This is a genomic window from Methanobrevibacter sp., assembly GCF_045220775.1.
In the GTDB taxonomy this organism is placed as follows: domain Archaea; phylum Methanobacteriota; class Methanobacteria; order Methanobacteriales; family Methanobacteriaceae; genus Methanocatella.
The window spans coordinates 1-56,162 of the sequence record NZ_JBGUWC010000128.1 but is presented as its reverse complement, the minus strand read 5'-3'; the positions used below and the strand labels follow the sequence as shown (position 1 = coordinate 56,162).

The 56,162-nt window shown below is 32.8% G+C and carries 57 protein-coding genes; 32 read left to right on the top strand and 25 right to left on the bottom strand.

Annotated features, from left to right (window positions below):
* The 13 genes from ACJROP_RS08960 to ACJROP_RS08900 form a co-directional block, all read left to right on the top strand.
* The coding region (locus ACJROP_RS08960; RefSeq protein WP_406535129.1) for a hypothetical protein at positions 1 to 906 on the top strand (906 nt) is incomplete at its 5' end.
* 4 nt (positions 907 to 910) lie between these two features.
* On the top strand, positions 911 to 2,554 hold the full coding sequence (locus tag ACJROP_RS08955) for a hypothetical protein (RefSeq protein ID WP_406535128.1): 1,644 nt from the start codon (positions 911 to 913) through the stop codon (positions 2,552 to 2,554).
* Between the two features lie 42 nt (positions 2,555 to 2,596).
* On the top strand, positions 2,597 to 3,574 hold the full coding sequence (locus ACJROP_RS08950) for a glycosyltransferase family 2 protein (RefSeq protein WP_406535127.1): 978 nt from the start codon (positions 2,597 to 2,599) through the stop codon (positions 3,572 to 3,574).
* Between the two features lie 117 nt (positions 3,575 to 3,691).
* On the top strand, positions 3,692 to 4,306 hold the full coding sequence (locus ACJROP_RS08945) for a class I SAM-dependent methyltransferase (protein WP_406535126.1): 615 nt from the start codon (positions 3,692 to 3,694) through the stop codon (positions 4,304 to 4,306).
* 9 nt (positions 4,307 to 4,315) lie between these two features.
* Positions 4,316 to 5,128 (top strand): acetyltransferase, encoded by an 813-nt coding sequence (locus ACJROP_RS08940; RefSeq protein WP_406535125.1) that lies wholly within the window; start codon positions 4,316 to 4,318, stop codon positions 5,126 to 5,128.
* 4 nt (positions 5,129 to 5,132) lie between these two features.
* Entirely contained in the window at positions 5,133 to 5,996 is an 864-nt protein-coding gene (locus tag ACJROP_RS08935) for an acyltransferase (protein WP_406535124.1), read from the top strand.
* Positions 5,997 to 6,071: 75 nt separating this feature from the next.
* Entirely contained in the window at positions 6,072 to 7,007 is a 936-nt protein-coding gene (locus tag ACJROP_RS08930) for an NAD-dependent epimerase/dehydratase family protein (RefSeq protein ID WP_406535123.1), read from the top strand.
* 302 nt (positions 7,008 to 7,309) lie between these two features.
* Positions 7,310 to 9,877, top strand: coding sequence for a glycosyltransferase (locus ACJROP_RS08925; RefSeq protein WP_406535122.1), 2,568 nt, complete (start codon positions 7,310 to 7,312; stop codon positions 9,875 to 9,877).
* 13 nt (positions 9,878 to 9,890) lie between these two features.
* The gene (locus ACJROP_RS08920; RefSeq protein WP_406535121.1) at positions 9,891 to 11,924 is read left to right on the top strand and encodes a hypothetical protein; all 2,034 of its coding nucleotides are present in this window, start codon (positions 9,891 to 9,893) and stop codon (positions 11,922 to 11,924) included.
* A 103-nt stretch (positions 11,925 to 12,027) separates the two neighbouring features.
* Positions 12,028 to 14,706 (top strand): CDP-glycerol glycerophosphotransferase family protein, encoded by a 2,679-nt coding sequence (locus tag ACJROP_RS08915; protein WP_406535120.1) that lies wholly within the window; start codon positions 12,028 to 12,030, stop codon positions 14,704 to 14,706.
* 32 nt (positions 14,707 to 14,738) lie between these two features.
* Positions 14,739 to 15,257: a nitroreductase family protein gene (locus tag ACJROP_RS08910; RefSeq protein ID WP_406535119.1), complete on the top strand. Its 519-nt coding sequence runs from the start codon at positions 14,739 to 14,741 to the stop codon at positions 15,255 to 15,257.
* A 1-nt stretch (position 15,258) separates the two neighbouring features.
* On the top strand, positions 15,259 to 15,651 hold the full coding sequence (locus tag ACJROP_RS08905; RefSeq protein ID WP_406535118.1) for a hypothetical protein: 393 nt from the start codon (positions 15,259 to 15,261) through the stop codon (positions 15,649 to 15,651).
* A 70-nt stretch (positions 15,652 to 15,721) separates the two neighbouring features.
* Positions 15,722 to 16,012, top strand: a complete 291-nt coding sequence (locus ACJROP_RS08900) for a hypothetical protein (protein WP_406535117.1) — start codon at positions 15,722 to 15,724, stop codon at positions 16,010 to 16,012.
* On the opposite strand, the gene ACJROP_RS08895 is transcribed toward ACJROP_RS08900, so the two are convergent.
* The gene (locus ACJROP_RS08895) at positions 15,995 to 16,519 is read right to left on the bottom strand and encodes a phosphatase PAP2 family protein (RefSeq protein WP_406535116.1); all 525 of its coding nucleotides are present in this window, start codon (positions 16,517 to 16,519) and stop codon (positions 15,995 to 15,997) included. The genes ACJROP_RS08900 and ACJROP_RS08895 overlap by 18 nt on opposite strands.
* A 126-nt stretch (positions 16,520 to 16,645) precedes the next feature.
* On the opposite strand from ACJROP_RS08895, the gene mtrA reads away from it, so the two are divergent.
* The 5 genes from mtrA (at position 16,646) to ACJROP_RS08870 (ending at position 20,623) form a co-directional block, all read left to right on the top strand.
* Positions 16,646 to 17,227 (top strand): tetrahydromethanopterin S-methyltransferase subunit A, encoded by a 582-nt coding sequence (gene mtrA, locus ACJROP_RS08890; RefSeq protein WP_406535115.1) that lies wholly within the window; start codon positions 16,646 to 16,648, stop codon positions 17,225 to 17,227.
* Between the two features lie 345 nt (positions 17,228 to 17,572).
* Positions 17,573 to 17,929 (top strand): hypothetical protein, encoded by a 357-nt coding sequence (locus ACJROP_RS08885; protein ID WP_406535114.1) that lies wholly within the window; start codon positions 17,573 to 17,575, stop codon positions 17,927 to 17,929.
* 8 nt (positions 17,930 to 17,937) lie between these two features.
* Positions 17,938 to 18,333, top strand: a complete 396-nt coding sequence (locus tag ACJROP_RS08880) for a hypothetical protein (RefSeq protein WP_406535113.1) — start codon at positions 17,938 to 17,940, stop codon at positions 18,331 to 18,333.
* A gap of 42 nt (positions 18,334 to 18,375) precedes the next feature.
* Positions 18,376 to 18,942 carry a restriction endonuclease subunit S gene (locus tag ACJROP_RS08875; protein WP_406535112.1) on the top strand — a complete coding sequence of 189 codons (567 nt, stop codon included), beginning with the start codon at positions 18,376 to 18,378 and terminating at the stop codon, positions 18,940 to 18,942.
* Entirely contained in the window at positions 18,935 to 20,623 is a 1,689-nt protein-coding gene (locus tag ACJROP_RS08870; RefSeq protein WP_406535111.1) for an N-6 DNA methylase, read from the top strand. The genes ACJROP_RS08875 and ACJROP_RS08870 overlap by 8 nt, the downstream gene beginning before the upstream one ends.
* Here ACJROP_RS08870 and ACJROP_RS08865 read toward each other — a convergent pair.
* The 8 genes from ACJROP_RS08865 to ACJROP_RS08830 all read right to left on the bottom strand — a co-directional run bounded on the left by ACJROP_RS08865 (position 20,606) and on the right by ACJROP_RS08830 (position 28,310).
* Positions 20,606 to 21,550, bottom strand: a complete 945-nt coding sequence (locus ACJROP_RS08865) for an ARPP-1 family domain-containing protein (RefSeq protein WP_406535110.1) — start codon at positions 21,548 to 21,550, stop codon at positions 20,606 to 20,608. The two genes, ACJROP_RS08870 and ACJROP_RS08865, sit on opposite strands and share 18 nt — an antisense overlap.
* A gap of 1 nt (position 21,551) precedes the next feature.
* Entirely contained in the window at positions 21,552 to 21,926 is a 375-nt protein-coding gene (locus tag ACJROP_RS08860) for an HIRAN domain-containing protein (RefSeq protein ID WP_406535109.1), read from the bottom strand.
* A 98-nt stretch (positions 21,927 to 22,024) separates the two neighbouring features.
* Positions 22,025 to 22,633: an orotate phosphoribosyltransferase-like protein gene (locus ACJROP_RS08855; protein ID WP_406535108.1), complete on the bottom strand. Its 609-nt coding sequence runs from the start codon at positions 22,631 to 22,633 to the stop codon at positions 22,025 to 22,027.
* Positions 22,634 to 22,646: 13 nt separating this feature from the next.
* Entirely contained in the window at positions 22,647 to 23,600 is a 954-nt protein-coding gene (locus ACJROP_RS08850; protein ID WP_406535107.1) for a Gfo/Idh/MocA family oxidoreductase, read from the bottom strand.
* A gap of 14 nt (positions 23,601 to 23,614) precedes the next feature.
* A complete protein-coding gene (gene hemC / locus ACJROP_RS08845; RefSeq protein ID WP_406535106.1) occupies positions 23,615 to 24,484 on the bottom strand; it encodes a hydroxymethylbilane synthase in 870 nt (289 codons plus the stop codon).
* 114 nt (positions 24,485 to 24,598) lie between these two features.
* The gene (gene cfbE, locus ACJROP_RS08840) at positions 24,599 to 26,017 is read right to left on the bottom strand and encodes a coenzyme F430 synthase (RefSeq protein ID WP_406535105.1); all 1,419 of its coding nucleotides are present in this window, start codon (positions 26,015 to 26,017) and stop codon (positions 24,599 to 24,601) included.
* 7 nt (positions 26,018 to 26,024) lie between these two features.
* On the bottom strand, positions 26,025 to 27,845 hold the full coding sequence (locus tag ACJROP_RS08835; RefSeq protein ID WP_406535104.1) for a bifunctional NADP phosphatase/NAD kinase: 1,821 nt from the start codon (positions 27,843 to 27,845) through the stop codon (positions 26,025 to 26,027).
* A gap of 3 nt (positions 27,846 to 27,848) precedes the next feature.
* A complete protein-coding gene (locus ACJROP_RS08830; RefSeq protein ID WP_406535103.1) occupies positions 27,849 to 28,310 on the bottom strand; it encodes a pyruvoyl-dependent arginine decarboxylase in 462 nt (153 codons plus the stop codon).
* 84 nt (positions 28,311 to 28,394) lie between these two features.
* Between ACJROP_RS08830 and ACJROP_RS08825 the strand changes: the two genes are divergently transcribed.
* The 4 genes from ACJROP_RS08825 (at position 28,395) to ACJROP_RS08810 (ending at position 31,740) form a co-directional block, all read left to right on the top strand.
* Positions 28,395 to 28,748 carry a hypothetical protein gene (locus ACJROP_RS08825; RefSeq protein ID WP_406535102.1) on the top strand — a complete coding sequence of 118 codons (354 nt, stop codon included), beginning with the start codon at positions 28,395 to 28,397 and terminating at the stop codon, positions 28,746 to 28,748.
* Between the two features lie 163 nt (positions 28,749 to 28,911).
* Complete coding sequence (locus ACJROP_RS08820; protein WP_406535101.1) at positions 28,912 to 29,310, top strand: translation initiation factor IF-5A; 399 nt, start codon at positions 28,912 to 28,914, stop codon at positions 29,308 to 29,310.
* A gap of 35 nt (positions 29,311 to 29,345) precedes the next feature.
* Entirely contained in the window at positions 29,346 to 30,212 is an 867-nt protein-coding gene (gene speB, locus ACJROP_RS08815; RefSeq protein WP_406535100.1) for an agmatinase, read from the top strand.
* A 193-nt stretch (positions 30,213 to 30,405) separates the two neighbouring features.
* Positions 30,406 to 31,740: an NCS2 family permease gene (locus ACJROP_RS08810; RefSeq protein WP_406535099.1), complete on the top strand. Its 1,335-nt coding sequence runs from the start codon at positions 30,406 to 30,408 to the stop codon at positions 31,738 to 31,740.
* A gap of 42 nt (positions 31,741 to 31,782) precedes the next feature.
* On the opposite strand, the gene ACJROP_RS08805 is transcribed toward ACJROP_RS08810, so the two are convergent.
* Positions 31,783 to 32,061: a winged helix-turn-helix domain-containing protein gene (locus tag ACJROP_RS08805; RefSeq protein WP_406535098.1), complete on the bottom strand. Its 279-nt coding sequence runs from the start codon at positions 32,059 to 32,061 to the stop codon at positions 31,783 to 31,785.
* Positions 32,062 to 32,197: 136 nt separating this feature from the next.
* Between ACJROP_RS08805 and ACJROP_RS08800 the strand changes: the two genes are divergently transcribed.
* From ACJROP_RS08800 to ade, 4 genes are all read left to right on the top strand, one after another.
* On the top strand, positions 32,198 to 32,653 hold the full coding sequence (locus ACJROP_RS08800) for a hypothetical protein (RefSeq protein WP_406535097.1): 456 nt from the start codon (positions 32,198 to 32,200) through the stop codon (positions 32,651 to 32,653).
* Positions 32,654 to 32,686: 33 nt separating this feature from the next.
* Entirely contained in the window at positions 32,687 to 33,370 is a 684-nt protein-coding gene (locus ACJROP_RS08795) for a zinc ribbon domain-containing protein (protein WP_406535096.1), read from the top strand.
* Between the two features lie 284 nt (positions 33,371 to 33,654).
* Positions 33,655 to 34,881 carry a TIGR00300 family protein gene (locus tag ACJROP_RS08790; protein WP_406535095.1) on the top strand — a complete coding sequence of 409 codons (1,227 nt, stop codon included), beginning with the start codon at positions 33,655 to 33,657 and terminating at the stop codon, positions 34,879 to 34,881.
* Positions 34,878 to 36,593 carry an adenine deaminase gene (ade, locus tag ACJROP_RS08785; RefSeq protein WP_406535094.1) on the top strand — a complete coding sequence of 572 codons (1,716 nt, stop codon included), beginning with the start codon at positions 34,878 to 34,880 and terminating at the stop codon, positions 36,591 to 36,593. The genes ACJROP_RS08790 and ade overlap by 4 nt, the downstream gene beginning before the upstream one ends.
* Here ade and ACJROP_RS08780 read toward each other — a convergent pair.
* Complete coding sequence (locus ACJROP_RS08780) at positions 36,590 to 37,216, bottom strand: DUF447 domain-containing protein (RefSeq protein WP_406535093.1); 627 nt, start codon at positions 37,214 to 37,216, stop codon at positions 36,590 to 36,592. The two genes, ade and ACJROP_RS08780, sit on opposite strands and share 4 nt — an antisense overlap.
* A 91-nt stretch (positions 37,217 to 37,307) precedes the next feature.
* On the opposite strand from ACJROP_RS08780, the gene ACJROP_RS08775 reads away from it, so the two are divergent.
* Positions 37,308 to 38,318 (top strand): SIS domain-containing protein, encoded by a 1,011-nt coding sequence (locus tag ACJROP_RS08775; protein WP_406535092.1) that lies wholly within the window; start codon positions 37,308 to 37,310, stop codon positions 38,316 to 38,318.
* 41 nt (positions 38,319 to 38,359) lie between these two features.
* On the opposite strand, the gene ACJROP_RS08770 is transcribed toward ACJROP_RS08775, so the two are convergent.
* The 3 genes from ACJROP_RS08770 to cas2 form a co-directional block, all read right to left on the bottom strand.
* Positions 38,360 to 38,944, bottom strand: coding sequence for an Hsp20/alpha crystallin family protein (locus tag ACJROP_RS08770; RefSeq protein WP_406535091.1), 585 nt, complete (start codon positions 38,942 to 38,944; stop codon positions 38,360 to 38,362).
* Between the two features lie 583 nt (positions 38,945 to 39,527).
* Positions 39,528 to 40,433 (bottom strand): CRISPR-associated endonuclease Cas1, encoded by a 906-nt coding sequence (gene cas1 / locus ACJROP_RS08765; protein ID WP_406535130.1) that lies wholly within the window; start codon positions 40,431 to 40,433, stop codon positions 39,528 to 39,530.
* A 90-nt stretch (positions 40,434 to 40,523) separates the two neighbouring features.
* Entirely contained in the window at positions 40,524 to 40,799 is a 276-nt protein-coding gene (cas2, locus tag ACJROP_RS08760; RefSeq protein ID WP_406535090.1) for a CRISPR-associated endonuclease Cas2, read from the bottom strand.
* Positions 40,800 to 41,161: 362 nt separating this feature from the next.
* Between cas2 and ACJROP_RS08755 the strand changes: the two genes are divergently transcribed.
* Positions 41,162 to 41,395, top strand: coding sequence for a hypothetical protein (locus ACJROP_RS08755; RefSeq protein ID WP_292818152.1), 234 nt, complete (start codon positions 41,162 to 41,164; stop codon positions 41,393 to 41,395).
* Positions 41,388 to 41,807, top strand: coding sequence for a PIN domain-containing protein (locus ACJROP_RS08750; RefSeq protein WP_406535089.1), 420 nt, complete (start codon positions 41,388 to 41,390; stop codon positions 41,805 to 41,807). Before ACJROP_RS08755 ends, ACJROP_RS08750 begins: the two co-directional genes overlap by 8 nt.
* A 687-nt stretch (positions 41,808 to 42,494) precedes the next feature.
* On the opposite strand, the gene ACJROP_RS08745 is transcribed toward ACJROP_RS08750, so the two are convergent.
* The 6 genes from ACJROP_RS08745 to ACJROP_RS08720 form a co-directional block, all read right to left on the bottom strand.
* Positions 42,495 to 42,782, bottom strand: a complete 288-nt coding sequence (locus ACJROP_RS08745) for a hypothetical protein (protein ID WP_406535088.1) — start codon at positions 42,780 to 42,782, stop codon at positions 42,495 to 42,497.
* A 168-nt stretch (positions 42,783 to 42,950) separates the two neighbouring features.
* Positions 42,951 to 44,264: a glycosyltransferase gene (locus ACJROP_RS08740; protein WP_406535087.1), complete on the bottom strand. Its 1,314-nt coding sequence runs from the start codon at positions 44,262 to 44,264 to the stop codon at positions 42,951 to 42,953.
* A gap of 286 nt (positions 44,265 to 44,550) precedes the next feature.
* Positions 44,551 to 45,774, bottom strand: coding sequence for a nucleotide sugar dehydrogenase (locus ACJROP_RS08735; RefSeq protein WP_406535086.1), 1,224 nt, complete (start codon positions 45,772 to 45,774; stop codon positions 44,551 to 44,553).
* Between the two features lie 127 nt (positions 45,775 to 45,901).
* Positions 45,902 to 46,933, bottom strand: coding sequence for an NOG1 family protein (locus tag ACJROP_RS08730; RefSeq protein ID WP_406535085.1), 1,032 nt, complete (start codon positions 46,931 to 46,933; stop codon positions 45,902 to 45,904).
* A gap of 8 nt (positions 46,934 to 46,941) precedes the next feature.
* Entirely contained in the window at positions 46,942 to 47,499 is a 558-nt protein-coding gene (locus ACJROP_RS08725) for a TIGR00296 family protein (RefSeq protein ID WP_406535084.1), read from the bottom strand.
* A complete protein-coding gene (locus tag ACJROP_RS08720; RefSeq protein ID WP_406535083.1) occupies positions 47,499 to 48,869 on the bottom strand; it encodes a TldD/PmbA family protein in 1,371 nt (456 codons plus the stop codon). Before ACJROP_RS08720 ends, ACJROP_RS08725 begins: the two co-directional genes overlap by 1 nt.
* Positions 48,870 to 49,030: 161 nt before the next feature.
* Here ACJROP_RS08720 and ACJROP_RS08715 point away from each other — a divergent pair, with 161 nt between their 5' ends.
* Positions 49,031 to 50,239 carry a GMC family oxidoreductase N-terminal domain-containing protein gene (locus ACJROP_RS08715; RefSeq protein ID WP_406535082.1) on the top strand — a complete coding sequence of 403 codons (1,209 nt, stop codon included), beginning with the start codon at positions 49,031 to 49,033 and terminating at the stop codon, positions 50,237 to 50,239.
* Between the two features lie 4 nt (positions 50,240 to 50,243).
* On the opposite strand, the gene pyrI is transcribed toward ACJROP_RS08715, so the two are convergent.
* From pyrI to hisA, 5 genes are read right to left on the bottom strand one after another with little or no spacing between them, the layout of a single operon-like run.
* Positions 50,244 to 50,720 (bottom strand): aspartate carbamoyltransferase regulatory subunit, encoded by a 477-nt coding sequence (pyrI, locus tag ACJROP_RS08710; RefSeq protein WP_406535081.1) that lies wholly within the window; start codon positions 50,718 to 50,720, stop codon positions 50,244 to 50,246.
* A 6-nt stretch (positions 50,721 to 50,726) separates the two neighbouring features.
* On the bottom strand, positions 50,727 to 51,221 hold the full coding sequence (locus ACJROP_RS08705; protein ID WP_406535080.1) for a flavodoxin family protein: 495 nt from the start codon (positions 51,219 to 51,221) through the stop codon (positions 50,727 to 50,729).
* A gap of 23 nt (positions 51,222 to 51,244) precedes the next feature.
* Positions 51,245 to 52,267 (bottom strand): N-acetyl-gamma-glutamyl-phosphate reductase, encoded by a 1,023-nt coding sequence (argC, locus tag ACJROP_RS08700; RefSeq protein ID WP_406535079.1) that lies wholly within the window; start codon positions 52,265 to 52,267, stop codon positions 51,245 to 51,247.
* A 12-nt stretch (positions 52,268 to 52,279) separates the two neighbouring features.
* Positions 52,280 to 52,744: an adenylyltransferase/cytidyltransferase family protein gene (locus ACJROP_RS08695; protein WP_406535078.1), complete on the bottom strand. Its 465-nt coding sequence runs from the start codon at positions 52,742 to 52,744 to the stop codon at positions 52,280 to 52,282.
* 4 nt (positions 52,745 to 52,748) lie between these two features.
* Complete coding sequence (hisA, locus tag ACJROP_RS08690) at positions 52,749 to 53,486, bottom strand: 1-(5-phosphoribosyl)-5-[(5-phosphoribosylamino)methylideneamino]imidazole-4-carboxamide isomerase (RefSeq protein ID WP_406535077.1); 738 nt, start codon at positions 53,484 to 53,486, stop codon at positions 52,749 to 52,751.
* A gap of 85 nt (positions 53,487 to 53,571) precedes the next feature.
* Here hisA and ACJROP_RS08685 point away from each other — a divergent pair, with 85 nt between their 5' ends.
* Positions 53,572 to 54,522: a helix-turn-helix domain-containing protein gene (locus ACJROP_RS08685; protein WP_406535076.1), complete on the top strand. Its 951-nt coding sequence runs from the start codon at positions 53,572 to 53,574 to the stop codon at positions 54,520 to 54,522.
* A 222-nt stretch (positions 54,523 to 54,744) separates the two neighbouring features.
* The coding region (locus tag ACJROP_RS08680; RefSeq protein WP_406535075.1) for an ABC transporter ATP-binding protein at positions 54,745 to 56,162 on the top strand (1,418 nt) is incomplete at its 3' end.

The window sequence follows — 56,162 nt, the reverse complement described above, 5'->3', positions numbered from 1 at the left end:
TCTGGTTTGAGTGATGAGGTTGCTTCTTTGAGGGATTCTTTGTCTGTTAGGGATGAGTCTATTTCTGGTTTGAATGAGGAGTTGGCTTATTTAAAGACTGTTATTTTGGATAAAGATGAGTCTATTTCTAACTTAAGAACTAAAATATCTTCTATAAAAGATTCAATATTTGATAAAGAAGACGCAATTTCTAATTTAAATGCTCATAATGAATTGTTAACTGAAGATTTGAAAGTTAAAACCAATATAATAAATGATATGGAAGAGCAGTTTTCAGATTATGAAAAACAGTTAATTGCGTATAAAGATGAAATTTCAGATTTAACTGGCGTGCTGTCTAAAAAAGAAGAGGATCTCAAATTATTAAATGAGGATATTAATCAAATAACGACCAATAGTCATGTTGAAAAGGAAAATTTAATGGGAATTATTGATGAAAAAAATGACTTTATTAAAAATTTAAATTTAAAATGCGATAATCTTCTTATAGAAAAAGAAGATCAGATTAAACAGATTCAAAATGATTTTAATGAAAAAATCAATAAAATGGACCAGGAGTTTAGCTTAAAAATTGAAGATTATGAAAGAAGTATCATGGAATTAAATGAGGCGATTGATATAAAGGACGAAAAAATATTCTCTTTAAATGATTCAATTAATAATGTTGAAGCTCAAAATAGTTTATTGCAAAATGAAAACAATGAACTAAATGAGTTATGCTCTCAAAATGAGCAAAAATTTGATAAATTAAATAAAGAATTTAGTTTATTAAGTAATAGATACGAGCTGTTAGAGAACGAGTCAAAAGAAAAAGATAATATTGAAAAATCATTAAAAGAAGAGATTACTGTACTTAAGTCCATAATCAAGGAGAAGGATAAAACTATTGATTCTTTAAGTAGGTGAGTTAATGTTTGATTATTATGAATTAGATATAATTCCTATTATTTTAAATAGATTTAAAGTAAAAAACATAATTATAAGCGGAACATCTGATAAAGAAACTATTAAACAAATTTTAGAGTATTGTAATACTTCCTCTTCTTCTTATATTGCAATAGATTCTCTTGATGATTCAGATGAGGATATTATCAAAGAACATACTTTAGATGTATTGCCTTACTTTAATGACTATGAGGCAATTTTTTTAAATGATGACCCTAATTGGTATACAATTTACAATGAATTGAAAATTATTAAACAGAATAATGCCGAATTCCCTTTGGTTTTCATTGGGAACAATATTTTTCCTCATAAAAGAAGAGATTCATACATTGATCCAAATATTATTCCAGAAGAATTTGTCAATGACTGCTCCCAATACTTTAATTATAAAAATATATTAATAGAAGATGGTTTTTTCCATGCAATTGATGAAAATACTCCTAAAAATGGTGTTTTAACTGCAATTGAAGATTTTATTTCTGAAAATCCTTCTATTGGGATAATGAATATTAAATTATTAAACGGCACTACAATATTATATCCTAAAAATAGTATTTCACAAATTAGATTAGGCAGATTATCTGAAGAAATTGAAGGCCATGATTTAGATTATGATAGGTTATCAGATAGTGTTGTTGAAAATCAACTTCTTACAAACTATATGGCTAAACTAGATATTTCAAAAAGTACAATTGAGACCATTAATGAGTTTAGAACAGATATTGCTGAAAAAGAAAAGATTATTGATAACTATGAGGATCAAATCAGATTACATGATAATGAATTAAGTTATAAGAATAGTCAAATTAAAGGGTTTGATTCAAAATTAAGTCTAAAGGATTCCCAAATTAAAAATTTCGAATCTAAATTATTGAATAGTGAAAATGAAATCACTGACTTGAATAATCAATTGGATTCCTTGAGAAATACTATTGAGCAGAAGGAGAAAAAGGAATTAGAGCTTAATAGTAAGATTTCTAATGCTAATTCTCAGATTGATTCTTTGAAGAATACTATTGAGCAGAAGGAGAAAAAGGAATCAGAAATCAAGTATCAACTTAATAAAGCAAAAAATCAGATTAAGGATAATTCTGATGAGCTAAATTTTAAAAATAATAATATACATTTTAAGGATGATCAGATCAGGATTAAAGAAAAAGAGTTAAAGGATAAAGAAATTCAATTCAATTCACTTAAACATCGATATACTAGTCAATTAGCAAAATTGGATAATAAAGAATATTGTATTAGTTGTTACAAAGAAGAAATTAGTAATAATCAGTTAGAAATTCAATATCTTAAAAATGAAACTATCTTGAAAAAACTATTGAATCCACTTGCTTATGCCTACTTAATCCTAAAATCAAATACAAGAGAGTTATCATTAAATTTAAAGTTATACAAAGCACTAAAGAACAGTAAATGTTTTGACATTGGTTATTATTTAAATAACAATGCGGACCTTCAGAATAGTAAATGGTGTAAATATTTCTCACCTGAATTACATTATGTTTGCAATGGATTTAATGAAGAACGCAAATTTAATAAAAAATATTTCAATAGAAACTCTAAAAAAGAACTTTTGGATTACATTAACAAATGTCAATGATTTTTTGTTTACATATAAGTTTATGATTATGGGTTGTTTTGTATGAAAATGATATCTGTTATTATTCCAGTATATAATGTGGAAGAATATCTTCATGTTTGCATTAACAGTGTTCTAAAGCAGACTTATCAGGATTTTGAAATTATTTGTATTGATGATGCGTCAACAGATTCTTCTTTAGATATACTAGAATATTTTTCAAAAAAAGATTCAAGAATAAGAATTTTGAAAAATGAAAGAAATATTGGATTGGGACCCACCAGAAATAAAGGTATGGAAGTTGCAGAAGGAAAATATATTCTGTTTTTAGATAGTGATGACTGGTATAGTTTAGACACACTAGAAACATTAGTAGATGCGATGGAAAAGAATGAATTGGATGTTCTGATGTTTAAAAATATTGTTTATTATGAAGAATCAAGGGATTTTGGTATGGAACAGTATTATGATATGGATTTTTTGAATGAATTTGAAAACAAAATATTTAATCATTGGGATTTAGACAAAACAAGAATATTTCAAATTCCTATTGGGGCATGTAATAAATTATATTTAAAATCTTTTTTAGATAAAAATAGTATCAGATTTACAAATAACAATTATATTCATGAAGATAATCCGTTTTCATGTAAAGTACTTATTCATGCAGATAAGATTTCAGTTATAAACAAATATTTTTATAATCGCCGTAGACGTCCCGGATCAATAACAAATTTAAATAATGAACGTTTATTTGATAATATTGGTATTGTTTATTTGATTTTAGATGTATTTTTAGAAGATATGCAAATTTATGAATATTATAAAAAACAAGTATTATATTACATCTTTGTTTCTGTATTGAATGGTAAATACAACCAAATTGAAGAGAAATATAAGGATAAATTTTTTGAAGAAATTCAAGGAGTTTATAGATATTTTGTAAAAGAGTACCATTTATACAAAGACATTCTGGAAAATGTTGATGAATCTGTTTTGTCCCGTTTTAAATTTGAAGACATTGTTGACGGGTTGTTATAAGTTATTTGATTAAGCTATAGATTAATTCTTTTAATTTAATTGTAGTTTAATTTTTATAATATAAACTTTTAAATATTCTGAATAAAATATAAATAAATATATAAAGGAGTTTTTTTTATGCATAAGAATTCACATTCAAAAATGGAATGGTTTAAAAACAATTATTTATCAGTTAATGATAAACTAGATATACTCGATGTCGGATCCCTTGATGGTAGCGGAAATTACAATTATTCGGATATTTTTGATGAAAATGGTTGGACTTATACCGGTTTGGATATTCAGGCTGGTAATAATGTAGACATCGTTATTACAGATATTTACAATTGGTTTGAAATTGAAGATAATAGTTATGATGTTGTTATTTCAGGACAATTTTTCGAACATTTGGAATTTTTCTGGCTCACCATGTCTCAAATTGAAAGGGTATTGAGGCCGGGAGGTTATGTTTGCATTATTGCTCCATCTAATGGTCCAAAACATGGAGGAAACATGCCGAATTGTTATAGATTTTATGAAGACGGTTTAAGAGCGATGGCAAAATATGTCGATTTAGATGTGATTCATGCTTCAGTTGATACAAGAGAAGAGGCAAAACCTTGGTATGATGCATGTTTAGTAGCCCATAAAGCCGGATCTTTTTCTGGGGATAATACTCAGGAACTTGAAGATAGGATAAATAATTTAGAAGGTAAACTCGATTCTATTTTAGCAGCTATCCAAAAAAAATAAGATGATTATATGGAAACAGTTAAATCTCAAGAGGACATTGTTAATTTAGAGAATAATCGGATTGAAGGTAATCCTGAAATTACTAATTCAAATATTTCTTTTAAAGGCAGCAATAATGTCCTATATTGTGAAGGAAATGTGAAAATTGTCGGTGCAACTTTTTTGTTTGAAGGTAGTAATTCAATTGTTTATCTGTCTTCTGCACAGCACTCTCAATATTCATTTACTTTAGTTATTTACAATGATTCAACCTTTTTCATTGGTAGGGATAATAATATGAGTGCACCGATTAATATTAATATTCAAGAAAACCAGAACGTCATAATTGGTGCGGATTGCAGCATTTCCAGTGGAGTGAATATAAGAACTTCAGATATTTACCCGATTTATGAAGCCCAATCAAAAAAAAGAATTAACTATGCAAAAAGTGTTTTTATTGGGGACCATGTTTGGATAGGACATTTAGCATATATTTCAAGAGGATCAAAAATTGGTTCTGGTTCAATAATTGAAAATTATTCATTTATTCCGCACAATGCTAATGTCTTTTCTAATTCACTTGTTGTTGGAAATCCCGCAAAGATAGAGAAAAAAGACGTATTCTTCATTAAAGAGTTTTTAGGATACCATAGGGCTGAAGATTCTTTAAATACAAAGGATTACAAAAGTGATGTTTTCATATACGAATTTGTAAATCATGAAACTTTAGATTTGAATGGAATTGACCAAATTTTAAAGGATTTAAATGTTGATGATCGTCTTGAATTTATACAAAAGTTATTTGTTAGAAACAAGCGTAAGAATAGGTTCGCAATAAGGTGAAAATGTGCAAATAACTAATGGTAATCAACTTTTGGAACTTAAAGACAATAAATTTTTAGGTGAAGTTCCAAAATTAACAAACTCACAAATCAATTTTAAGGGTAAGAATAACATCCTATTCTGTGAGGAAGGAGTTCATCTTTGGAATTCCAGAATAGATTTTAATTTGGATAATTCAATTTTGTATTTGTCAAGTAATTCTCATGATTATTCTGTAAATATTTCAATCCATAAAGATAATGTTTGTTTTATTGGGAGAAATAATTTTTTCAATGGTTTAACAACTATTGTGTTATCTGAAGCAAAAAATGTCATCATTGGTGATGATTGTTTTATATCCTATAATGTGATTATTAGGGTTTCAGATGGTCATTCTATTTATAATACTGGCTCAAAAATGAGGATAAATCATTCTAAAAGCATTTACATTGGAGACCATGTGTGGTTAGGTCAAAATGCAATGATTTTTAAAGGGTCTCGAATCGGTTCAGGTTCAATAATTGGCGCAGGGTCAGTTGTGTCAAATAAGATTATCCCATCTAATACAACTTTTGCCGGAAACCCTGTAAGATTAATCAATGAAGATACATTCTGGACTCCCCATTCGGTTCATGGATGGGGCGAATATGAAATTAAAAAAATGTCCAAATATAAATCAAATTTATTTATTTATAATAAAGATGAATTTACTTTAGATATGGATGAAATAGAAGATGCATTCAATGAGACAAATATAACTGAAATCCTAGAATTTTTTAAATCTCCTTTAATGCTCGATAATAAAAATAGGTTTTTTATTGAGGAATTTAGTAAAAATTCTTATTTTTCAAAAAATGAGCATAAATTAAGCAATCTTTTGAATAGGTGATTTTTTGCAAAATCATAAATATCGATTGCTCTATACATAAAGAAAACTTTGTAAAATGCAAAATTGGGGAATTCAATGAAAAACAAAAATATTTTAATAACAGGAGGGCTTGGATTTATTGGATCCCATATTTCTAATAAATTATTAAGCCATAACAATGTAACAATTATTGATAATCTCAAAACCGGGAAAATTAGTAATTTGAATAATGAGCTTCATGAAAATTTAACATTGGTTAAAAAAGACATGAATAGTGTAGATTTAAATAATTGTCTAAAAGATATTGATTATGTATTTCACTTAGCGGCCATGGTTAGTGTTCCATTAAGTGTAAAATGTCCATTAACATGTAATTTGGAAAATGTAACTAATACTGTAAACCTCTTGAATGCATGTGTTAAAAATGATGTGAAAAAAATTATTTTTTCATCTTCATCTGCGGTTTATGGAGAAAACACAAACATGCCTTTAAAAGAAACAGAACTTCCAATGCCAACTTCACCATATGCCGCATCAAAAGCAAGTTGTGAGCTATATCTAAAATCATTTTATGAAAGTTATGGTTTAAATTATACTGCATTAAGATATTTCAATGTTTTTGGACCCAAACAAGATAAAAATTCCCCATATGCAGCGGTAATTCCTAATTTTATTAATGCGATTTTACAAAATTCTAAACCTAAAATCTATGGTGATGGTGAACAGACTAGAGATTTTGTTTATGTGGGCGATGTTGCTGAAGCAAATATTAATGCATGTAAATCTGATTTTAACGGAATTTTAAACATTGCTAGTGGTGAAAGCATCACGATTAATCAGTTGTATGAAATTGTTAAAAGAACACTCAATACTGATATCACTCCAGAATATTTGCCTGAAAGATTAGGAGATATTAAACACTCTCAAGCGGATATTTCAAATATGGATAAAATTAATTTAAAAATTAATCACAGCAACTTTGAAAATCAACTTGCAGAAACTGTAAAATGGTTTGAAAAAGAATTAAGATAATAATGTTGATTTCCATTAAAATGGGGATTTTCATATTTTTATAATTTTGATTAATCAAATGCTTAATATTAAATAATCATAACAATTAACTTTTTAATTTATAAATGGGATATTTAAAGGGAATTTATCAGGTTTTATTAAGTATTGATTATCTTTTTTAGTAATACAAACATTAAATTTAAATATTTTGTTTAATATAATTTTAGATGGTTAAATTTAACTTTATAAATAATAAAAATTATTTTATTTTGTATTAAAAATATTTATATTATTATTACTCTATAATTACTAATGGTGTTGTAATGGGTCCATCTGTATCTGTAATTGTTCCGGTTTATAATGTGGAAGATTATCTTTGTGAATGTTTAGACAGTATTTGTAATCAAACATTTAAAGACATAGAAATAATCTGTGTTAATGACGGATCAACTGATGGCTCTTTAGAAATTTTACTGGAATATGAAAAAAGAGATAATCGGATAAAAGTATTTTCTCGAAAAAATGCGGGTCTTGGTGCAACACGTAATTTTGGATTAGGTCTTGCAACCGGAGAATATGTTTTATTTGTTGACTCTGATGATTGGATCGAGTTAGAGGCAATTGAAGTTTTATATAATAAATCAAAGTCATTAGACCTAGATTTATTGATATTTTTAGTTAAAAATTTCGATGATGAAAAAAAGATTTTTTATGAAGATAATTATTATAACAATGTTCATGTTCCCGATTCTTGTTTTGATAATGTCTTTAATCATGATGATATTAGTGAAGTTTTATTAACTATGGCTACCGTTGCATATAATAAATTTTTTAGACGAAGTGTATTGGAAAGAAATCATATTCGATTTCCAGAGGGAATATTTTTTGAAGATAATCCATTCCATTATGAAGCATTGCTGTGTTCAAAAAGAATATCTATCATTCGAAAGCATTTATTATTAAGGCGTAGACATGGAAATTCAATCACTGCATCAAATGATGAGAAATTTTTAGATGTAGTTGAGATTAGTAACCTGATATGGGAGGCTTTTAGAAAACATAACCAATTTGATGAACATTTTTTAAAAGTGTCCAATTATAAGATTTTTTATTTAAAAAGATGGCATGGTCTAATCAATCAGAGTATTAAGGAAAGATATTGGGAACTGCTGCGTGATGACTTTATTAAAATTAGTCATGATGAGAATTTGAATAATAAGTTGTTGGAAAATTTGTATCCGAAAAATAAAAATTTTTATTTGAATGTTTTAAAATCAAAAAGTTATTTGGAATTTGAACATTTACTATTAAAGGATGACTTTGGTCTTTTTGTAGATAAAAAACTATATCAAAAGAGAAAAATTTTAGATGATAAAAAGAAAGAGCTAAAAAAATTAGAAGAGGAAATCAATGATAAAATAATTGAATTCAACAGTATTAAAAAACAGTTTGAATCTGATAAAAAAGTTTTAGAGGAAGAAAAACTTTCTTTAGAAGATAAGCAAAAAAGTCTTGATGAAAAGTATGTTGAGTTGAATAAGGTTAAGGAAGAGCTGGTATCTGATAAGAAGGCTTTTGAAGCGGATAGGCTTTCTTTAGATGATAGGAAAAAGAGTCTTGATGTTGAGTATGTTGAGTTTGATAGAATTAAAGCGCAGTTTGCTACAGATAGAAATGTTTTTGAAGCAGACAAGCGTTCTTTAGAGGATAAGGAAAGAATTCTTGATGAAAAATATGCTGAGTTTAATAAGTATGTCGAGTCAAAAGAAAATGAGTTTAATAATCAACAAAAGGAATTTGAACAAAGATGTTTGGCTTTTGAAGAGGAATATTCAAATAAAAAATTGTACTTGGAAAGTTTGGAAAAAGAATTGAACAATAATTCATCTAAATTTGGATTAAATCTTTTTTCTAAATTTAAATATAATGCTCCTAAAATTTCTATTATAATCCCAGTTTTTAATTCTACTAATCATATTAAGCAATGTTTAGAAAGCGCCATTAATCAAACATTACATGAAATCGAGATAATCTGTGTTGATTGTGGTTCTACAGATGACTCTTTAGAAATTTTAAAAAATTATAAAAATCAGGACAACCGACTTAAAATATTTTCCGATAAATCTTTTAATATTTTTAGCGCAAGAAATAAAGGTTTAAATAAATCTAACGGTGAATTTATAATGTTTTTAAATCCAGATGATTGTTTAGATTTAAATGCTTGTGAAAGTCTTTATGAACTTGTAAAAGGACGTGATTTAGATATATTATTATTCTTAATGAAAATCAATTCGGATATTAATCAGGAGGAGAATGCTAATAGTAGTTTAATCGGCATTTCCAACAAATTCAAAAATGAAATTTTCCAATATGCTGATTTAAATGAAGATATTTTTGATTTACCAGTTGATGCATGCCAAAAAATTTATAAAAAAGACTTTTTAAAGAATATCCGTTTCATAGAGGATAATTCTTTAGCAGACATTCCGTTCCATTGGGAAACTATTCTCTCAGCCAAGAAAGCCTTCTGCATTGAAAAATATTATTATATTAAAAATTATGGGCAATTTAAAAACGTAAAAAAAGAGGTTCCATTTTTAGACGTCATTTCTATTAGCAATATTGTTTTTAAGATTTTTGAGCAACATGATATATTTGATGATTATAGTAAACTATTATATGAACATAAAATTTCATACTTAAAAGAAAATTATGAATCTTTAAGTAGAACGTCAAAAAATGATAATTGGGTATTTTTACATGAAGATTTCCTTAAAATTAAAACAGATTTCATAAATTCTGTTAATTTATTGGATGATGATTCAAAGTTTTATCAAAATGTAGTTAAATCCAGGAGTTATGGAGAATTAGAATATATTCAAAATTATTGATGTGGATGATATTATGGAAGACTCTGAAAAGATTTATGGTAATGGCTTAAAATTAAAAAATGCTTTGGATAATGATGTTGAAGATTTGTATATTACTTCTAGATTTCCTCCTTTAGATGATATTAGTGGGATAGTTTTTTCTAAAAGAATAATAAAATTAAATAAAAAAGTGGATGTTGTTTTTTCAAATTTTAATGGTGAAAAAGATTTTGAATTTGAAAAAGTAATTAATAATTTCATTGATAAGAAATATATAATTGATGGCAATTATATGCATAGTACATCGGACGGTATTAATTTTTTCAGAAAAGAAGCAATGAGAAAACTAAATGAGTCAAATAAAAAATATAAAACTGTTGTTAGCAGATCTTGGACTCTTGAATCACATTTTTTAGCTTTAGATTATAAGTTACAACACCCTGATGTAACTTGGATTGCTGAATTTTCGGATCCGTTAAGATATGATATTAATCATATATTGCGCATGCCTACTTTTTCTTGTGATGAAGAGTATTTTGATAATCTCAACATTAGAATTCGGGAGATAAACCAACAGGTGTTCGCTGATGATATTGAGAAATACTGGCCGGAAATTAAATCTGGAGATAATTTATATTTTTTAGCCGAATATTTGCCTTTCTTATTTGCGGATGTTGTTAGATTTACTAATTATAATCAAAGAGAAGCAATGTTAAATGAGTTCCCAGTGGATATTAAAGATTTTGTCATTGAAAAATCTGAAGTTTCAAGACATCCTACTTTGGATGAAGAGTATTATTTCTTAAAAGAATCAAATTATAATGTTGATGATGATTATTTAAATTTCGCATATTTTGGCACATATCTTGGAAAAAGGCATTTAGAATTTTTATTTAAATGTTTAGAAGATTTGAATGAAGAAATCAGTAATAAAATTAGATTACATCTTTTTGTTCCTAATCCTGAAGTATTCAAATCAAGTTTAACCAATCAAAAAAACATTGTTGTTAGGCAAAAAGTTCCTTTCTTAGAATTTTTAAATTTGACTACTAAAATGGATGTTTTAATTGTTAATGATTTATTAACTGAAGGAGTATTCGAAGTTAATCCGTTTTTACCATCAAAATTATCAGATTACATCGGCAGTAAAAAGGATATTTGGGTCGTATGTGAAAAAAACAGTTCGATGGATAAATTTTCTTGTAAATATAAATCATATGTTGATGATTTCGATTCATCAAGAAATGTATTCGAGAATATTCTCAATGATAAACTGGGAGATTGTGGAACTGTTTTTAAAGAAATTGTTGATTCCGAAAAATATTATCAGAATAGATTAACCGATTTGAATAATGCTTTAGATGAATTGTATAAACAAAGATTATATTGGGTAAAAAGAACTAGATTAGCTGACCGTGATGTAGGCCTTTTAAAGAAAGATGTAGGTCAAAAAGATAAGGATATTTCTTCTTTGACTGCTGAGAGAAATTCTTTGGTTAGTGAGAGGGATTCTTTGATTGAGGATGTTCGTAGTAGGGATAGTAGTATTTCTTCTTTGACTGCTGAGAAGAATTCTTTGGTTAGTGAGAGGGATTCTTTGATTGAAGAGATTAACAATAACAAAAGAGAATTAAATTCATTACGTGAAGATTTTGTAGAATTGCATGATGTTGCTAAAATTTCATTTGATTATCTTGCAGTTAAAGATGATATAATTTCAGATAAAGATAATGAATTGGATTATTATAAGAATCATGGGTCTTCAATTAAAAACTGGGTTTTGACTCCAGTAGAATATTCGTATTTATTATTGAAATCTCCAAATGATGAATTGAAATTAAATTATAATCTATTTAAATTATTAAAGCACTGCAACTGGTTTAGCAGAGGGTATTATTTAAATAATAATAAAGATTTATCTAAATCATGGACAAATATTCTTTCACCGGAGCTTCATTATGTTTGCCATGGAATCGATGAAGATAGGTTACCGAATAGGGAAACTTCCTTTAATTTAGATAAAAAAGAGTTATTAAGAAAGTTAAAGTATATAAAAAAGATGAAATAGTTTTTATTTCATAAGCAGTTGGGTCTATAAATATATGCCAATGGCTTTAAACATAATACTTTTTAGTAATGTTAAACATAAATGCATATGGAGGATTATTATTTTGGCATTTAAAATTGCAGTGGTCATGCCCGCATTTAACACAGATGAGTTTATTTCAAAGGCATTAGATTCGGTTATCAATCAAAGTCTTGATTTTGAGAAGCATATTCAAATTATCATTGTTAATGATGCAAGTTCTGATAAAACCGGGGAAATTGCAGAAAGTTACCAAAATAAATATCCCAAAAACATCACTGTCATAAATAATGAAACGAATAAGGGGCCAGCTTATGCAAGAAACATCGGTCTTAGCCATGTCAATGCGGAATATGTAAATTTCTTGGACAGCGATGATTATATTTCAAAACACGCTTTTAAAAAGGCTTATGTCTTTTTAAAAAATCATCCCGAAATTGATATAGTTTCAATTCCAATTTTTTATTTTGGGGTTAAAAAAGGACCTCATAAACTTAATTATAAGTTTGACAAAACTCAAATAATTGATTTAAACGAAAATCCGAATTATTTCCAGTTATCCGGACCTTCCAGTTTTTTTAGATTTGAAAAACTTAAAAATTATCAATTCAACGAACGCCTGCGAGTATCTGAAGATCCATTATTGATTAATCAGATGCTTTTGGATAATCCGAAAATTGGCTATTTGCATGGCGTTAAATATCATTATAGGCAAAGAACCTTACAAAATTCCCTTATAGCTACATCAACTAATTATAAATCTTATTTCACCACAAGAATTGACGATTATTTTATAAGGCTTTTAAATTATTCTATAGAAAAATACGGGCATGCTCCGAAGTTTATTCAACATGTTTTAATGTATGACCTGCAGTGGATTTGTGAAATTCGCTTTGTTCATATGATGCTTAGCCTTGCTGAAATCGATGAGTTATATGATAAGATTTTTTATATTTTGAATCATATCGATACGGATGTTATATATTCACAATTATCAATTCCAATCGAGCTTAAACATCATTTGGCTCTTTTAAAAGAGAACGGCACAGCTTATAGATTAAATAAGGATAATTTCCAAAGGGATTTCAATTTAAATACTATCTACATTGACCATTTTGAGTTTATAAATAAAGGCCATGTTTACATATCAGGCATCCTAACTAATTTTATTAAAGATGACAATATTTATGTTAAGGTAAACGGTAAAGAAATTGAAGCCACCAAACTCGATTATCCTCAAAGAGTCAACTATTCACTTAATTTTGATTTTGCCTACAATCATAATTTCGAAGCAATATTGCCAATAACAAAAGATATGGAAATCTCATTTAGAAATGAATTGGGAGATTTAATCATAGACTATAATCATACTTCAAGGATTTCCAGAACTTCCAAATATAAAATGGGTAAAGATTATTTGGCTATTGATTGTACAGACCACATTAAAATAACTGATAAAAGCTTTCAAAAAGGATTGGAACTTGAATATGATGTTTTTAAACATATTATTACTGAGAAGAAGCAAGGTTGGCGTACCGGTGTTATTCTAAGGGTTATGTACTTTTTAGCATATCCTTTCTTTAAAAATAGGCACATTTGGGTGTTTATGGATTTGCCGAGCATGGCAGAAGATAACGGTTATTATTTATTTAAAAAAGCGGTTAAATCTCAGAAGCTTAAAGGTATTAAAAAATTTTTTGTTTTCTCAAAATCAAAACAATTAGCGGCTAGTTTATCCGAATTGGACAATATTTATATGGCAAGCTCAAGGATTGCAAAATCAAAAAAGTTACTTGCGTTTGAAGAGGCAAATGAGAAGTTTAAAGAGCTTTCTAAAATCGGCAGTGTCTTAGCATATAGGTCTTTAAAACATAGGTTTTATTTATTATTTGCTGAGTATATAATTGCTTCCCACCCTGATAATGATATTATATACCCTTTTTGGGGGAATTACCCTCACCTTTCGGGTCTTGCAAAATCAAAAACAGTGTTCCTGCAGCATGGGGTAACAAAGGATGATATTTCCCATTGGCTTAATAGATATGATAAAAGGATATTTTTAATCGCAACAGTATCTGAAAAGGAAAAAGAAGCATTCCTGGATCCAAAATACGGTTATAATGAAGATTTTATTAAAGTTTTAGGTTTTCCAAGATTTGACTTTTTAGAAATCTTGGAAGACAAACGCGAAATAGTTTTCATGCCATCATGGAGAAGGCAATATGACCAGCTTAAAAAACATGAGTTTATGCAAACAGATTATTTCAAATCAATAAACGAGTTCTTAAATGATGGTGAAATGCTTGACTACCTGCATTCTAAGAATTATAAGTTAGTATTTAAGCCGCATAGGAATACTGTAAAATTCCTTGATGCATTTGACATACCGAGTGATGTTGAAATTGGAGTTGAAAAATCATATAATGAAATATTTAATCATGCATCATTAATGATTACCGACTACTCATCCGTTGCATTTGATTTTGCTTATCTTAAAAAACCATTAATTTATTATCATCCTGACAATGATTACCACTTTGATATAGATAAGTCTTACTTTAAATATGATTCTATGGGCTTCGGTCCAGTAACTAAAACATCCGATGAATTAAAACAACAGATTATAAGATTGATTGAAAATAAATGTAGGATGGATGAAGAATATGAAAAGCGTGTAGATGAGTTCTTCACCTATATTGATAAGAACAACTCAGAGCGCGTAATTGATACAATTTTAGAATGCAATAAAAATTTCTATTATTAATCTTTTTATATTTCAAAAACTAATTTTTAACCATGACATTAATCGACACAATGCTTAAAAGAAGAAGCACCAGAAAATTTAGTGATGATAAAATCACCAAAGATGAACTTGATATAATATTGCAGGCCGCACTTTTAGCTCCAACCAGCATGAATAGAAAACCGTGCAATTTCATGGTGGTTGAAAGAAGGGAAACTTTGGATGAACTTTCAAAATGTAAGGATCATGGTGCAGAACTAATTGCCGGAGCAGACAAGGCCATTGTTGTCATTGCAGATACGATGATAGCAGACACCTGGTGTGAAGACTCATCAATTGCCCTAACCTATATGCATTTGATGGCAACTGAATTGGGGCTTGGAAGCTGTTGGGTTCAAGTTCATCTAAGAAAAAAGGATGGTGTTTGGGCTGAAGAGGTAGTGCGTGAAATCTTGAAAATCGATTCTCATTACAGAATCGCAGGCATATTGGCATTGGGACATTCAAATGATATTCCAGAACCTCATACATTAGAGGACATTGATAAAAATAAAATTCACTTTTTAGTTTAGCATGTCAAAAAGTCTAGTTGCAAATATTGATGTGATTGATAGCAAGTTCATCGAGGAGTTTGTTAAAACTCCAGCAGGCCTCCCAATACTGTTAATGAACATTTTGGATGAAGTTGATGAAAATGTTGAGCTAAAACGGATGAATGTTTATAAAATTCATCCTGAATTTGAAGTGTTAGACCGGGAAGAGATAAAGCTAACTTCTGAGATACTGAAAAATGGCAATCCTACTCAAGCTGAAGATTTTCAGCTTCAATATGCGCTTGATTTCTTAAAAAAATATCCTCAATTTCAAAAAATGATCAGTGGAGTTGAATCAGGGATTGATAAGGATTTCAAAATCATGGTTAACTCTATTAAAGAGGCGTTTCTTGGGGACTTTGACTACTTTTAACCCTTAAAAAGTTACAAAATGTTTAAATATATTTTTTTTAAGAGTATCATTAACACAAGGAGATATGAAAATGCATGTTAAAGATTTATTAGATAGTTTTGATTTAAGACTTAAACTACCTCAGCATTGGTATTCAACAGAAATTAGCAATGATTTTGAAGAATCAGAGTTAATTCAAAATGATGAAATTGTAAAAATCAAAACCGAAGGCGAAAAAAATACGAAATTGATTGTCATCGATGTTAATGATGGTATGAGTGTCGTAACAAAATTTTCCGATGATAAAGTTATTGGAGTAAAATATCTAGACAATAAGGATGACTTTGAATATATTGGCCACCCATCAGAACTTTATTTTTAAAACAATAATGGCGCTTAGAATTCCGACCATCGCCCCTACAAGGACATCTAAAGGGTAGTGTACGCCACAGTAGACTCTTGAAAAAGCAAGTAACAGGCTAAATATTATTAAAACACTAACCAAAATCTTATTTTGCCAAAATTGGTCTGCAAGGACAGTTACCACGCTGAATGTTGAGGCAGTATGGCCTGATGGAAAGGAATTGGGTTCGCTTGGAACTACCAGCTGGTGAACATGGCCCAATGTCTTGAAAGGACGGTCCTCTACAATGCCCAACTTCAAACATAAGACAATCCCCGCCGAAAGCAAAAGCGCATATAAGCACAATTTTGAAATTTGTAAGTATTCGTCTTTGTTGTAATGCCTGCAAATTGCAATAGCTAATATACAAAGAATCAGTAATCCTACAAAGCCTCCAAGATTTGTAAACTGGGGCATCACAAAATCGAGGATGGGATTTGATAGGTTATTGTTAATGAAATAAAAGATTTCCGTGTTCAGATTCATCACTTGTATTTTAGTTTTTGATAATTATAAATATCTTGTTTAAAAGCGGTTATCCATAGGGAGTACAAAATATTTAAATATTCATAAAATATATTTTAAATCACAAAATATTAGGAGGAATTCATCATGGCTGATAAAAAAGCTCCTGCAGATGGCTGGCCTGTAATCAGTGGAGATTACATTGTTGGGGACCCTGAAAGTCCAGTGGCCGTTACAACTCTCGCATCTCACATTGAAGCTGAACTATCCGGAGCGGCAATCGCAGGACCATGTAAAACAGAAAACCTGGGAATAGAAAAAGTAGTTGCAAACATTATCTCAAACCCAAACATCCGTTTCTTGATTGTAACAGGTGCTGAAGTACAAGGGCACATTACAGGCCAAAGTATCATGGCATTATACGAAAACGGTGCAGATGCTGATAAAAAGAAAATCATCGGAGCAACCGGAGCTATTCCATTTGTTGAAAATGTTCCACTCGACGGTATTGAAAGATTCCAACAACAATTGGAAATTGTTGACTTAATCGATACTGAAGATATTGGTGCTATTCAAGCTAAAATCAACGAATGTGTTGAAAAGGATCCTGGAGCTTTAGAAGAAGATCCTATTATAATGGAAGTCGACGAAGAAAATGAAAAATTGGTAATTGTCGATAAGGAAGAGAAAAAAGACGAAAAAGAAGAAAAAGAGGAAGTTGAAGAATAATTTTTCAGCTTTCCATATTCTATTTTTAATTTTTCACCACGCCACACCACATTGTCATATTTTAATTTTCAGTGCTATCTTGCACTTCTGCTTTTTTGCATTTTTTTATAAAATACAAAACATTTATATACTAGAACAAATAGATAATTATTTACACAGTTGTATTGTGTATTTTTCACAAAAATATGTGCAAAATAGTTAAGTTTATATACTATTGTATACAAAGTATGATTACAGATTAGTATTTTTATTTCAAAAATACAGTAAATTTGTAATTATATTCTGTAAAAAGATTGTTGAATGCTTACCACAAAAGTGGAATTATAAAAACGTAGGTGATACATTATGGATAATTACCCAACCAACTCCATCAACTGGAGCGAAAAAGTCAAAGACTTAGATGAAAATATTAGACGCGAAATTGGACTTGAAGGGGACAATGAAGCTAAACATATCCTAATCAAAGTTCAAACCAAATCAGCCGAAGCCATTGAACCAGCATTCATAGTAGGAGAGGATGAAACATTCCTTGATTTATTTGTCTTGTCTCCGCAAGGACCTGGAATTACCTCCACTGCGGTCCTTAAGGATAACATCCAAAGTGTTGGTGTTATTGGCGGCGTTTCAGCAGAAAAGCTTGATCCATCTGAAATTCCAGACGAAAAGCCTTTGCTTGATGATGTAAGTGCATTGTATCAATAGAGGTAGAAATGTCCAGATATAGGAATTATAATAGGTCAAGGCGGAAAAATAACGATTATTTCGAAAGGGAGAAGGAACTTAACAGGAAGATTAGGAAGTTTAAAAATAACTTCTATAATCTTTCCAATCCACCATGCGCATCTGAATACCACAAAATGGATGTGCTTAGAAGGGAAATTAAATATCTGTTCAGACAACAGGAATACCAGGTCTGGCAGCGATCTCCTAGACGCAAACATGCTTATTTCAGCCAACTCTCCTTATTCAAATCAATGTATATGATGTGGAAAAAATATACTTGTTTTATATACCTCGAAGAATACCACCATGTTCCGCATCATATCGCAATGTGGGCCAAATACATTGGCTCAACCTTGGTTCCAGGCAGGTGCTTTGGAACCTAATCTTTTATATTTTAATAAATTAAACTATAATTAGTGACAAAAATGCAAAAAGTAAAACTAAATGATATTGCAGAAGTATACTCTGGCCTTTCATATAGACGTTATCTTGATGATAACGGAATAAAATATAATGTTGTTGTTCAAAGATCCATCCAAGCTGATGGCAAATTATCTGATTTTGAAGAATTAACCCTTAAAGATACCATTAAAGATAGGTTTTTTTCAAAAGAAGGTGACGTCTTGATGAAAATGCCCTATCCATTTGATGTAGTTCAAGTTCAAACACCCGGCCTTGTAATCAGCGACAGGATTGCAATTATAAGGCCTGATGACAACCATGACCCATCATTTATTGCACACCTTTTAACCAACGCCCATGTAAAAAAACAACTCCATGAAATCGGAAGCACAGAGAGAATTTCTCATGTGTCCATTAAAGAAATTAAGGAACTTGAACTGAATCTTCCGGATTTGGAAACACAGATCAAATACGGGCAGCTCCTAAACACCATAAATGAGAAAATCATCCAGGATGAAAAAGTCGTTGAATATGACAGGCGCCTCAAAGAGGGGATTCTAAACAAAATTTGGGGTGAGTGCGATGATTGAAAACTCAAGATATTCAAATAACTACACCATATATAGAAACATCAAATCCAAATTAAGACAATCCGAAATGCCTAGAGACATTTCATACCTTTTAGTTTTTACTTTTCTTTATAAATACTGCTCAGATTCTCTAAAAGATTACTTCTTATCATCAATTGAGGATAAGGAAATCACATTGGATGAAGCTTTTAGGGATGGCGGAATCGAAAGGGAGTTCGAAAATGATGCTTTTCACATGTTCGGATATTATATCAAAAGACCTTCCGCATTTATTGATGATGTAATAAACACCACATATCAGGATAAATGGTTTTTGCCACAGTTATACACTGCCTTTAGAGATAATGTCAGTTTTGTTAAAGGTTCTAATTATGAAAAATACTTTAATTTCATATTCGACTGTGTTGAAAGCCAATGTAAATTGGAGAGGATTGAATATGATCCTAAAATCAATTTAGTTGTCAAAGATATCATTTATTCAATTTCAAAACTGGATTTATATGAAGAGAAGTTCCCATTTTCAGAGGTTTTTGATGGAATATGTGAACTAAAGCCTATTTTGGCCGACCAGGATAATGATTATATGAATAATCTTCTAGCGGAAATCGTATTTGCAAGCAAATCCGCCCCCTTCGATATTTACAATCCATTTTTAAATGATGCATCTTCATTAATTGAACTATCTTCCAAAACAAACTTTGGATATGGGCAGTCATTTGCAAAAGGCCACGATACCATAACATTCTGCTGCAGTATTGTTAAACTTTTAATCAATTTATTTGACTTTGATAATGTGTTTTTAGAATTTGAAAATGCTCTTGATTCAACAGATTTTTATGGAAAATCTTTTGATGTGGTAATGTCAAACTTGCCTTCAATTGGAGGGTGGAGTTCCAAATCCATTAATACAACTCAGGAGTTTGAGATTTTAAAAAGAAATAGGCGTCGTCAAATCACCAACATGTTAACTGAAAACTTCAATGTTGACAAAACATCATTCACAAAAGATGACAAATTAAACAATGCAATTGAGAGCATACTTGAAGAAATGGTCTTTAACAGCTCAAACAATCAATTCACAGGAGAATATGAGTCACTCAAATCAAATGAATATCTGTTCCTGATTAACTTAATCGATTCCCTTAGGGATGACGGCGTCATGGTCGTATCTATTTCTCAAAGCTTTTTATTTAAGAATTCTCTTGAAACCTTGCGAAAATACTTAACCGAAGAATGCAATTATCTTGATTGTGTAATAAGCATTCCCGGAGAGTTTGGCAGATATATGAGGCCGCAAATCATTTGCGTATTCAAAAAAGACAGGTCTTCCAATGATGTCCTTTTCATTGACGTATCTAAAGACTATAAGCTTAAAAAAGTACCTCGATCATTCAGAACAGCTAACAGAAAATTTGCTCAATTTGATGAAGCAAGCATCAGAAAGCTCATTGAGGTTTTCACAAAAAGACAAATTGTAGATAAATACTCAAGTATCGTAAGCATTTCAGAAATAGCAGCCAATGAATTTAACTTATCAGTTTCAAGATATGTTGATACCTTTGAAGGGGAGTTCATTCAACTAAGCGAATTGGCTAACGAAAAAGCAGAAATTACTGCAGAAATCAAAAAATTAAATAAAAAAATAGATGAAATGATGGAGGAGCTAGATCTCAGATTCTAACTCTGCATCAAGTATTTCATCGTTAGACAACTCTTCGGTTTTTTTAAAGTATGACCAGTGGATAATCTCATTTTCATAGAGGGATATTACGCCGAGGCCTGAATCGTTTTCAAATTCATAGGATTCTTCCAATCCTTTAGTTTCCTTTTTCTCAAAGCTTGAATCAGTTGCATTCTTGATTACATTTTCTGCTTCGTCAACATTAACTGCAAATACTGAATCTCCAAGTTTTGAATCAATTAGATAGCTTTTAATGATTTTTTCATGGAATTGTTTGTAGATATCTGAGTTTAAAAATACTTCAAAACCTTTAATTTCACCATCAACAATTACTAAAACACCATTCTGGCCTTTAGCAATCTCGAACGATTTAACGATTTCATTGTGATTTTTTCTAAGATTATCATAGCTTTCGGATAATGCGCTTGTAGGTGATGCAAATGAATAATCTTTTTCCACATCATGAATTGATGACCAAACAGTATGTTGGACAGAATGATTTTTACGTCTTGCAAATTCTTTTGCACGGCGAGTCTTATAATTGGCAATGTAATCTGAGTGCATAAACTCCTTTTTATAAGCCCATCTGCCCTGTTCACTACAATTAACAGGTATTTTCATTGAGCTTCTAGGTGCAATTATAATGGTTTCGCTAACGATACGATTTTGGTCTCCTCCTACAACCTCTTCACCGTCAATTAGGATTAATGGGGTTACGGATCTATTCTCAACAATCAATGTGTTTACTTGTGATTGTTCACACTCTTTAACGTTTACTAAACCTAATTCAATGCCTTTTTCTAGGGTTAATAAATCAATGTTATAATTTTTTGCTGTTTTAAGAGGTATTATTGCCATATTTTCGTGGACTTGTGGTGTTAAAAGTTCTATATCCACATTGAGGTTATCTAGTGATGATATAATCATTTCATTCCTCCATTAATTTGATTGCATTTGGGTTATCACATAGAAAGTTAACGTCGCTTTCAGGATTTTCAACTTCAGCTATAAACTCATCTGAAGTTAATACTTTAGCTATTGCAACATTTCCCACAATAAATTTGATTTTTGCAAAATATTCGTCTGAAATTTTATCATAAATTCTACCGGCGCTCATTGTTCCTTTAACAACGGTATTTGTACTGTTTGCAATATAGCCAATTTTTCCGAAATATCTCATTTCGCATTCTATTGCTTCTGCATCATATGCATTTTTTGGGTCTTTAACCAGTTTAACGATTCCATCTAATACAAGTGGTTTTGGACCATGGTACTTGTTGAATGTAGTAACTGTAATGTACATGTTATCACCTTGTGTATATATTATGTTTTAATTATTTATAAATGTTTTCGTTAGGTATGGATGGGGGTGTATGGTAAAAAATAAGAAATGAAAGTAGATTATAATCTACTTACTTTAATTAAAGATTCGACAGGAACTCCTTCAATCTCGGATAATCCTGCTTTATCAATCAAAACAGTAACACAGGTCGGTTCACCGCCTAAATCTCTTACTGTATGAATAACTTCCTCAGCTGTTTTTCCGCTGGTAATGACATCATCTACAATAACTACCTTTTTCCCTTCGACACTTCCGAAGTTAGTACTGATGGTTCCTTCATCTTCAATATCAGTATCTTTTCTGTGTTTGTTTGGGTGGAAAATAGCAATGGATGTGTCTTCTCCAGTCATGTCTTCAATAAAATCAGCCATTACGGTTGCAAATGGAACGCCGCTAACTGCAATTCCAACAATGGTATCTGCATCTCCATGTGATAAAGCCATATCACTTAAAGCACCTGAAACATAACTTAATCGTGTGGAGTTGCCTCCGATGCTTTTCCAATTAATAGCAAAGTCAACAGGAGCTTCAGTTTTTACTTCTTCAGTTTTTTGAAGAATTAACCATCTGGCAGTGTCCATACTCACATTAAGTTCATCTGCAATTTCTCCGGTTGTGAAACCGTGTTGTCTTAATTCTTGTGCTTTTGCGATTAATTTTTCTTTCACCTTATCACCTTTTTTAGAGTTCATCAAAACTAATTGGTTTATGTTCTTTGGATGATCTGTTTGCAGCAATAACCATTTTAAGGGCTTTAAGTCCATCTTCACCGGTAATTTCCGGTTCAGTGTTATTCACTACAGCATTTAAGAATGATTTTAATTCACCTTTGAGAGGTTCTTCATGTTTAATCTGGATATCCTGAGCAAATTTACCATAAACTTCAATGCTTTGTTTAATGTAATCTACAGATATGATTCCGGCAGTACCTGTAAGCTCTAGTTCTCTGCGTTTGTATGGAGTTAACCAATTTACTTCAATTATTCCAGTTGATTCGTTATCGAAGTTTACCATGATTTCGGCATGGTCTTCAAATTCACTGTCATCAAAACTGCAGTTCATTGATCCGTAAACTTGAGTGACTTCCTCTTCAAACAAATAATTCATAATGTCTAAATCGTGAATAGCTAAGTCTATTGAAACACCAACATCTTTAATTCTTGGCGGGAGCGGTCCTACCCTTTTTGCAAATGCAGATACAACATCTCCAATTACTCCGTCATCAATAAGTTCTTTAGCTTTCCTAACAGCAGGATTAAATCTTTCAACGTGTCCAGTTGCAAGCAATACTCCAGCTTCTTTAGCAGCAGCAATCATTTCTTCAGCTTCTTCTAATGTAAATGCAATTGGCTTTTCTACTAAAACATGTTTTCCATTTTCTATTGCTTCCATTACTACTGCATGGTGAAATGTTGTTGGAACACATACGCTCACAGCTTCGATTTCAGGGTTTTCTAATAGTTCACTGTATTCAGTAAATCCTTTAGCACCATATTTTTTCTCTATTTTTTTCAGTGCTCTTTCACTTACATCGCTTACAGCAACCAAATTTGCTTCTTCCATTTTGTGATAGACACGAACGTGGTTTTCACCCATCGCACCTACCCCAATAACTCCTACGTTAACAGTTTTCAATTTAATTCCTCCGTTTAAACATGATCTTGGAAATGTTCCCCAATGCGTCTTCCAAGTTCAATCGCATCTCTTATAGAACCTTTCTCAGTTTGTTGGGAAAGGATTTCCCCTTCTTTAGTCAATAAGATTGAATAAATATTGAATTCTTTGTCATTCATGCGAGCTATAGCACCGATTGGCCATTGGCAACCTACACCAAGCTCTTCCAATACCATTTTTTCTGCAAGAACTTCCTGCATTGATACATAATCATTCAATTTTTTGATTTGCTCTTTTTTATCATAATCCTTTCTAGTGATTATCGCTAATGCTCCTTGGCCTGCAGGTGGTGTGATATAATCTAGTGGAAATACCTCTTTGATGTATTCTGTAAGATTTAACCTTTTGATTCCAGCCTGTGCCATGATGGTTGCATCCAAATCACTATTAAGCGCTTTATCAATTCTGGTTTCAATATTTCCCCTGATAGGCTTAAGTTCGAAACCTTTGTCATAAAGATTACAGAAGGCCTCTCGTCTAAGGCTGCTGGTTCCAAGTTTGGAGCCTTCGCCAAGTTCCGCCCATGATTTAGAAGAAATAAGAACTTCATTTGGAGATTCACGTTTTGGAACCGCTACGATTTCCAGATCCTCATCAAGTTCGGTTGGAAGATCCTTAAAACTGTGGACAGTAAAATCAACTTCCTCTTCTAAAAGTGCAATGTCAAGTTCCTTTGTAAAAAGGCCTTTAGAATCCATATTATATAATTGGGAAGTAGTAATTTTGTCTCCTTTTGTCTTAATAATCTCTATATCAATAGCTTTACCGGTCATTGCAGATAAATCGGCACAGACTTGTTTTGTTTGTGCTAAAGCTAGTTGACTTCCTCGTGTTCCAACAATCATAAATTATTCTCCAAAATTTAAAAATGAACTATATAAGTTTTAACTTATAAGTTTTTGTTACATTATTAATTTTTACAATTAATATTAATTAAATGTTTACAATTTTTGAAAAATTCATCTTTGAGAAAGTTTCCTGTAATCTGAGCGATAAATAAAAAGAAGGTTTTTATTATTTTTTAAGGCAATGTCATAAACGTCATTGTAGTTTTTAACTAATTCGCAGTTTTTACTCATTTTATGAGAAATTGACTCTCCCACATCACCGGTTAAAATAATCTTACAATTTTGAGAATCCAAAAATTCGCTAACTTTGCCTTCATCAATTTCCTCACAGGTAATTCCATAGTCTCCGCCAATCGCCACATAATAGTCATCTAAATTGCTGATCATATTAATTGACTCTTCAATGGCTTTTGTGTTAATTCCAGGATTGATTTCTTCGATAATTATGGAGTTTCCAATTTGCTTTTTATTGGTTCTGCCGGGAATTCCTTTGTATTTCTTAATGCCGTTTATGATTTTATCTTGGGGGATTTCTAAAGTTAAAGCAGTTAGGATAACTCCCAATACATTACTTACATTATGCCTTCCCGGCGCAAATACTTTCAAGTCCATTTCACCTGAAACGGCATTGCCATTAATGGTTTTAACATCTTTGTAAGCAACGTTTATGTAAGTTTCATCTAAGGAATAGTCAACGCTTTTCAAATAAAGGTTTGAGTTTGAATCTGTTAGTGAAAATGTATTCACCTTATCATGTTTCACATTCTGATAATACATGTCAAATGCTTCTTTTTCACATACCACTGTTTTGCACCTAAATACCTGTTTTTTAGCTTCAGATGCACTGCTTCTGCCTTTGGCTATTGGGTAATCCTCAGCAATATTTAACAAAACTCCGACATCTCCAATACCACTCACTCCCAAAGAGGATTCAAAAATGGCAGAATTGTATTTCCTTAGGTTTTCACTTTTAACAATGCCATCTGCAATTTGGCAAACCGGATTGGCTATTTTATATGCAAGGTCAATTGTTTCCTTGATATTTGCGGGAGTTATTGAAATGTTCCGTTTTAGGACAATCTCTTTTCCATCTTCATAAAGTATGCTGCCTAAGCTGGACAGGATTAATGGATTCTCATCAATTAGAATCTCTTTAAGCATAAAGACTGAGGAGGTTTTTCCTTTGACTCCTGTAATCTCAACTTTGGGAATGTCGCACGCCCAATCTTTTAAAAGCTCGCCGATTATCTCATGGTGGGTTTGGAATGTATAATTCAAATTGGGATTATATGAAATTATCTCTTCATGGGTTAATGGCAAATGAATTGGATAGATTACATTCATATCCCCTTTAAAATCAGCCAAATCAGCCAGTTGGATTAGATCAATATTGTAAATGGCAAGCATTTTTGCATCAATGCTTTTTAATGTGTTGTAAATATCATATGCGATGACATTTTTCCCTTTTTTAGCAAGGCTAACTGCAATCTTGACTCCGCCATGGGTTAAGTCAATCACTAAATTGTTCATTTTTCCACTAGCTTAATTTGTCTTTCACTTTTTCATAGAAGTATTTTGAAGAAGTTCTAATGAAAATTGCATCTTTGTCTGATTTTTTGAACTTGATTTCTTCTTCATATTCTGCTTCTTCATTAATTTGCCCATCCATTACGAAAACTGCACTTTTACCTTTTTTAAGCAATTTTACAGTTATTTCACTGCTGTCAGACACGACAAACGGCCTGACTCCAAGTTTATAAGGGCAAATTGGTATGATGATAAATCCTTCTACTTTAGGATCGACTATCGGGCCTCCGGCAGACATTGCATATGCTGTAGAACCGCTAGGGGTTGAAACAATTAATCCGTCAGCCCTTACATCTTCAATTATCTCGCCGTCTACTTGGATTTCAAAATGAAGCATTTTTGCTGTTTTATCAGTCATTATAACCACTTCATTCATTGCGCTGTACTGGTGGTTTTCGTGTGAAACTACAAGGCGTGACCTTTTTTCCCTGTAGTAATCGCCTTTTAGAATGTCATTTAAAGCTTCAAAAGTATGTGTTGCTTCAATTTCTGTTAAGAATCCAACTGTACCCATGTTAATACCAAATATTGGGATGTCAGGATTCATTTTGGCCTGTGCTCTAAGCAAGGTTCCATCTCCTCCAAGAATCACAGCCATGTCGCAGTCAAAGTCAAAAATGTCTTTGGCAAGCTGGTTAAAGTCAATGTTGAAGTTAATGTCATCAAGCAAATGGGCAATTTCAGGATATTCCACTTTTACTTTTTCAATGATTTTATCTAATTCGGGGTCTTCTTTCAATTTTGTAATTTCATGAGCTAAACGCCTTTCAATAATCACTTCACGGCCGTTGGTTAAGAGATAGTCAATTACCTGCGCTGCAAAAATTATTGGTCGCTCTTGGTCAATTCTTGCTATTACTCCTACTTTCCCAATAAAATCAGTTTCATTATCGTTTAAGATATCAATCATCTGTTTGTGGAGTATTTTATTGTTTGCAGCTACCACAACCGCTTTTTCATAGATGCTTAAGTTGTTGTTAATCTTTTGGCCGTATTTGTTTGTAATGATGCACCCTGCCTCTTCAAGAATTAGCTTAGAAGCAGCAATATCAATGATTCTACTTCCCCTAAGGTCCAAGAATGCGTCATATCTTCCACTTGCAACATAAGACAGTTCCAATACTACACTTCCAAGTACGCGCATACGGCGAGCATTATCAACTAATTTGGAAGCTTGTGATGTTCCGCTTTTTGTAAATCCTCCAAGAGTCATGTCACTGATATTTACAATGTCACTTGGCTCGACTTTTTCATTGTTTAACCAGCATCCTTTTCCCTTTTCAGCTTCAAAAAAGTTACCGTTGGCAAAATTGCTTACAAAACCTAACTGAACATCATTTAAAGTTGCAAGACGGCCCTGATTAACATCTGCAACGGCTATTGAAATGCCGTAAGCGGGAATTTCTTTAATCGCATTGTTTGTTCCATCAACAGGGTCAATTAAGAAAATAAATTTAGGGGTTTCCTCTTCAGTCAAATCTTCACGCCTAAGTTCGTGTGTAAGTGTGATGCTTCTTTTGGTTCCACGGCCAAGTTTCAACTCTCCAATTTCTTCGCTTACAATATATGAGAGTACAGGGGCATTTTTTAGGATATTGATTAATTTATCTTCAGCTATTATATCAATTAAGGAGGTTGGTGTTCCATCTGCACCCATTTTTATTTTTTCGCCGGATTCTGCTTTTCCAACGTAAGGCCTTATGGCCCTGTTTACTTCGCGGATAATTTCATAGGCTAAGTCTGTTGCAATCTGTTTATCTTTAGCATCCATTTTTTATCCCTCTATAATGTCATCATTTAAGTATACGACTGATGCGACAACTGATGCAATGCTTTCAACAGTTGTTGTGGAGTACTCGACAATCAAATCTTTAATTTCCACTCCACGTTTTTCCATCATATATTCAACCATCATTTTTGCTTCATCAATCAAGTCATTAAGCTCTTTATTAATTCCGGTTGTTTCAACTACACAACCTAACTTATCTCCAATAGCTACTGCAATTACTGCTGCAATTTCATCACCAGGATTGTTTGACGTAATCTCTGATAGGACACAGTTTACCATAGCTCCTGCCTTTAGTTTTGGCAATGCTTTAATTTCTGCATTACCGGAAAGCATGCTAGATACTTTTATCAGGTTAACATCTCCGATTCCAGCATCTGTTAATGCATTGTCAAATGCATTCAATTTTGTTGGCCCTTCATCTTTTCCAGATACAATAGCTATTTTCATTTTATCACTAAGTTTAGGTTTGTTCTTTATGTTTTAAATAAATTATTTAAATAATGAAAATATAAATAAATTTAGGTGTGCCTAATGATTTTAAATAGATCTTCATCAATAATTTTATCAGTATGCTTTTTCATGTTGTTAATGTTAGTAATGTCCTCTATCATCGCAATATTCTTCAATGGAGGATCAGTTCCATATGTTGGGCTCCTGTTTGTTGTAGTCTTTTATTTTATGACCCGCATGTTCTACAATTATCTGAGAAACGATGAGCTTTACAAAAACACAAAACAACACTCCTCAGATAAGCCGGGTGAAAGTTATATAATCAAAGGCCAAAGGGATAACAAAAAGATATTCATTATTGTATGGGTAATCGTCATTCTAATCCTTGCTGCCGTTTCATTGTGGTTATATTCATTTAATAATGGGTTAATCTAATCACTAATTTTTTCTCTTTTTTTCAATAGTGCAATTAAACATCAAAAATTATTTGAATTTGCCGAATACTTTATATAAAATGGACAATATAGTTTATACTAATCTAATAATATTCCTTATTAATAGATTAAAAACCGGTTTTTATAAATATGGAGGAAAATTAATGTCAACAAAAGTTGTAGAAATTAAAACATTAAAAGTTGGAAAATATATCGTATTAGGCGGAGAAGCTTGTAAGATTATCAGTTACACTACTTCATCTCCAGGTAAACACGGAGCAGCAAAAGCAAGAATTGAAGCTGTAGGTGTTTTCGACAACCAAAAAAGAAGTCTCGTAAAACCTGTAGACAACAAAGTAGATATTCCTATTATTGATAAAAGATTAGGACAAGTTATATCTATCCAAGGCGACACAGTTCAAATCATGGACATGGAAAACTACGATACCATTGACTTACCAATGCCTGAAGACTTAAAAAATGACATTGTTGAAGGTATTGAAGTTGAATACATTGTCGCTTTAGGAAATATGAAAATAATGAGAACTAGAGGATCCGCTTAGGTTCTCTTATTTATTTTCCTTTTATAAGATTTATTATGCTTTTAAATACTTATGAACCATGGAAATTTGCATTTTCTCATGAAAATGAGGATATAAAAGAAAATTCATTTGGGATAATCGGAGTTCCCTTTGATAGCACTACTTCTTATCACTCCGGAGCACGTTTAGGACCAATCGTTGTGCGTGAAGCATCATTTGGTTTTGAAAAATACAATTCTGTTTTTAATAAAGAATTAACCACTACTTTTTATGATTTTGGGGATGTTAATGTCATTCCGGGAAATTGTGAGCAAACTTGCAATATCATAGAAAGCACAGTTCGTGAAATGATTGATTTAAATATAAAGCCAATAATTATTGGCGGTGAACATTCAGCATCTATTGGAGCCGTTAAAGTATTGGCCGAAAAATATGATAAATTAACTGTAATCCATTTGGATGCTCACAGAGACCTTGCATTCGAATTCATCGGCGAAAAATATTCACATGCGACAGTAATGAGGAGAATTCATGAAATGGGTGTTGATTTGGTCCAAATTGGAATAAGGTCCTCTTCTCAAGAGGAAGAGGAATTTGTAAAATCAACTTATAACATTCAAACATTCAGAAATAAGGATGTTCACAGACACATGGATGCAATTGAATACTTTTTGGTAAATATTGATGGTCCGATTTATATTTCAATCGATATGGATGTGGTGGATCCGGCATTTGCACCTAATGTAGGCAATCCAACTCCAGGTGGCCTGTTTATTTCAGAACTCGAAACAATTCTTGAAACACTATGCAGAAAAAATGTTGTAGGTTTGGATGTTGTTGAAACTGCAAGCAATAGGCTTGGAGACAATACGGCAGTTGTTGCAGCAAAATTGATTTATGATTTTTTAACATTAATAGAATGATTTAATGTAATAATCTAAAGATAATCTAATATAACTGTTTTTAACTAGATTAACTTATTTTCCTTTGGATATGATGTTGAATTACATTAATTTTTATATCCTTGTCAGTTTAAATTGAATAGATAATATTTATTACCATGTTTTTTAAAAATTATTAATATCGGAATTTAATGTTTTTCTGATGAGGTGTTATATGTTGGAAGATTTTTTCAAATTTAAGGAAAATGGAACTGATTTCAAAACTGAAATCATTGCAGGTATTACAACATTCCTTGCTATGGCTTATATTTTAGGGGTAAACCCAGTAATCTTAGCAGATGGAGGTATGCCTGCTACCGGAGTATTATTTGCTACCGCAGTTGCTTCCGGTATTGCTTGTATAATTATGGGGCTAGTTGCTAAATATCCAGTCGGATTAGCTCCAGGTATGGGACTAAATGCATTGTTTACATATACTATTATTTTGACAATGGGTAACTCTTGGGAAACTGCGCTTGCAGCAGTATTCATTTCAAGTATAATCTTTTTAATAATCACCATTTCCGGTTTAAGGGAAGCTATTTTAAACTTGATTCCTCTTGACTTAAAACTCGGTATTGGTGCTGCTATTGGATTTTTCTTGGCATTCTTAGGTTTAAAAGGTGCAGGAATTATTGTAGCTGATCCATCTACTTTCGTTACTATGGGTAACCTTTTAGCTGCTCCAGCACTTCTTGCATTAATCGGTATTATCATTACTTTAGTTTTATATGTAAAAGAAATACCAGCGGCTGTATTTATCGGATTAGTTTTAACTGCAATTATCGGTTTAATATTCGGTGCAGTTGGATATGGTGTAGGAGATCCGTTAATGCCTGCTTTACCAGCACAGTTCATCTCTGCTGATTTTGACGTATCATTATTTGCCGGATTCCTTAGAGGATTTGGAGACCTATTCAATAATATTCCAAACTTGATTATGATGTTGTTCTCACTTGTATTCGTTACATTCTTCGATACAACAGGAACTTTAATGGCATTAGGTAGACAATGCGGATTCATCGATGAAGAAGGTCAAGCTGTCGGTATTGAAAATGCGTTCTTAAGTGATGCAATCGCAGGTATTATTGGTGCTGTATTCGGTACAAGTACCGTTACCGCATATGTAGAAAGTGCAGCAGGTATCGGTCTTGGAGGTAAAACTGGTTTAACAGCTATTGTTACTGGTATCCTATTCATATTATCAATATTCTTTACTCCATTAATATTAGCTTTATTCACATCTCCAGTTACTTGTGCAGCATTAGTAATAGTCGGTATTTTAATGGTTGTTCAATTGCAAGAAGTTGAATGGAACAGTTTAGTTGTTGCAGCTTCTGTATTCATGACAATTATTATGATGCTTTTAACATACTCCATTTCTTTAGGTATTGCATGGGGATTCGTTGTTTACGCAGTCGCAAGCCTCGCAGCACAAAAAGAGAAATTAGGTTTGGGTATGTGGATACTAGTGATTGTATTTATAATATACCTATTCTTCGGACTTTAAACTCACAACCGTGAGTTTAACTTTTTTTCTTTTTTTTTAAAATCAGTCGTTGTAGTCTTTTTCTACTTTATATAAGTAGTATTTGCCCTTATCGGTGATGCTATAAAATCGGTATCGTTTATCCTCTTCGTTAAGACATTCCACTAGCTCCGCATCCTTTAAGGTTTTCAGGTATTTGGAGATATGGTTGCTGTTATCATTAATTTCTTTGCCGATTTTTGATGGAATCTTATCTTCCTTTTCAAGTGATTTTAGCACCTTAATTCTTTTTTTGGAACGTGCCAGCAGGGATATGATGCTCATATCGTCTTTCTTATTCATGGTTTTAGATTTAAACTTTCGCTATTATATTGATATGTATATGATATTAGCATGCTAATAGCAATGTTTATATTATGTGTTTAATAAATTAATTATCACTAATGGAGGCAATAAAATGAAAAAAATTATTACTTTATTGGCTGTATTTGCAGTAGTTATATCATTAGCTAGTGTATATGCAGTTGAAACTACAAACCACGATTTTGATGGTCTATTTAAAATGGATGTACCTGAAGATGAAAACTTTACTAATCCTGTTGAAGAAGGACAATATTCTGCAAAATTAAGCGCTAATATGGAATATGTTGGACAAAATTTTAGTGTATACTATTATAATGTATCAAATATGGCTCCTGACTTCAATGCAGCTAATATCACTGATTATCTGCCACAAATGTTAAAATCTAATTCTGTGTTTATGGATGAACCATTAATTGATGGAAATCTATATATTTGGAATAACACTGTTGGCGGATCTTCAGATGGAAGTTACCTTGTTGGTATCCCTTCAGAAGATGCTACTGAAATGGTATGTGTGGAAGGAAATAATTTGGATGATTTAAAAGTGTTCATAAATTCTGTACAGTTTTAAAATTTCATTGACTCAAATTTTGGAGGAAATATTATGACTGAATCAAAAGTTTTTAGATTGCCGGAGGGTATTGATGCAAGTTCCGTAGGAAAAGAAGTTGAAAATTTTTTAAGAAGTACTAAAAATTTAACTACTGAAGGTACCAAAACTCCAGACGGTTACTTTGTTCAAGCAAAAGAACCAGAAGGATCAGGATGGAAACAGCTTGCAGGTATGACTATGGCAACCCAAGTACAAATAGTTGAAATTAGTGATACTATAACTGTAAATATCGGAAACGGTAAATGGTCAGATAAAATTGGTGCCGGTGCTGTCGGTATGGTTTTATTTGCTCCGCTTGCGGTTACTGCTGCAGTCGGTGCTTATAATCAAAAAAAATTACCGGGCGAAATATTTGAACATATTGAAAAATATCTTTTAGGCGGCGGTCAAAGTGTAATGATGAATTCATTTGGAGGTAATGTTGCTAACGAAAATGAAGTAATATGTCCCAATTGTAATTCAGCAAATAATAAGAATACAAAATTCTGTGGAAATTGTGGTTCACCATTATCAGCTACCTGTCCTAACTGTGGAGCCAACGTAGCTCTTGATACAAAATTCTGTGGTGAATGTGGAAGTCCTATGAATCAACCTGATAATATTTGCCCGGAATGCGGAGCTAAAGTTGCTGCAGATATGAAATTCTGTGGTGAATGTGGAACAAAAATGGAATAGGTTAACAATCATAACAAATTGTCTGATTGTCATTAAAAATATGGGCAATCATCAGATGAAATTTTTAAGATGTAGAAACCATATCAAAATAGGTGAATAGTGCTTGCATTTAATATAAATAAAACTCAAAAATGTGTTATGCACATATACAGAATATTCAAATATTTAAATGAAGGTTTCTACAATGTTTTTTTATTTTTAATTATTTTTCTAAACCATAACAATATCATTAAATATCACCAAAACCAAAATTATTATATTAACTAAAAATGGAGCAAATTGTTATGGAAAAAAGAAATATTGACCTTTCCGGACATATTATCGACTCATTGATTTTGACCAAAACAATGGGCATAATCATGGACAAAGGCGGAGAATTTAATATATTGGAAATTGAAGTTGGACGAAAAAAGTCAGACACAAGTCATGCAAAGATTGAAGTCTCAGCTGAATCTCCCGAATTATTAGATTCTATTCTAGATGAATTATCTGTACTTGGTGCATCAATCGATGAAATTAAGGAAGTTAATCTTGTTGCATCCGAGAAAGATAAAGTTGCTCCTGAAGGTTTTTATTCATCTTCTAACCATGTTACTCATATCTATTACGGCGGAGATTGGATACCTGTTGAAGATATTGAAATGGACTGTTTGGTTGTTGTCGATGAGGAAAATAAAAGAGCCTGTGTAAAACCAATTGCAGATGTTAAAAAGGGCGATAAGATTGTTGTTGGTCTTGATGGTGTTAAAGTTACTCCACCTAACAGATCAAGGGATGAACAACAGGTCTTCGAATTCATGAATAGTGACGTATCCTCTGAAAAACCATTAATGAATATTATTAGGGGTATTGCAGAGGAAATGAAAGAGATTAAGGCCAAAGGCGGAAAAATAGGTATTGTCGGCGGACCGGCTATTGTCCATACTGGTTCCGGTAAATACTTGGCCGCTTTGGTTCGTGAAGGATACATTGATGTAATCATGGCAGGGAACGCTCTGGCAACTCATGATATGGAATCAAATATCTATGGCACTTCCTTGGGAATTGAAGTGGAAACAGGTAAGATTGTAGCTCATGGCCATACTCACCACATGAGGACCATCAATAAGATTAACCGTTCCGGTTCCATAAGGCAAGCCGTTGAAGACGGAACATTGACTGGTGGAATTATGTATGAATGTATTAAAAACGATGTTCCATATGTTCTTGCGGGGTCCATTCGTGATGACGGACCTCTTCCAGATGTAATAACAGACACAGTGGATTCTCAAAAAGAAATGAGAAAATATGCTCAACAATTGGACATGGTTATCATGATTGCCACAATGTTGCATTCAATCGCAACAGGAAATATGCTCCCTTCAAGGGTTAAAACTATTTGTGTAGATATCAACCCATCTACAGTTACCAAATTGTCAGATAGGGGTAGTGCACAGGTAGTCGGCATCGTAACTGACATCGGTTCATTCTTGCCACTTCTTTATCAAACCTTGATGGAGGAAGAGGAATGAAATTTACGGCTTACATTTTGGATGTTATGACCGATTCGGTTTATCCGGCCAGAATCACAGTTGATGAAGGTGTCTTTAAAGATATTACTCCTATTCACGTTACTGAAGAAACCAAAATTGATGTTGAAGGATTGATTCTCCCCGGATTTATTGATGCTCATATCCATATTGAAAGCTCAATGCTTACTCCGGCTCAATTTGCAAAGATTGCGGTGCGTCATGGAACAACCTCTGTCGTATCCGATCCTCATGAAATAGCTAACGTCTGCGGAATCGAGGGAATTGATTTCATGATTGAAAATGCATCCCAAGTTCCATTCAATTTTTATTTCACAGCTCCTTCATGCGTTCCTGCAACTTCATTTGAAACATCTGGCGCAATTTTAAACTCTGATGACATAGAATTCTTGCTTCAAAAGGATGAAATTGTTGCACTTGGTGAAATGATGAATTTCCCGGGGGTCATCAATGGGGATGATGAAGTTTTAAGAAAATTGGAATTGGCAAGAAAGTACAAAAAGCCTATTGACGGCCATGCCCCACTGGTTTCCGGTGAAGATTTGGATAAATACCTTGAACAATGTATCGTAACAGACCACGAATGCAGTAATTTCCAAGAAGCTATTGAGAAAAAGCAGAAAGGTATGAAAATTATGGTACGTGATGGCTCATCTGCTAAAAATATGGAAGCTCTTTTTGATTTTTCAGAACGCATTGAACACTTGAAAAATCAGGACAGTTTTGGAATAATCCCGACTGAAGTTTTGGAGAGAAGGATCTACTCCCCGATATTTGACTTCATAGTCAGTGATGACAAGCATCCTAACGATTTGATTCATGGTTATTTAGATAAGTCAGTCAAAAAGGCTGCCGATTTGGGAATTGATATTATAAAAGCCATTGAAATGGTAACAATCAACCCTGCGACACATTATGGTCTGGATGCAGGTTCAATCGTAATAGGGGCAAAGGCAGATTTCGTTGTAATCGACAATTTGGAGGACTTCAACATCCTTAAGACATATGTTGCCGGTGAATGTGTATTCGATGGTGAAAACGTTTTGTTCGATGTTACGGAAGTTGAAGCCGAAAACTCAATCGATGCCACCAAAAAGACTGCTGAAGACTTTGAAGTTTACTTTGACGGTGACGAATGTGAAGTAAATGTCATCGAATGTTACAATGGCGAACTGTTGACTGGAAAGACCACCGCAACCTTAAATGTTAAAGATGGTAAAGTTCAACCTGATATTTATGAAGATATCTTAAAGATATCTGTCGTTGAAAGATATGGTGGAAATTCCGTAGCCAATGCATTTATTAAAGGATTTGGCCTTAAAAAAGGAGCTATCGCTTCATCAGTTGCGCATGACTCACATAACATTATAGTTGTTGGTTATTGCGCTGAGACAATGGCTGAAGCCGTAAATGAGATTATTGACAATAAGGGAGGATTTGCAATTGTAAGCGAAGACTTCAGTGATTCCCTATCCCTTCCTATTGCGGGGCTTATGACAAATGAAGATGCATATGTTGTTGCTAAAAAATTAGATGTTTTACACAGGATGTCATCAGCATTAGGCTGCAAACTTGATTCACCGTTCATGACAATGGCGTTCATGGCATTATTGGTTATCCCATCACTTAAAATCTCTGATTTGGGATTGTTCGATGGAGACAATTTTGAATTTATTGATGTTATTAAAAATTAAGGCTCATAGCCTTTTTTTATTAATTCTTCTTTTATTTTATCCATTGCCTGAATGTCTTCAATGTAGCCTACTTTTTTTACAACGCGATTCGCTTCCCTGAATCTTTTCAGATATTCCTGCTTTTGTTCTTCGCCAACGAGGTCAAATCGGCTGAAATTGGATAGGGTTTCGACTACATAGCCAAAGCCCCTGTTCATCGCTTTGGTATTCTTGTTTATTACCAGTTCAGTCACTTTGGATTTGATCACGATGGCTTCATCTTTCTTCTTAATGGGGTCGCTTTGCTTGACTGCCTCTTTCAAGCTTTCCACTTCACATTTGAAATAGGCATCCGCACATTTTAAACTCAAATCATCATTAAAGTAGTCCTGCGGAAGATTTCCAAGTGTCGATGCGGTAAATATTTCAGGATCATGGGTTATGTTTACGACAAACTCCCTTTGAGAGATAATGTTTTCCAAGGTATGGCTTCCCTTAAAGATACGATTCAATATTGTGTCCGGGCCTGAACAGATTACTCCTATTGGAGCGGCATTTTTTAGGTTTTCATCATTTTTTGTAGTAATGATTGTTTCGTATTGTCGTCCTTTTTCCATTCCGATTAATGATAAATCAATTTTCATAGTATCATGTTTTGTTTTTTTTGAATAAACCTTTTTATATGTTGGTTAACAATATATAATTAATATTATTTAATTTTAAAGGAGTTTTAGAATGACCTATAAAATGTATGATGAAATGATGGAGCAACCAGATTCTCTTAGGAAAACGTTTGAATCCGAGTTTCCAAAATTCGCAGAGGTTTCTGAATTAGTCTGTGATGCTGATAAAATTTATCTAATTGGTTGTGGCAGTTCTATTTCAACTTGTTATAGTGTACGTGATGCAATTCGCATGTCCAGTACTAATCTAAACATTGAAGTTTATGCAGGTTATGAATTTTTCTACAACAAAATGTTAACTGAAGGTGAAAATTCCGTTGCGATTTTCACATCCCAATCAGGTGAAACTGCAGATACTTTAGCAGCACTTAGGAAGGCTAATGAATTTGGTTTGCATACTGTATCTATCTCTAATGAACCAGATAGTTCCATGATTAAAGAAGCAAAAACTCCAATTATTACTAGAGGAGATACAGAAACAGCTATTTTAGGAACTAAAACTTATATTACTCAATTAGCATGTCTTTATCAAGTCTTATTTGCAGCTAGTGACTATGAAAATAAAACAGAATTATTGAATCAGTTGGCTGAAATGCCTAAAATGTTGGAAAAGTTATTGGTTTCAACTGAAGATGAAAACAAGCGATTGGCTGAAGAATTTAAGGATGAGGACATTTTTTACTGTTTAGGCAGTGGTCCTAACTTCGGTCTTTCCTATAAATTGGCCATGACAATGCTTATGGAAGGTGCAATCAAGCATGCTTGCCCTGAATATTCAGCTGAATTCAGGCATGGATTAATAGAACGTGCTGAAAAGGATGTTCCAATCATTATTTTAAAATCAGAGTTTGAATCAGATGTAATTACTGATAAAGCCATTGAATTTTCCAAAAACCTAGAGTTAAAATCAATAATCTATGAGCTTAAAGACTATGCTGATGTCGATAAATTATTGTCTCCATTCATATTGGTAATTCCACTGGAATGGTTTGTATATTACTTGGCACACTTCAATGGTGAAGATCCTGGTGCAACAAGACACATTGGAAAAGTCAGGTATTAATTTTTTTTAAAATAAAAAAAAGAGATAAAAATGTAGAAAATCTATTCTACATTTACTTTATGTTTTGGTATAATTAATTTTGGAATAGTAACAGTTACGATTCCGTTTGCGAATTTTGCAGAGATATTTGTAATATCGATGCTGTTTTCAAATCTTACAGTTTTTTCACATTTTCCGGATTTGATAGCAGATACGATAGCTTCAGCTTCGTCTTCTTCTTCAAACTCTTCGATAAATGGTTTGAAACAAGTTTCGATAGTGATGTCGTTGTCACTAGCTTCGATTAAAACATCTTCTTTTTCAACACCAGGAACTGCAGCTTTGATGTAGTAGAAATCTTTGGTTTCTACAAGATCAATGTCTAAAGTTTGAACGGTTGCTTTTTTATAATCAGTATATTTTTGATCAGCACTTTTTTGCATATTTTTAATGCTGTCTCTGAATTCGTCAATACTTTTGTAAAGGTCGTTAATTACATTGTCTGCAATATTTTTACCTTTTTCTTTAGTTTCTTCGTATTTTTCTTTGGTTTCACCGAATTTGTCTTTTTCATCGGCAACTTCTTCTTCAGTAAATTCTTCTTCTTTTTCAGAAAATTTTGCATCAATAGTTTCAGAGTCTACCATAGTTTTCACTCTCCATTTTGATGAATTTTTTTATAAGTATTTATTACTTACTTTTTGTTACTATATAAAGTTTTCTATTTTTGTAACTAAAAGTAATTAAATCTTAATTTCTTTAATCTTTTGTTTTTCATATAAATAATTTGTTATTTTATTAAATTGTGCAATTAAATTTGTTATATGGGCAATGAATATTATTTGATGGTTAAAATTAAATAAAATCCTATTTTAGTATTTGTTGAGAATGTTCGTAGTAAATGGTAAATATACATTTTTTTTAGGATGTCTTTTGGGCAAGGATATTTTTCACTAAAAAGATTAGACAATGCAATAGGTTGTTTTTATTTAATCTGTGTTTTGAATATTGCTCTACAAAACATTCGATTTAAACACTTAATATTTTTTTCTCTTTTAGTTATTTAACATATTTATTTTTCTTCTTTAAAATTTTTTTTCTGGTCATGATTTTCATCCTTAAAAATTTTGTAGTTGTCCTCGAAAACTTACCAAACAACTTCAGTAAACTATGTTGTTAAACAATTTTTTTAGGACAACTTTTTACAAGCTGAAAATCTCAATGTTGTCCTCACCAATGCAAATTAAATCCCTCAAATTTTTCATCATTTAAAAGTGTTTTTACTAAATTTGATGATTGTTTATTGATTATTTCGCCATAGGTTAATTCTTCTTCATTATATTTTATGGTTGAGTGTATTTTGTCTTGAATTTTTGAAATAATCAGTTTTTGCTTTTCTAATTTTATGGGATTGTTTCTTTTATCTAAATCATCGTTTGTAACTTGTCTTCGATTGATAAGATTTAGCACAGTTTTGTCAACGATTTGTTGTCTAAAATCTTCTATTAAATCATATGTTAAACTTGTTCTTTTGTCCATGTCAAAATGTAAGAATCCACAATATGGATCCAACCCATTTATCAATATGGATTTAGTTATTTCACTTGCTAAAATTGCGTATCCGTAGTTCAGCATTGAGTTCAATAAATCTGTTGGTTTTTTGGTTCTCTTTTCAAATCCTATGTCTTTAGGGATTAATAATTTTATCCCCCTCCAATAATAAGCTGATGCTTTTCCTTCACACCCCATTATTTGCATTTTTACTTTTTCATGATTATTTGTTAGTTTAATTGAATTCAATTCATTAATCTGTAGGGTAATATTGTTTTTCATCTTATCTATTTCTTTAATCTTGCGGTGTTTGTTGAATGTTGTTAGTGTTGCCTTTTGGTTTATCATTTTTGATTTTATTATTTCACGGGATATGTTTATGCCTTTTTTGTTTTCACTTAACAAATATTGCTGTTTTTTAATTTTCACATTTCTCCAATCTGGTGACTCCATTAAATAATTTAATTTACCCGTATAGTCAAATGAAATCAGCTTAATATTATTTTTTGAAATTAATGTTAATGCATCAAATGTTATATATCCTTTCCCGATTATCACTAAACTGGATATTTGGTTTGCTTTAATAGAATCTAAAACAGTATCTTTTTGTTTTATGACGATTTGGTTATCTTTTTTTGGGTTGATTTGTTGAATCCTTCAATTAAAATATTCATGTTAAAACACCCTGTACAAATTTTCACTAAAGTTTATTTCTCGTCCGAAGGTCTCTTTTTTAGAATAGCATTTATCACAAATTGGCAAAATCAATATGCTATCTTTTTCACGAATTGTCAGTTCAATTTCCTTTTTAAAAATACTTAAATCCTCATTGCTTAATTTTCCAATGTATGTGTTTGTTTGAATTTTTCTAAGTCCAAAGTGTCTTAAAATGTTTTCAATCTTTTCTTTGTTGGTTTTGAAATTAACATCAAAAATAGCTATAGTATGCATGAAGATTATTTAATCTTCAATGAATAAATACAAATGGGTAATGCTAAATAGGTTAATTTAATAATTAAATAGCGTGTATTGATGATTATCAGTACAATGTTTCCAACAATAAGATTTCCATACTCGAAATGCTATTAATATAGATTTTTGTTAGTGTAAGTGATGTAAACATTCAAAAAATATGATTGTATTTTTGCACAAAGTCACACTACAAAAATATTTATTATTAATTAATCTAAGATTATTTTCATAAATTATTTTTTTTGAGTTTAAGAACTTTTGAAATTTATTTTTTCCGATAAATTTATATTATTCATAATATATATTAATAATCAGATTAATCTTAATTGATGTGATTTTTTATGAGTTTAGCAAGCAGTAAATTATACGGTAATGATGAGTTGCACTTGCCTAAAATAATAAAAGAAGAATTTAAACAATTCCCCATAGATGAAAATACAATATTTGAATGGGATATAAAGGATGATGAAATCATTTTAACACCTAGGCAAAAAGTAACACTGGATGATGTTTTTGGAATGATAGATGACGATGGTGAAGACTGGAATGTAGATGAGTTGGTTTACGATGGCTAAACTATTCATTGACACTTCATTCATTATTCAAATATTCAAAAGAAACGACACCAATCGTGAAATAGTCCAAAAAAATAAAAATATCCTTTTGGAAAATGAATGTTTTATTAGTAATGGGGTCTTGCAGGAAGTAATAACGGTCATAATGAAGAAAACCAAAAATATGGAACTAACAAAAAAAGCATATTACTTCTTAGTGGATAACTTTATAATACTTAACGAACAAGACATTGAAAAATATAATGATCGAGTATTTTCAATCTTTAAAAAATATAATGTTAATACTTATAAAGCCAGTTATATTGATTGTTCTAGTGTTGTTATTGCTAAACAGTTTAATTTAGATTATGTTGTATCCTTAGATAAATTTTTTGAAAAATTTGAGGAGATATCTCTGTTGGAATTAAATTAGATTCCATTCTTATTTTTTAATAATTCAAATGGGTATGTAAATTTTGTGTGATGATTTCAGGTTTTTTGATTGGAAAAGTATATGTTAAATGTTTCTCATTAAAAGAATACTAATTTTTATTTCTTTGAGAATTGGGTAAATATACAATTATTCTTGTAGTTACCATTTGTAAATAGAATTTTAAAAATATACTTACTTCTAAACTAAACCTTTTAATCACTTAAATCTAGAAAAGATGGTAACTATACAATTTTTCGCTGAACTACTTTTTGTTAGTATATAAAGTTTTCTATTTTTGTAACTAAAAGTAATTAAAAAGTAATGCTTTTAATCATTGATTTTTCATATAAATAATTTGTTATTTTATGGAATTCTGGAATTAAATTCTTTATATTGGTAATGGATATTATTTTGGTGGTTAAAATTAAATAAAATCCTATTTTAGTATTTGTTGAAAATGTTCTTAGTAATGGGTAAATATACATTTTTTTAGGATGTCTTTTGGGCAAGGATATTTTTCACTAAAAAAGATTAGACAATCCAATAAGTTGTTTTTATTTAATCTCTGTTTTGAATATCACTCTACAAAACATTCGATTTAAACGAAATTAGGTCCTGAAAGTGCAACATACTCATCGTCGAAGTATTCGTCTACAAGGTTGCCCATCGTTTGCAGTGAAGGGTACTCTATGCCCTTGCTGTCGTAACCATGATGCAGTCCTTTGAAATGACATCTTTCAGGTTGGACTGCGTTGTTCTGAAAGCAGAGGATGGGACTGACAGGAATATGATGCCGCACTCTTTGAGATGACTGAAATCAGTGGTTGCGACAATGTTGTCCGCGAGTTTAGTGTTCGGATAATATTCCGTGTTGAATCTGGTTTCATTGATTGCATCCGCAAAGCTCTCACGCCTGAGCTGCAGGATTACCTCATCAACATTCTGAGCTATTGTCTGAACCAGTGCAGTTCCCAAACTTCCGGCTCAGATAACGCCTACCCTATCCATAATTTTCACCATATTAATATCTTTTGCTTTTTATCAATTTAAACTTATTTGACTTTCTTTGAGATTTTTCGACGTGGGGCGGTAGCTTTCCAGCTGTGTGAATTTTCAATCGTTTCAATCCTTTCGGACAGCTCATCATTTTTCTGTAAATGCTTTCCTGTCATCGTTCAATTTCTCGATGCTGCTTTTGAGCTTTTCAATCTCAGCATTCAATTTATCAATATCGCCGTTCAATCTAGAATTTTCCTGTTTGGCTTCCTTATAATTGGCTTTCATATCCTGATACCATTCCTCGAGCCTTTTGCTGTACTCTATTTTATGATTAAGCTGTCTTTCATAGTATGCGGTCATGTTCTTTGATTTCCTTTCAAGGGCTTTTATCCTCTTTCTGTTTTTGTCCTTGTTTATGACTGCAGATTTAAGGAAAATGGAATACTTGAAATTGTTTTCAAGATTGTGAATGTTTTCAAAGGCTATATTGAATTCGGCATGGGACTTTATGAACTCACGGTTCCTGAATCTTGTGTAGTCCTCGGATGCGACTATCACGTCGACGTCCTCCTTTCTGACGCCTGAATTGTTGAGCCTGTTGAGGAAATACTTGAGCATCTTTGCAAAGACAACAGGCTGGACATATTCATCGATTTCGTTATTGTCGCACTTATCGGAAATGATGTTGTATGCCTTCAGAAGCTTCATGATGAAGCTGTAGTCCACATCGAATGATGTTGACTTGTCACTGTCCTCTGACCTGACAATCCTGTTGTAGACAGAGTAATCATTCAGTACTGTAACATTTCTTGAATTGATAAGGACATCATATACGAATATGGCGTCCTCTGATGGTATGCCCACCTCATAGTAGATATCGTTAGCTGTGAGAAGCTCCCTTCTGAAGAGCCTTGCAGAAATGCTTGCAGAAAGAGAAAACAGATTGAAATCATTTTGGGGATTATTTGATACTGTCACTTCCTGTCTGTCTTCCGGAACCATGTTCACTTCAGTGCTGTCGGGATAGATTCCCTTGAATCCTCCCGGAACCTGGGACAGTCTTCTTCCGTCCGAATAGACGTTTGTATATCCTCCCAATACCATATCTATTTCATCCTTATCCCTGACCTGTTCGTATAGCCTTTTGCATGCATCCTCATCCAGAAGATCATCGGAATCCAAAAACATCACGTAATCGGCTGTCGCCTTGTCGATTCCGACATTGCGGGGTTTGCCTGGAAAGCCGCTGTTCTCCTCGAGGTGATATGCGCTCACGTTCTCGAATTCGCTAGAGTAATCGTCAATGATTTGGGGGCTTCTGTCGGTTGAGCAGTCGTCCACGAATATTACTTCCAGATTGGAAAATCCGAAAGTCTGACTGCGGATGCTTTCAAATGACCGTTCAATGTATTTCTCCATGTTGAAGACCGGTACAATAATTGAAATCTTATAATTCATATAATCACCATCATAGCCCGTTAAGGCATAATATTTCTCAATATCCTGCTTAAAAATCCTTCATTATCGTTCTTGGCAAATCATCTTTGTTTTTGAACAGTTTCACTTCACTTTAGAATGCCAGATACTGTAAATCAAGTATTTCAGGCAAATCATCTTGTGTAGCCTTACAAATTCTCATGATATTGACCTCGACTTTCAATTAAAATTTAATGGAACATCTCAGATGGATTAATTGATCTGGTGTCAACAAAGGGAAATGTGAGAAATGCTCTTGAAAAGGATTTCAATCTCTTCTGAACAAATCTCTTGTATATACCTTATATGCGACATCGCCAAGACTGTCTGAATCGAAGCGGTTTGCAAGAATAACGTCACTTTCACTCTTGAAGCGATCAATATCATTCACTACTTCAGATTTAGAAAATTCGCTTCCATCCTCCAATGTAGGTTCATAGATAATTATTGGAATTCCCTCTGCCTTTATACGCTTCATGACTCCCTGTATGGCAGATGCACGGAAATTGTCACTGTTGCTCTTCATGGTAAGCCTATAAACCCCAACGGTTTTCGGATTTCTTGAAATAATCTGATTTGCAATGAATTCCTTACGCACTGAGTTGGAATGAACAACAGCCTCTATCATGGTCTGTGGGACATCCTTATAGTTTGCCAGGAGCTGCTTTGTATCCTTAGGCAAGCAGTATCCTCCATATCCAAATGAAGGATTATTGTAGTGTCCGCCAATGCGGGGATCCATGCATACTCCATCTATAATCATCTGTGTATCAAGGCCTTTTGTCTGGGCATAGGTATCAAGTTCATTGAAGTAGCTTACCCTTACTGCAAGGAAAGTGTTTGCAAAAAGCTTGATGGCTTCAGCCTCTGTCAAGTGTGCCAAAAGCACTGGAATGTCCTGTTCTGGACAACCTCTCCTTTTTTCTTCTTCTCTTGCACCTTCAAGAAGAAGGTCTGCAAACATCTGCCCTTCTTCCATTTGGTTATCATCGCATCCTACAACTATACGGCTTGGATGGAGATTGTCGTAAAGCGCCTTTGACTCACGAAGGAATTCGGGGCTGAATATGATGTTGTTGATTCCATACTTTTCACGTACGGACTCTGTATATCCAACAGGTATTGTTGATTTGATGACCATAAGAACATCTGGATTAACCTTAAGGGTCCATTCTATGGCATCCTCAACGGCGGAGGTATCGAAGAAATGATTGACATCATCATAATTTGTCGGTGTAGCTATAATGACAAGCTCAGCATTCTTGTAAGCTGCTTCCTTATCGGTAGTTGTATGAAGATTCAGTGTTCGCTGTCCCTCACGAACCTCTTTAAAAAATCTTTCTATCTCATCATCCTGTATAGGGCTGATGAACTGATTTAATTTTTCTGCTTTTGATTCTGTTGTTGTGATGGCTGTAACATCATGCTTTTGAGCTAGTAGAACAGCGAGGGAAAGCCCCACATATCCTACACCTGCAACTGTAATTTTCATTTTAAATTTTCTCCTATTTTATCCCATTTCTTGAAGTTTCGAATATTTCGACTGGTTAATATTCACTTCAAAAGGGTCTATTTTTTTTAATAATTTTTTGTAAAATTAAAAGTGTAATGACGTGCTATTAATAATATTCGTCGTCATCATCCTCTTCTTCTTCAACATTACGCTCTATTTTTTTGATTTTATCTATTTTCTTATTAATTTCATCTATGCCTTCACCTTCAATGGCTGAAATAAAAATAGAGTTTTCTTCATCATCAACATATTCCTTAAGGGATTCCTTATCTTCGATAAGGTCCATTTTGTTGAATAAGTAGATGACAGGTATTTCTGAGAAGATTTTTTCAATTTGCTTTAAAAGATTGTACTGGTTGTCCATGTGAAAACCGCAAGTCTCTGATGCATCAAATATGAACAAGATGGCATCTGCTAAATGTTCAAGAGCAACAATCGCATTCATTTCAATATCATTCATCTCTAAAACCGGCCTGTCAAGCAATCCTGGTGTGTCGATAATCTGAATATGTTTCCAGTGTCTTTCGGTATGACCGATTTGTATACCTTTTGTGGTAAACGGATAATTGGCAACTTGAGGTTCTGCACTGCTTAATTGTCTGAGCAATGTTGATTTGCCCACATTCGGAAAACCTGCAATTACAATGGTGGTTGCATCAAAATCGATTGTAGGCATATTTCTCAAGCTCTGCTTTGCAAAGTCCAAAAAGTCCAAATCCTTTTTGATCTTATTTACAACGGAAGCTATTCTTCCATAAGCCTGCTTTTGAATTGCAGTTGCCTTTTCAGATGGATTTTTTCTTATCTTTGCACCATATTCCTTTTCAAGTTGGGTTATAATTCCATAAGCCCAGTTAAGTGCTCCAAGAGCCTGTTTCATGTCATCTACACCTACAGTGATGTCAATGTAGTCTTGGTAAAATGGATGCAAGCTTTCGATTTCCGGTACTGCATCGATAATGGATTTTAATTTGTCTTTGATTACTTGGCATGAAGTAACCACTCTTCTCTCTTCTATTCTTTTGCCTTTCAGATGTTTTGGCATTTTTTGACTTCTAACTAAGTCCGCTTGTTTTTTGCCTCTGCTGAACCCCTTGTCAAGCAGTTCTTGTGGCGTAGGTATTGTTGGAATCATCATTTTAATCACTATTCAAAAATTTGTCCTTGGAATTTGTACACATCACAGCTCTCGTCCATCCAGCTGTCTGCACTGATTCCGGCTTTCATACAAGTGTGTTCTAAAAACATTTCAACATCAAATTTGTTTTCTGTGGCAACCTGCGGAAGCAATAATCCCCTTGAATATCCTTTTTGAATGATTAGGCCATCTCTTCCAATTTCAATTTCATCAAAGTACTGGTCAGGGTGTGCCACTATAATCATTTCAGGTTTTGTTAGTACTGTAACTTCCAAATCAAGTTCTTTCAATTCATCTAAGGTTACTTGAGGAAATCTTGGATCATTGACTGCAGCTGCAATTGCAACATCTATTGTAGCGTCAATCGCACTTTTGATAGGTTCGGCATATCCAATGCATCCCCTTAGGTTGTTTCTTTTATTTAATGTTACAAAAACACCTAACTTTTCATCTAGTTCAACAGGATAGCCTTCTCCTTTATCCAATTTTTCACCGGTTTCCAAATAATGTTTTATTGAATCTTTAGCTACTTCAACCAAATATTTTCCAGCCCTATCACTTATCATTATCCCATTCCTCCAACTAATGCATTTAATATTCTTGTATGGGGTCCGCCATCACCGACAGGTGCTGTCTGACCATCTTTTCCACAAAAACCAACACTTAATTTAAAGTCATTGCCAATGGCATCAATGTTTTTCAATGTTTCCAGGATATTTCCGGATAAGGAAACATCTCTTAGAGGTGTTGCTATTTCACCATCCTTAATTAAATAGCCTTCTGCAGCATTGAATTGGAAAATACCCTTACCGGTATCTACCTGGCCACCTCTTGAACCTTTAAGATAGATTCCATCAGGTATCTCTTCAATCAATTCTTCAAAAGTATTGTCTCCGGGCTGAAGATATGTATTGCTCATCCTGACAATCGGCTGGTCAGCAATAAGTGACCTTGCATTTCCAGAAGATTTCATATTTAGTTTTGATGCTGTTTCCCTTGAATTTAAGAGGGAAACCAATTGGCCATCTTTTACTAATTGATTAGGTTTGGTCTTTACACCTTCCACATCGTAAGGATAGTATCCAAACCCTTCCTTAAGGCTTGCATCGTCAAATATGTTCACAATATCGGATGCAATTTGTGTGCCCAATTTATCTTTAAGTATAGAATCATTTTGTAAGATTAAGTCACCTTCAACAGCATGACCTAGTGCTTCGTGAATCAGAACGCCAGTTAATTCCGGGTCAGCTATTACTGGGAAATTCCCTGAAGGTGCAGGTTTTGCATCAAGCAGTCTGACGGCTTTTTCACCTATGTTTCTTCCAAATTCTTCAATGTCCGCATCAGCTATCACTTCAAATCCTTTTACTCCTCCAAGACTTCCATGTCCAAATTGGATTATTTCACCATCGCTTGCGGATGCATTTAAAGCCATTCTCACTCTGCTTGTTTTCACTTGAATTTCACTGCCTTCGCTACTCATGAACAATTCATCGACTTCGCTGTCTCCATAGCTAACAGTTATGCTGTTGACCTTTTCGACATCTGCAGCTTCATTGGCCTCTTTCATAATGTCTTTTTTTTCTTCAATGGATATATCTTTAAATGGTATTTTGACGTCAACAGCTATTTTATCTTTGATAATTTCTGTTTCGCTTAAGGTAACGTCTCCTTTAAGTGAATTTGAAAATTTGATAGCTGTATCAGTGATTTCATTAATTTTAGATAAGTCTGTAGTATATGCAAAACCCCATGCTCCATTATTTAACACCCTTACTCTTGCCGCTAAGCTCATTCCAGTGTTAATTTCATCGACATCTCCGTCTTTCATTAATAGGGCAGTGTTTTCACCGAAACCTGCTCTGATGTCGATGTAATCTACTTTTGGGCTAGTTTCTGCAATAACCTTTTCGAATAGATTGATATATTCTTCCATGTTATCCCTCAATAAGATTAATATTATAATATTATATTTTTGGATTACATATTTAATAAAAGTTTTTTAAATAACTATTTTTGATAGTTTTTTGAAAAATAATAGTAAATTTTTATAATATGAAAAATAATATAACACATGTTAATATTTTAGGTGATTTAATGATTGTTATTGTAGGTACCGGTGCGGGAGGAGCAATCCTTGCTCGTGAACTTGCATTGGATGGAAAGCCAGTTACAATATTGGAAAAAGGTCCTTATATAAAGTCAAAAGATGCGTTTAATTATTATGATAAATACTCACAGGATGTGGATTTGCTAACAACCACCTGTATTGGTGGAGCAACAATCGTATCCATGTCAAATATGGTGCGTGCACTTGATGAGGAATTGCTTGATTATGGTGTTGATTTAACCGAAGCATATGAATATGTTGAGGATTTGGTGGGTGTGCATCAATTGGATGACTCTCACATAGGTAAAGGAACACAGGCATTTTTGGATGCTGGTCGTGAATTGGGCTTGAATACACTCAAAATGCCAAAGGCAATTCGTGAAGCTGATTGTGTTCAATGTGGAAAATGCGCATTCGGCTGTCCTGCGGATGCAAAATGGTCCGGTAAGGACTTTGTTGATGAAGCAGTTGATGCTGGCGCAACATTGATTTGCGAAGCCGAAGTCACTGAAGTAATATCCGAAAACGGTAAAGTCTGCGGAATCAAATATGTCAAGGATGATAAGGAGGAAATTCTCGAAGCCGAAAAGGTAATTTTATCTGCGGGAGCTATTGGATCTACTTTAATTTTGAGAAAATCTGGATTTGAAGAAGCAGGCCGTGAAATATTCTTTGATCCTTTTGTTAGTGTCGGAGGATACATTAAAGACATTAACTTCAACACAGAAGTCCAAATGGCCGGCCTAATAATTGGTGAAAACTTTGTCCTGTCACCTCACTTCTCATCATTCATCCGCGCAAATATTCCTGATGACAATGTAACTGATAAGGATATCTTGAGCATCATGGTAAAGACTGCAGACGAATGCAAAGGATATGTTACAGACGATGGTGATGTAGTCAAAATCAATACCATAACAGACATCAGATATCTGGCAGAAGGAACCGCTACTGCGGGTTTTGTTCTTGAAAAAGCTGGAGTTGACCCAAATACAATTGGCTCAACAGTTTATAGGGGAGCTCATCCTGGAGGAACAGCTCCAATCGGAAAGATAGTTGACAGCAACTTGGAAACAGATATTGAAAACTTATATGTCTGTGATGCAAGCGTTCTTCCAATATCTCCTGGAAAACCACCGATATTGACTATTTTGGCATTATCCAAAAGATTGGCAGATTATTTAAAAAAAGAATAGAAGATTATTCGAATTGTTTATCGATATCTTCTGTTTTTATTAATTTTTCACAGTAATGGCATCTGACAACTGGGGGATATTTGTTGATTACATTAAACTGAGGTGTAATGGGCTCATTCTTATTGTTTGTAATGCACTTCGGATTTGTACATTTTAAGATTGATGAAATCTTATCGGGGAGTTGAATTTTATCCTTTTTGACCGGTTCAAAATTCCTGATAATGTTGATTGTAGCCTTTGGAGCGATTAAAGCGATTTGATTTAGTTCTCTATGGTCCAATTCCCTATTTTCAATTTTTAAAATATCCTTTCTTCCGACTTCATTTGAAGAGACGTTCATTGCAACAGTGACATTTTTAGTTTCAGAGTCTGGAAGGCCCAATATTTTAAGAATATGCAATGCCTTATTTGCAGAGATATGGTCAATCACAGTTCCGTTTTCAATAGCTTTGATTTTTAACTCAGTTTTGTTATTTTTCACTTTAATCTACCTTGTATACATTTTTAAATCTTTAATTTCAATTATTGCTTCAGTATCAGAAACTAGTTTTTCAGGACTTTTGTTTTTAGTGGCAATAGTGAAAGATTCAATGACTCTTGCCCCACGCATTTTAACTTTCTCTTCAAGCCTTTCAATATTTGAATCGCCACGATTACTGTCCATTGTCGCAAACAATATTACATCTTTTCCTGTTAAATTGCATCTGTCAATAATGGTTAGGATTGCAGGAGTCGGATTGCCCGCCCAAGTTGGTGTTCCAAAAATGATGGTATCAAATTGGATGATATCAACTTTTGCAGGTACAATATCTGTTTTGCTTTCCCTGAATGCATTAATTGTAGCAAATAATTTGTTTTTAACTCCTTCACGATTTTTCAAATCATGTATTCTAACCATACTAGCTCTTAAGTTTTTAGCCAATGTTTTAGCAACTAATTCAGTTGTTCCCCCTTGTGAATAATAAATTATTAATGTTGCCATTTCTTAATCTCCTCAAATTAATTTTAAGGATGAAGACCAAAGTGAGTTAATCCTGCGCGTTCATCTATGCCAAGAATAATGTTCATGTTTTGAATTGCCTGGCCGGATGCGCCTTTAACAAGATTGTCAATTGCAGAAAGCATCACTAGCCTTCCGGTATCATCAATCTCAAATCCTCCGATGTGAACAAAGTTGGATCCTCTTACTGCGCTTAAATGAGGGACTTCCCCTTCATCCATAAGTTTGATAAAGTATTCGTCACCGTATTCCTTTTCGTATAGTTTTCTTATTTCATCTGGAGTGATATCCAGGTTTTCATCATTTAAAAAGCTATGTGAAGTAGTTTGTATTCCTCTGATAACAGGAACCAAATGTGGTGTAAATGAAACTTTTACGCCTTCAAAGCCTTTTAACTCTTGCTGAATTTCAGACATGTGCCTGTGTGAAGATATTTTATATGGATTTACATTGTCTGCAATGTTTGGATAATGTGTGGTTGCTGATGGGTTTACGCCTGCTCCACTTACTCCTGTTTTTGAATCAATAATGATTCTTTCAACCAAATCATTTTTGACTAACGGGTATGATGATAGGATTGCGCCTGTCGGGAAGCATCCTGGGTTTGCAACAAGATTTGTCTTTTTGATTTCATCTCTGTATAATTCAGGAAGCCCGAATACACCTTTATTTTCTTTATCGGTGTGTTCCATTCCATACCATTTTTCATAGACTGCAGTGTCTCTGTATCTGTAATCTCCGCTCAAATCAACCACTTTGGCACCGGTATCCAATATTTCAGGTACAATTTTCATTGATGCTCCGTGTGGGGTTGCAGTAAATACGACATCTGCATCTAAATCCGCAGGACTTTTGTTTTTGAATACGAGTCCTGAATCTCTTATATGTGGGTGGATTTTATGTGCAGGAGTTCCGTCGAATTGTCTTGAAGTGATGTCTGTCACTTCCACTTCAGGGTGGTTTAACAACATTCTTAAAAGTTCTCCTCCAGTATAACCACTTGCTCCTATTATTGCTGCCTTAAACATATTCATAATCTCCTAATCTTCACAATTGTCTAAAATTTTTCCTTCAAAATCAGTAGTCTTAATCTTTTTAATAATCTTGCAGCTGCTGTCCAGTTCATCCTTGTGATAAACCTTGACACGCTGCACACGCGCTTTCAAGCCTCTCTCATCAACTGCCTTTTGCAGTTTTTCAACATTATGGGTCTGATCCGGCCCGATAGCTATGATATCAGGGTCGATTTCTTCCACGATTTTGAAGATATCTCCCTCTTCGTTACCAAGATAAGCTTCATCTACAGGTTTTAACATTTTAATCAATTCCAAACGTTGATTCTCACCGACAATAGGTACCCTTTTCCTTTTCTCGACGGTAGAGTCCCTTGCCACAACTACATAAAGCTTGGAATTGTATCCTCCAAGGTTTTTTGCCTCTTGAAGGTAGACTCCATGACCCGGATGCAACAGGTCAAATGTTCCGCTTGCCATTACTTTTTTCATTTCATTACCTCTTTTGGTATTTTAAAGCTTCAGTTAAATCAATTTTATCTTTATAAAGTGCAGAGCCGATTACTACTCCTTCCACACCGGTTTCATTTAATTTTTTAATGTCTTCTATTGTTGTAATTCCGCCTGAATAGACTATTGGGATGTCGACGGATTTCTTAAGCTCAACTACAGGGTCTGTGTAAAAGCCACCTAAAAGGCCTTCAACATCAACATTTGTAAATAGGATGCTACCTGCGCCATGCTCCTTGAACTCTGCTGAGAGCTCAACCGGGCTTTTGTCAATCTTTTCCTGCCAGCCTTTGATTACGACCTTATTGTCTTTGCTGTCAAGGGAAATCATGATTCTGTCTGATCCGTATTCATCTGAAAGCTGTGTGATTGTTTCAGGTTGCTTTATTCCCATAGTTCCGATAATTATTCGGGCAATGTCCAAATCTAAAAGTTGTTTTGCGTATTCAACACTTCTTATTCCACCACCGAGTTGGATTGGAACGGAAACCTCTTTTAGGATTTTTTTGATAATCTCAAAGCTGGCCACACCATTGATTGTTCCGTCAAGGTCAATTACATGGATGTTTTTAGCTCCTAAATCCTCCCAGTGCTTTGCAACAAGTTCTGGATTTTCTATTTCAACCATTTCACTTCCAGGTTCGCCCTGTACAAGCTGTACGCACTTTCCATTTTTGATGTCAACTGCAGGCATTATTAACATTTCATCTTTTCTGAATGACATTTACAAATTTCCTGTAAAATTTTATTATAATATAAGTTATGTTTTTGAAATGTTTTATATCTATTGATTATAAATTAATAATTATATGAACGATAAACTCTATGAAATTTTTGATGTTGTCTTGAAATCTGATTTTTCCTTAAAAAAACATGATAATAAAGCGAGTATTGAATTAGGTGAAAACGGTGAATATGGGCAAATGGATACTTATTCAATTTTTCCAGGTATTATAATTGCATTTATTGACATTGACATTGATAAAATTGATGATGTTTTCATTGAAAATCCGATTCATCCAAGACTACTTGAAATCAATCATTGTGCGGCTGGAAGATATTCCTATGCCGTTGGTGATGATAAAATAATATATTTCGGAAAAGGGGATTTATGTGTAAGCATTTATGATTTGACAAAGTCATTTTCTGATTTTCCGCTTGGATATTATAAAGGATTAGAGATATTCATTGATGTTGATGTAGCCAATGAATATATTAAGGATTATATTCCTAATTTTGATTTGATTGAATTTTATGAATCTTTAGAGAAAAATAAAGGATATGTGCTACTTAGGTCCAATCAGAAAATTAATCATGTTATTGGGGAGTTATACAGGGTTGATGAAAGAATTAAAGAATCTTATTTTAAATTAAAATGTTTGGAATTATTATTGTTTTTCTCGATAACTAATTTCAGAAATATTGAATCCCTTTCTCTTTCCAAAAAGCAAGTTGAAATAGTGGAATTGGTTAAAGAAGATTTGATTGCGGATTTGGAAAGTAAAATCACATTGGACCAACTTGCTGATAAATATGGGATTGGTAAAACAACTTTGAAAAATTGTTTTAAAGAGGTTTATGGCAAGCCTATTTTGAAATGGAGAAAAGAGTATAAGTTGGATTATGCTTGTAAGCTAATAGAAGATGGTTCCTATAATATTTCAGACATATCAAAAATGGTGGGATACTCTTCGCCGTCAAAATTTTCACAGGCATTTAAAAGTTATGTTGGCTGCACACCTTCTGAATATAGAAAATAACTTTTTGCCTTTTTGGTATATTTTTTGTCTTTTTAGTTCAAAAATATTTATATACTAATTTTTATCATAGTTTATATTGAATTATTGGTTTATTTAATTTATTTTTTAAAAAAAGCTTTAAATTACTCTTTTATTTGATTTTTAAGATATTTTTAAAGTTCTGTCTTTTTAGACTATTTTAAATTTTTAGGTAAACCTAAATTAAATTATAAGGAGTTTATCATGTCAAATACTCAAAATAAAAACAAATTTATTAGATTACTTAATTATTCTGGTAATTACAAATATTTAACAATCATTGGTATGATTTTATCAGCTTTAAGTGCAATTTGTTTATTGATTCCATTTATTTATATATGGGATGTTGTCAATGCCCTTTTAGCGGTTGCTCCTGACTTTGCAAAGGCACAAAACTTAGAAAGTTATGCAATTAATGCATTTGCCTTTGCAGTGTTGGGAATAGTCTTGAACTTTTTTGGTCTAATGGGCACTCACTTGTCTGCATTTAAGAATGAGAAAAACATGAAAGATGAGGCAGTAAATCATTTGCTCAAATTGCCATTAGGCTACTTTTCAAATCATACCAGTGGTGGATTGAGAAAAGTAATAGATTACAGTACTACAAAAACAGAAACATTTTTGGCTCACCAACTGTTTGATTTGACAGGAGCTATCGTAACCCCAATTGCATTTTTAATATTGCTGTTCAGTTTTGATTGGTTGCTTGGATTGATCTGTTTGATTCCAATAGTGTTGTGTTTCATATTCATGTATCCGATGTTTTCCAGTGAATCCCAAAACATCATGGTCCAGTATCAAACATACCTGGAAAAAATGAACGGAGAAGCGGTGGAATATGTGAGAGGCATTCCCGTTACAAAGGCATTCCAACAAAGCGTTTTCTCATTTAAGAACTTCATTGATGCAATTAGGAACTACGCTAGGTTTTCAGCAAATTACTCACTGTCCACTCAGCTTCCAATGACTGCATTTACAGTTTCAATCAATGGATTTTTTGCATTATTGATTCCTGCAGGAATTCTGCTTGCAGGATCACTCGTTGATGCTAAATTCTTGGCAAATTTCATGTTCTATGTAATATTTACCCCGATATGTGCTGTAATGATGAACAAAATCATGACAGTTTCACAGGACTGGATGCTGGCAAGCTATGCGTTGGAGGGCATTGAAGAAATTTTAAATGAAGAGCCTTTAGTCGAAGCGGTTAATCCTCAAAAACCCAAAAATCATTCAATCGAATTTGAAGGGGTTTACTTTGACTATGAAAAGACAGATTCCGATGAACATATCTTAAATGATGTTAATTTGAAAATCAATGAAAATGAAACTGTTGCTTTGGTAGGGCCGTCTGGTGGCGGAAAAACCACAATTGCTTCTTTGATTCCAAGATTCTGGGATGTTGATAAAGGTTCAATTAAAGTGGGTGATGTTGACGTAAGAGACATTTCAACAAAGGAATTGATGGAAAATATTTCATTCGTATTCCAGAATACCACTTTGTTTAAAGATTCAATCTACAATAATGTAGCAATTGGCCGTAAAGGAGCTTCAAGGGATGATGTTAAAAATGCATTGAGTCTGGCTCAATGTGATGACATTATCGATGAGCTGCCTGATGG

Coding starts and splice junctions, on each gene's coding strand:
- ACJROP_RS08790 (WP_406535095.1), top strand. CDS start 33,655: ATGGAAAAAAGAAATATTGACCTTTCCGGACATATTATCGACTCATTG.
- ACJROP_RS08735 (WP_406535086.1), bottom strand. CDS start 45,774: ATGAAAATTACAGTTGCAGGTGTAGGATATGTGGGGCTTTCCCTCGCT.
- hemC (WP_406535106.1), bottom strand. CDS start 24,484: ATGATTGTTGGAACACGAGGAAGTCAACTAGCTTTAGCACAAACAAAA.
- ACJROP_RS08715 (WP_406535082.1), top strand. CDS start 49,031: ATGATTGTTATTGTAGGTACCGGTGCGGGAGGAGCAATCCTTGCTCGT.
- ACJROP_RS08865 (WP_406535110.1), bottom strand. CDS start 21,550: ATGATTATATCATCACTAGATAACCTCAATGTGGATATAGAACTTTTA.
- ACJROP_RS08835 (WP_406535104.1), bottom strand. CDS start 27,845: ATGGATGCTAAAGATAAACAGATTGCAACAGACTTAGCCTATGAAATT.
- speB (WP_406535100.1), top strand. CDS start 29,346: ATGCTTTTAAATACTTATGAACCATGGAAATTTGCATTTTCTCATGAA.
- ade (WP_406535094.1), top strand. CDS start 34,878: ATGAAATTTACGGCTTACATTTTGGATGTTATGACCGATTCGGTTTAT.
- ACJROP_RS08830 (WP_406535103.1), bottom strand. CDS start 28,310: ATGAAAATAGCTATTGTATCTGGAAAAGATGAAGGGCCAACAAAATTG.
- ACJROP_RS08900 (WP_406535117.1), top strand. CDS start 15,722: ATGCATGTTAAAGATTTATTAGATAGTTTTGATTTAAGACTTAAACTA.
- ACJROP_RS08920 (WP_406535121.1), top strand. CDS start 9,891: ATGGAAGACTCTGAAAAGATTTATGGTAATGGCTTAAAATTAAAAAAT.
- ACJROP_RS08950 (WP_406535127.1), top strand. CDS start 2,597: ATGAAAATGATATCTGTTATTATTCCAGTATATAATGTGGAAGAATAT.
- ACJROP_RS08955 (WP_406535128.1), top strand. CDS start 911: ATGTTTGATTATTATGAATTAGATATAATTCCTATTATTTTAAATAGA.
- ACJROP_RS08895 (WP_406535116.1), bottom strand. CDS start 16,519: ATGAATCTGAACACGGAAATCTTTTATTTCATTAACAATAACCTATCA.
- ACJROP_RS08780 (WP_406535093.1), bottom strand. CDS start 37,216: ATGAAAATTGATTTATCATTAATCGGAATGGAAAAAGGACGACAATAC.
- ACJROP_RS08870 (WP_406535111.1), top strand. CDS start 18,935: ATGATTGAAAACTCAAGATATTCAAATAACTACACCATATATAGAAAC.
- cfbE (WP_406535105.1), bottom strand. CDS start 26,017: ATGAACAATTTAGTGATTGACTTAACCCATGGCGGAGTCAAGATTGCA.
- ACJROP_RS08825 (WP_406535102.1), top strand. CDS start 28,395: ATGATTTTAAATAGATCTTCATCAATAATTTTATCAGTATGCTTTTTC.
- ACJROP_RS08750 (WP_406535089.1), top strand. CDS start 41,388: ATGGCTAAACTATTCATTGACACTTCATTCATTATTCAAATATTCAAA.
- ACJROP_RS08795 (WP_406535096.1), top strand. CDS start 32,687: ATGACTGAATCAAAAGTTTTTAGATTGCCGGAGGGTATTGATGCAAGT.
- ACJROP_RS08770 (WP_406535091.1), bottom strand. CDS start 38,944: ATGGTAGACTCTGAAACTATTGATGCAAAATTTTCTGAAAAAGAAGAA.
- hisA (WP_406535077.1), bottom strand. CDS start 53,486: ATGTCATTCAGAAAAGATGAAATGTTAATAATGCCTGCAGTTGACATC.
- ACJROP_RS08945 (WP_406535126.1), top strand. CDS start 3,692: ATGCATAAGAATTCACATTCAAAAATGGAATGGTTTAAAAACAATTAT.
- mtrA (WP_406535115.1), top strand. CDS start 16,646: ATGGCTGATAAAAAAGCTCCTGCAGATGGCTGGCCTGTAATCAGTGGA.
- ACJROP_RS08705 (WP_406535080.1), bottom strand. CDS start 51,221: ATGGCAACATTAATAATTTATTATTCACAAGGGGGAACAACTGAATTA.
- ACJROP_RS08820 (WP_406535101.1), top strand. CDS start 28,912: ATGTCAACAAAAGTTGTAGAAATTAAAACATTAAAAGTTGGAAAATAT.
- ACJROP_RS08860 (WP_406535109.1), bottom strand. CDS start 21,926: ATGTACATTACAGTTACTACATTCAACAAGTACCATGGTCCAAAACCA.
- ACJROP_RS08775 (WP_406535092.1), top strand. CDS start 37,308: ATGACCTATAAAATGTATGATGAAATGATGGAGCAACCAGATTCTCTT.
- ACJROP_RS08755 (WP_292818152.1), top strand. CDS start 41,162: ATGAGTTTAGCAAGCAGTAAATTATACGGTAATGATGAGTTGCACTTG.
- ACJROP_RS08905 (WP_406535118.1), top strand. CDS start 15,259: ATGTCAAAAAGTCTAGTTGCAAATATTGATGTGATTGATAGCAAGTTC.
- ACJROP_RS08725 (WP_406535084.1), bottom strand. CDS start 47,499: ATGATAAGTGATAGGGCTGGAAAATATTTGGTTGAAGTAGCTAAAGAT.
- ACJROP_RS08685 (WP_406535076.1), top strand. CDS start 53,572: ATGAACGATAAACTCTATGAAATTTTTGATGTTGTCTTGAAATCTGAT.
- argC (WP_406535079.1), bottom strand. CDS start 52,267: ATGTTTAAGGCAGCAATAATAGGAGCAAGTGGTTATACTGGAGGAGAA.
- ACJROP_RS08695 (WP_406535078.1), bottom strand. CDS start 52,744: ATGAAAAAAGTAATGGCAAGCGGAACATTTGACCTGTTGCATCCGGGT.
- ACJROP_RS08810 (WP_406535099.1), top strand. CDS start 30,406: ATGTTGGAAGATTTTTTCAAATTTAAGGAAAATGGAACTGATTTCAAA.
- ACJROP_RS08880 (WP_406535113.1), top strand. CDS start 17,938: ATGTCCAGATATAGGAATTATAATAGGTCAAGGCGGAAAAATAACGAT.
- ACJROP_RS08940 (WP_406535125.1), top strand. CDS start 4,316: ATGGAAACAGTTAAATCTCAAGAGGACATTGTTAATTTAGAGAATAAT.
- ACJROP_RS08740 (WP_406535087.1), bottom strand. CDS start 44,264: ATGAATTATAAGATTTCAATTATTGTACCGGTCTTCAACATGGAGAAA.
- ACJROP_RS08930 (WP_406535123.1), top strand. CDS start 6,072: ATGAAAAACAAAAATATTTTAATAACAGGAGGGCTTGGATTTATTGGA.
- ACJROP_RS08885 (WP_406535114.1), top strand. CDS start 17,573: ATGGATAATTACCCAACCAACTCCATCAACTGGAGCGAAAAAGTCAAA.
- ACJROP_RS08805 (WP_406535098.1), bottom strand. CDS start 32,061: ATGAATAAGAAAGACGATATGAGCATCATATCCCTGCTGGCACGTTCC.
- ACJROP_RS08720 (WP_406535083.1), bottom strand. CDS start 48,869: ATGGAAGAATATATCAATCTATTCGAAAAGGTTATTGCAGAAACTAGC.
- ACJROP_RS08875 (WP_406535112.1), top strand. CDS start 18,376: ATGCAAAAAGTAAAACTAAATGATATTGCAGAAGTATACTCTGGCCTT.
- ACJROP_RS08910 (WP_406535119.1), top strand. CDS start 14,739: ATGACATTAATCGACACAATGCTTAAAAGAAGAAGCACCAGAAAATTT.
- cas2 (WP_406535090.1), bottom strand. CDS start 40,799: ATGCATACTATAGCTATTTTTGATGTTAATTTCAAAACCAACAAAGAA.
- ACJROP_RS08730 (WP_406535085.1), bottom strand. CDS start 46,933: ATGATGATTCCAACAATACCTACGCCACAAGAACTGCTTGACAAGGGG.
- ACJROP_RS08925 (WP_406535122.1), top strand. CDS start 7,310: ATGGGTCCATCTGTATCTGTAATTGTTCCGGTTTATAATGTGGAAGAT.